The following is a 57,140-nucleotide window of genomic DNA, read 5'->3' on the forward strand; positions in this document are numbered from 1 at the left end:
TGAACCACCCCTTCGCCCCGCGTACCTTTGCGGTTCGAGCACTGATGACCACCCAGGCCGAAGGCAAGCCCAGAGAGCTGGGCTTATTCGACGTGATCGACAGCGATGGCCAGGTGCTCGGTCAATCCCTGGCAGACCTTCGCCAGCTCGGCTACCTCGTGCGCATCCTCAGCCCCTGCATGGCCCATATCAGCCACCCCATGGGGTACTCCGGGCATGTCATGTGCCGGGGCAGGCCACCGCAGCGAGACAACAGCGGCAACCGACAGGCAGCTAACGGCATGTCTGCGGCTGCCTCTATCCGCTCGGATAGTTCCAGCCCCTTGCCTTCGATCCGCTCTCCGGTGCCGGTGACGGTAATACCGGATAGCGAATACCCCTCCAGGCCGTGGCGGTGAGCGCGCCGCGAGCGAGCGGTTCAGTTCAGAGGGAGCGAGCGGCGCGCAAGCCGCTGACGTCCCTGTAGCACGTCATATAACCCAACGTTAAACGTTTCAATTCGTCACTATTTGGAGCATTGGAAAATGGCAGTTAAAGACCTACTCCGCGTAGATCGTGAGTTCAAAAAGAGCCCAACCGGTAGGCTGTTTTTCGACAGCATGACCGCTCGGATAACTGACCTTTCCAACGTCCGAATCCTGGCCTGCAGCGTCGATACAGTCCGCCAGCTCTATCGAGGTCTGATCCGCCCGGAAATCATGAGCCTGTTCGAGAAGCCCGGCACCATCGTCGATTTCGCTGGCCAGCGCTGGCACTCGGGTCGTGTCAGCAAGGACTCTGGCTATCAGTACAAGCTGCAGAACGCAGACCTCGGCATCATCCTGCTGGTCAAAAACTTCAACGCCAAGCTGGAGAACATCGGTCCCCACCTGAAAATCGAAGTGTCACCCCATGCCATCGATACCTTCTCGCCTGAGCGTCTGCAAGAGCGCCTCGACTACTACGCTAGCCACGTACTGACCAACGTCGAACGCAACCAATGCGCTGTCCACCTCGCGCTTGACCTCCAAGGCTGGCAACCACCTGCCGATCTGGTCGCCCGTATGCACTGCCGCGCACGTGCAGCCCGTGACATTTCCGGCATCAAGGAAATCCAGTGGACGCTGGAGTCCGCCACCTACGGTAAAGGTCAGTCCTACCTGTTCGGCTCTGCCGGTGGCGTCCAGTTGGGTATCTACAACAAGACCGAACAGGCCCGAGCCATCGACAAGCTCGACTACTGGGAAAACGTCTGGAAGCGTCGCGACAGCTTCGACGAAGCCGACCCCGATAACTACAACCCCGAACAGGACGTGTGGCGCGTAGAGCTACGTTACCACCACTCTGTGATCCAGCAATTCGCCTCCGGCTCGTTCGACCTGCACAGCGGCGAAACCATTGAAACCAACAGCTACGCTGCCTTCGCACCGCACCTAGACGGCCTGTGGCGCTATGGCCTGCGCCAATTCAAGCTGCTGGCTCGCCCTGGCTACTTCGAACCGATTTGGACGCTGATCCGTGACGATGTGCGCGTAGACCTGCCGGTCGATTCCTTGGTGGACGAAACCGAGTACAAGCGCCAATACAAGACCTCGCGAGGCTTCTCGGGGAAAAACGTCGAGCTATTCCTGGGAAACTTCGTCAGCCTGCTGGCACGGGAGCGAGTGGGCGCTAGGCGAGCATTTCACCGGCTCAAGGATTGGGAGTGCTGGCCGGTGATCCGCGACCACTATGCCGCCAAAGGCATGGATGAAGACGGGCTGTATAAGCACATCAAGGGAATCCTGGAGGAACGGCATGTGCGTTGGGGACGCGCTGTCTGATGGCAATCGAGCAACTGCCTGACGGTCGCTGGAAAGTAGACGTGGAACCCATCAAGGGCCGGCGTTTCCGCAAGACCTTCAAGACCAAGGGTGAAGCCCAGCGCTTTGAAGCGACCTGCAGGGCCAATTGCATCGACTCGCCGGCCTGGACGCCCAAGCCGAAAGATCGTCGCCACCTCTCCGAACTCTGCACCCGGTACCATGAACTGCACGGCCATGCCTTGGCTGATGGTGCCGCGATCCTCCGCACCCTGCAGAACCTGGCTAAAGACCTGGGCGACCCCATCGCGGTGAAGCTCACCGGCAACGCCTTCTGTGAAACACGCAGCGAACTGCTCAAGGCTGGCATTCAAGGCAAGACCATGAACAACCGGCTCGGCTACCTGAAAGCCCTGTTCAACGAGCTGCATCGCCTGGGCGATATCGACTACCCGAACCCGTTGGCCAAGGTCCGTCCGCTACGCCTGCAGGAACGCCCTATTTCCTACCTCTCGACCTGCCAGATAGCAGAACTGCTCGAGGCCCTGGATGACCGCACAACCAGCCCAGGAATCGGCCTGATCGCCCGCGTCTGCCTGAGTACGGGTGCCAGGTGGGGAGAAGCCCAGGCGCTGACACCTGAGCGAGTACGAAACGGCATGGTGACCTTTGCCAACACCAAGTCGAAGCGAACCCGGTCGATTCCGATTGATAAGGCCCTGGAAAAGTCCCTGCAGATCTACTTCAAGCGTCACGGCCTGTTCACCAACTGCATGCTGACCTTTAGCCGTGTACTGGAGAAGACCTCGATCAAGCTCCCGGCCGGCCAGGCCACGCACGTACTGCGACACACATTCGCCAGTCACTTCGTCATGCGGGGCGGGAACATCCTGACGCTGCAGAAAATCCTGGGGCATACGTCACTGGCAATGACAATGCGTTATGCACACCTGTCGCCCGATCACCTGCAGGACGCATTGAGGCTGAACCCACTGATTGATGACCCTCTTTCAGCTCCTGGCATGCGCGAATCCATCAAGGAAGGCATGGCCGAACCTGTAGCCGACTGCGCTAAGGAATTGGACTGGTGATTCAGCAGACAAGGGCTTTCGACACTTTTTCGACACCTGCCGAAAGCCAGAAAGCAAAAAGCCCCGAAAACTTGTTAGCTTTCAGGGCTTTAGGTATTGCGAAAGTGGCGGTGAAGAAGAGATTCGAACTCTTGATACGGTTTCCCGTATACACACTTTCCAGGCGTGCTCCTTCAACCGCTCGGACACTTCACCGGATCTCGATTGGCTGTGCAGCCCGTCGAGGTGCGCTAATGTAGTCGAATGTTTTCCTGATGGCAAATTTTTTTTAAAGGATTCATGCGCTTAAGAGCGTAGCGGGTTTTCGTCGCGCTCGTCACTGGGTGGCTCATCGAAGCGAATGTGGCCGAATAGCAGGAATCCCAGGGACATGAACAGGCCTACGCCGAATAGCAGCAACACGCCGGATGGGCTGCGCAGGTAGAGGCTTTCGCTGAGCACGACCGATGCCAGCAGCAGACTAATCACGGCCAGCATATAAAGGATGGAATAGAGGGTGTTCATGGGCAGCTCCTTCGGTACGCAGCCCACCTTAGAGGCCAGGCCTCGCGCTCGGCCAATTGCCATCCACCATCGCCACGATAGGCAAAAACGCTGACCCACCAGTCAGCCACAGCGCTTTACCAGAGCGGTTCGGCTGAGTACCTTCTGCCCACATTCAGCCCTGCTGCTCTAACAAGGAAAACTGCCATGAGCGACCTGATCAGCTATCAACTCGAAGACGGCATCGCCACCCTCACCCTGAGCAATGGCAAGGTCAACGCCATCTCGCCCGACGTGATCGCCGCATTCAACGCCGCGCTCGATCGTGCAGAGCAAGATCGCGCCATCGTCATCATCACCGGGCAGCCGGGCATTCTTTCTGGCGGCTACGACCTGAAGGTGATGACCTCCGGCGCGCAGAACGCGATCAATCTGGTAGCTGCTGGCTCCACGCTGGCGCGGCGCATGCTCGCTCACCCCTACCCGATCATCGTCGCTTGCCCCGGTCATGCCGTGGCCAAGGGCGCCTTCATTCTGCTGTCGTCCGATTACCGCATCGGCGTCGAGGGCCCCTTCAATATCGGTCTGAACGAAGTGCAGATCGGCATGACCATGCATCACGTGGGCATCGAGCTGGCCCGTGATCGCTTGCGCAAGTCAGCATTCCACCGCTCAGTGATCAATGGCGAGATGTTCGACCCGGCAGGCGCGGTAGACGCCGGCTTCCTGGACAAGGTAGTACCGGCCGAGCAACTGCTGGCCACCGCACAAACCGTGGCGCAGCAGATGAAGAAGATCAACATGACCGCGCACAAAAACACCAAGCTGAAGGTGCGCAAAGCTCTGCTGGAAACCCTCGATGCCGCCATCGAGACGGACAAGCAGCACCTGATGTAAGCACGCAATACTGCGCCAATGAAAAGCGCCGCTTCCGTTGAGGTCGCGGCGCTTTTTCTTTGTGCATCTCGCCATTGATCCACCGCCGACTTTCGGTGCGCGGCGCCCCCTGCGGGTCAGCCGGAATAGTCGAGGGCCGTCCAGGTGCGACTCAGGCCTTGCGCCAGCACGCAGCCAGGTTTGCTCAATTGCTCGTTGAAGGACGCCGGCAACAGCGTGGTTTCCCCCTCCGCGGCGCCGTGCCGCTCGGTCAGCCACTGCAGCTTGCCGCAGTTGGGCGTTTCGATCACGTAACTGGCTGCGATGTTCGAGTGGTGGCTGGGCAGACGGACCACGTCGAGTACGACGCCCACCTCCTCAATTCGATGACCATCGGAAACCAATACGGCCCAGGCCTGCTCGCCTTCGATTACCAGATAGGCACCGTTGGCCTGTGGTCGCTCGATCTGCGGTTGCGCACAGCCGCTGAGCAGGGCCAATAGCACAATCGTCATCAGCATCTGTTGCATTGCCAATACCCCCTTACAAGGCGCCCACATCTGCACGGTGGACGGGTTGTTGTCGCCTGAGTGAGGTCACTATCACTCAATACTGTTTATTTGTACAGTGTTTTTAGATTACCCTATTGCACAGGTAAAACACCGATCAAACAGGAGCGCCATCATGCTGGACGTACTGCAGCTGAAACACCGAGTGAACCGCATGCCGCTGGAGCGAGTGCGCGAGATGGTCGATGAGCTGCTGCTCGAAGGCATCGTCACCGAGAGTCGCACTCCGTTCAATCGCCAGCATTTCAATAGCTGTTTCGCCGAGATCGAGGCGCTGTTGCAGCGTGCGGGCTATCACCGACAGCTCGATGTTGTTGGTTATCAGGGGCTCGCTTACGCGTTGTTCGATCCGGCCCGCTGGGAGGCCGTAGAAGTGCTGCGTTGGTTGCGCGACTTCGTTGAGGAAGCGCATATCCAGCCGGCCTCGTAGAGACGATAACCGACCCAAAAAGGCTCAGCGAGTCATGGTCGTGCACGACATTGGCTCATGGCGACGCGCATCGACTCAGGCTACCCCGCCGCTGCTAGCAGGCGACAAGCGCCTCAAGACGGCCCGTAGCGCGTCATCCGACTACGGCAAATGCAGTCAGCAAACAGAACTGGCAAGCCCCTTGCTAGATCACGGCAAGCATCCTGTGTAGCACGCCAACGGCGGCGGGCCGAGGATCACGGACAACGGCGTCCGTCCGGTCACCTTCCTCCCATCGAGGTGATCTGACGTACGCCGTTTTTTATGCGCCCGAAAAAGAGATCAGCCAATGACCGATCGTGATTCGAAAAAGACCGTCGACAACAGCCGCCGCAACTTCCTCAAGCAATCCATCGCCATGGCCGGCGCCATCGGTGGTATCGCCGCCCTTGGTCTCTCGGCCCCAGCCTCGCTACGCAGCGCTGCCTGGGCAGCTGGCTCCGACGCCCCGGAAAAGGCCGCGCTGAAAGTGGGTTTCATCCCGCTGACCGATTGCGCCTCGGTGGTGGTCGCGGCAACGCAAGGCTTTGGCGAGAAGTACGGCCTGACTATCACGCCGAGCAAGGAGGCGTCCTGGGCCGGTGTGCGTGACAAGCTCAACACCGGCGAGCTGGATGCAGCCCACGTGCTCTACGGCATGATGTACGGCGCTCAGCTGGGTCTGGCCGGCCCGCAGAGGGATATGGCCGTGCTCATGGGCCTGAACCAGAATGGCCAGGCCATCACCCTGTCCAGGCAACTGCGCGAGGCGGGTGTCAGCAACGGCGCACAGCTGGCCGAGCACGTGAAAAAAGGCGGCAACCCGCTGACCTTCGCCCAGACCTTCCCCACCGGCACCCACGCCATGTGGCTGTATTACTGGCTGGCCAGCGTCGGTATCAACCCGATGAGCGACGTGAAAACCATCGTCGTGCCGCCGCCACAGATGGTGGCCAACATGCGCGTCGGCAATATGGACGGCTTCTGCGTGGGCGAGCCCTGGGGTGCACGGGCGATCTTCGACAAGATCGGTTTCACTGCGACCACCACCCAGCAGATCTGGCCCGACCACCCGGAGAAAGTGCTAGGCACCACGCGCGCCTTTATCGAGCAGTATCCCAATGCCGCCCGCGCGCTGATCATGGCCATTCTCGATGCCAGCCGCTTCATCGAGGCCAGCGAGGAGAACCGCAAGAGCACCGCCAAGCTGATTTCCGGCAAGGCCTACGTCAACGCACCGGTGCAGGTGATCGAACCGCGCTTTCTCGCCCAGTACGAGGACGGCCTCGGCAACAGCTGGAAGGACGAGCACGCCATGGCCTTCTGCAAGGACGGCAGCGTCAACTTCCCCTACCACTCCGACGGCATGTGGTTCCTCACCCAGTTCAAACGCTGGGGCCTGCTCAAGGATGCACCGGACTACGCGGCCGTCGCAGCGCAGATCAACCAGACCGCGCTCTACAGCGAAGCGGCCAGCGCATTGAAACTGGCGGTACCCAGCAGCCCGCTGCGCAGCAGCACGCTGATCGACGGTGTGGTCTGGGACGGCAGCAACCCGGCCGCCTACGCCGACTCCTTTGCCATCAAAGCCTGATCGGAGGTCGACATGAATGCGCCCCTGAAAACGCCCCTGCCGCACATCGTCAAACCGCGCCTCTCGCCTGCGGCCTTGCTGCCGGGCGTCACCACGCTGGGCAACCTGTGCAAGGCCAGCATCGCCCCGCTACTCGGCATTCTCGCCTTCATCGGCTTCTGGTCGCTGCTGGCGCAGTACAGCGAAGGGTTGCCCGGCCCGCTGAGCACCTGGCAGTCGGCGCTGGTGCTGTTCAGCGATCCGTTCTATGACAACGGCCCGAACGACATGGGCATCGGCTGGAACATCCTCAACTCGCTCGGCCGGGTCGGCGTCGGTTTCGGCCTGGCCGCACTGGTGGGCATTCCGCTGGGCTTCGCCATCGGCCGCTTCGCCTTTCTCGCCGGCATGCTCGCGCCGATCATCAGCCTGCTGCGCCCGGTCTCACCACTGGCCTGGCTGCCTATTGGCCTGCTGGTGTTCGAGGCGGCCGGCCCGGCATCAATCTGGGTGATTTTCATCAGTTCGATCTGGCCGATCATCCTCAACACTGCCGCAGGTGTTGCCAGCGTGCCGCAGGATTACCTGAACGTCGCCCGCGTTCTCAAGCTGTCGGAGTTCAAGGTGCTGACGCGCATTCTCTTCCCCGCCGTGCTGCCGCACCTGATGACCGGCATTCGCCTGTCCATCGGCGTGGCCTGGCTGGTGATCGTCGCCGCAGAAATGCTCACCGGCGGCATCGGCCTGGGCTTCTGGGTGTGGGACGAGTGGAACAACCTCAACGTCGAGCACATTCTCATCGCCATCATCGTCGTCGGCCTGATCGGCCTCGCCCTGGAGCAGGGCCTGCTGCTGATCGCCAAACGCTTCGACTACACCAGTTAAGGAGACGAACGTGGACAAATTCGTGGAGCTGACCGGCGTCAGCAAGCACTTCGACACCAAGAAAGGCCGCTTCCAGGCGCTGTCCGACGTCAACCTGAGCATCGCCCGCGGCGAATTCGTCGCCCTGATCGGTCACTCCGGCTGCGGCAAGTCGACGGTACTCAACCTGATCGCCGGCCTGCTCGATGCCAACGAGGGCGGCCTGATCTGCAATGGTCGTGAGATCGACGGCCCCGGCCCCGAACGCGCCGTGGTGTTCCAGAACCACAGCCTGCTGCCATGGATGACCTGCTTCGGCAATGTGCACCTGGCCGTGGAGCGCGTATTCGGCGAGCGCGAGAACAAGGCGCAACTCAAGGCCCGCACCGAACAGGCACTGAACATGGTTGGCCTGGCGCATGCTATGCACAAACACCCCAACGAGATCTCCGGCGGCATGAAGCAACGCGTCGGCATCGCACGCGCCCTGGCCATGGAACCCAAGGTGCTGCTGATGGACGAGCCGTTCGGCGCGCTCGATGCGCTGACTCGCGCCCATCTGCAGGACGAGTTGCTGCGCATCGTCGGCGAAACCAAAAGCACCGTGGTAATGGTCACCCATGACGTCGACGAGGCCGTGTTGCTGTCGGATCGCATCGTCATGATGACCAACGGCCCGGCCGCCACTGTAGGCGAAATCCTCAGCGTCGAGCTGCCGCGCCCGCGTGATCGCCTGGCCCTGGCCAACGACCCGCAGTACCACGCCTATCGCACCGCTGTGCTGGAGTTTCTCTACCAGCGTCAGCAGCGACCTGCCGCCTGATCGCCAGCGACCGCTCTGGCTCAAGGGCTGGAGCGGTTGAACCTCTGGCCTCTGGCAAGGACGAACTAGGGCATTCAACCGACAAGCAGAGAATCCCGTGCTCGACCTCACCACCTGGAATCTGTCGATTCCAACAGACCCCACGCCTACCACCATCACCACCCAGCGCCTGAACAACGGCTATGAGAGCCGCTACTTTCGTCGCAATACCGACGGCAGCGTAACCTTCTGGGTGCCGGTCACTGGCTCGACCACTGCCGATGCCCGCTATCCACGCAGCGAGCTGCGCGAAACCCAGCGCGACGGTAGCCTGGGCAACTGGCTGCATGCGAGCGCGGACAGTTATCTCAGCGCGGTGCTGCAGGTCGACCAGGTGCCCAGCCGCAACAAGGTGGTGATCGGCCAGATCCACAGCACCGATGTGCCAGGCAGCCAGAACGATCCATTGATCAAGGTGCAATACCACTACCGCCGTGGTGTTGGCCGGGTGGAGCTGCTGCTGCGCGTGCGACCTGGCGACAGCGAGGTGCAAAACATTCTGCTGGCCGAGAACATCCAGCTTGGTGAGCGCTTCGGTTACGACCTGCGGGTTACGCCCAGCGGACGCATCGGTATCAGTGTGGCCAGCACCGATGGTGACGACGGCAGCTATTACCGTCAATTGAGCAGCGCCTGGAGCACCCAGCACCTGTATTTCAAGGCCGGCGCCTACATTCAGGACAATTACGGACCGGACAGCGAAGGGGGGCGCGTCACCTTTTACCATCTCAACAGCCTGCACCGCTGAGGCACGACGGCTTACAATCGTCGCTTTCCTCGACAATGGCCTGATCATGGCGCGCCTGACCCTCGACTTCCCCGAAGACCAGTATTACTACAGCACCCACCTGACCGTGCGCGTCACCGACATAAACGGCGCCAACCACCTGGGTAATGATTCGATGATCTCGATGATTTCCGAGGCCCGCGCCCGTTTTCTCTTCGAATTCGGCATCCGCGAAACCGACGGCAAAGGCATCGGCATCATCGTCACCGACCTGGCCACCACCTACCGCGCCGAAGCCCATGCACGCGACCAGTTGTTGTTCGAGGTGGGCGTGATGGACTTCAACAAGTACGGCGGCGACATCACCTTCCGCATCACCCGCCCGGCTGACGGCGCACTGGTGGCGATGGCCAAATCCGGCTTCGTGTTCTTCGATTATCTGCAGTCGAAGGTGGTGCCGATACCGGAGCCCTTCAGCGCCAAATTCCCCAAGGTCAATCGCGTGGTCGGATAACCGACCTGTTGGCGTGACAGTTGCTAATTCCTCTGCTACGCCTTAGGGCACAACGATAAAAGCCCTGCACCGCCCGGAACAGGGCACCATGGGAGGAACCGCAATGCCAGCTATGCGTCAACGCGCCCAGCGCGCTGCTCTGATCGCCAGCCTCTCCGCCTGGCCACTCCTCACCTTGCCCCTTCCCACTCACGCCACCACGGCCCATTTACCCGCCACGGCGCAGACGCCTATGCAGGCTGAACACGCGCCAGGCAAGGCCGAACTCAGCCGCTGACGGGCCAGCGCCGCACCAAATCGGCGCTCACGGCCTTGAAAAGGTGCACCCGCAGGAACTGCGGGCGCTCACGATGCGCCCTGAAACCCGCCAAACCAGACTGTGTGAAAACTACTGCGCTCGGCCATGCAGCGTTAAAAACAGGCTCAGATGCTCATTTACAGCACGCAAACTGCGCTTCTTCGCCTGTTTTGCGGGGCCGCCATCGGTATTGCCTGACCTTCGCTCGCTACGTTTCACACGGTCTGAAACCTGCGGTTTGATCAATTGGCACAAGCGCTGCATTGATAACCGCACAACTTGATTAAAGCGCGCTGCTCAACGACGAGCAGCACGCTTCCCGAAAGCTCGGGATCGGACAAAGGCGTCCTCGCTAGGTGACTAGCGGGACGCCTTTTTTGTTTTTCTGGCCTGCCATTTCTGGCAGCCAGCTTTCCGTGACTATTGACCCAGGAGATAGCCGGCATGCAAAAGCTCAAGCTGGTGATGATCGGCAACGGCATGGCGGGTGTGCGCACCCTCGAAGAGCTGCTCAAGCTCGCCCCCGATCTATACGACATCACCGTGTTCGGCGCCGAGCCGCACCCCAACTACAACCGCATCCTGCTCTCGCCGGTGCTGGCCGGCGAGCAAGCGTTCGAAGACATCATTCTCAACGACCTCAACTGGTACGCGGACAACGACGTCAAGCTGCTGCTCGGTCGCAAGGTGGTGAAGATCGACCGCAAGAAGCGCCTGGTCATCGCCGATGACGGCAGCGAAGCCGAATACGACCGTTTGCTCATCGCCACCGGTTCCACCCCCTTCATCCTGCCGGTACCGGGCAAGGACCTGCACGGCGTGATCGGCTACCGCGACATTGCCGACACACGGACAATGATGGACACCGCCAAGACCCACAAACATGCCGTGGTCATCGGTGGCGGCCTGCTCGGCCTGGAGGCAGCTAATGGCCTCAAGCTGCGCGGCATGGACGTCACCGTGGTGCACATCGGCGACTGGCTGCTGGAGCGTCAGCTCGACCGCACCGCCGGCGAGTTGCTGCAGAAGTCGCTGGAAGATCGTGGCCTGAAGTTCCTGCTGCCCAAGCACACTGCCGAGTTGCTGGACAACGGCGAAGGCCGCGTCTGCGCGGTGAAGTTCAAGGACGGCGAGGTGATTCCTGCCGACCTGGTGGTGATGGCCGCCGGCATCCGCCCCAACAGCGAACTGGCCGAGCGCGCCGGCATCGCCTGCAACCGTGGCATTTTGGTCAACGACACGCTGCAGACCTTCGACCCGCGCATCTACGCCATCGGCGAATGCGCCAGCCACCGCGGCATCGCCTACGGTCTGGTAGCGCCGCTGTTCGAGCAGGCCAAGGTCTGCGCCAATCACCTGGCCCAGCTCGGCTATTCGCGCTACCAGGGTTCGGTGACATCGACCAAGCTCAAGGTCACCGGCATCGACCTGTTCTCCGCCGGGGAATTCATGGGTTCGGACGATACCGAATGCATCACCCTCTCCGACCCCATCGGCGGCGTGTACAAGAAGCTGGCGATCAAGGACGACGTGCTAGTCGGCGCCTGCCTCTACGGCGACACCGCCGACGGCGGCTGGTACTTCCGGCAGATCCGCGAGAAACAGTCCATCGGCGAGATCCGCGACCATTTGATGTTTGGTGCGGCCGGCTTCGGTGAGGGGGCCATCGGTGACGTCGGCCACCAGGGCGCGGACAAGACCGCCAACATGCCCGACAGCATGGAGGTGTGCGGCTGCAACGGCGTGTGCAAGGGCAGCATCGTCAAGGCCATCCAGGAAAACGGCCTGTTTTCCGTCGACGAGGTGAAGAAGCACACCAAGGCGGCCAGCTCCTGCGGCTCCTGCACTGGCCTGGTGGAACAGATTCTGATCAGCACCGTCGGCGGCGCGGCGGACGTCAAGCCCAAGAGCGAGAAGGCCATCTGCGGTTGCTCCGAGCTCAACCACGGGCAAATCCGTAAAGCCATCCGCGAACAGCACCTGACGTCCATGGCGCAGACCATGACCTTCCTCAACTGGAGCACGCCCAACGGCTGCGCCACCTGCCGCCCGGCGCTGAACTACTACCTGATCTCCACCTGGCCGGGCGAGGCGCAGGACGACCCGCAGTCGCGCCTGATCAACGAACGCGCCCACGCCAACATCCAGAAAGACGGCACCTACTCGGTGGTGCCACGCATGTGGGGCGGCGTGACCAACCCGTCCGAGCTGCGCCGCATCGCCGATGTCGCTGACAAGTACAAGGTGCCCATGGTCAAGGTCACCGGCGGTCAGCGCATCGATCTGCTTGGGATCAAGAAGGAAGACCTGCCAGCGGTATGGAAGGAGCTGGACATGCCCTCCGGCCACGCCTACGGCAAGTCCATCCGCACGGTGAAGACCTGCGTAGGCAGCGAGTTCTGTCGCTTCGGCACGCAGAACTCGACCCAGCTCGGCATCGACCTGGAGCACGATCTGTTCAACATGTGGTCACCGCACAAGGTCAAGCTGGCGGTTTCCGGTTGCCCACGCAACTGCGCCGAGGCCGGCATCAAGGACGTCGGCATCATCGGTGTGGACTCGGGCTTCGAGCTGTACATCGGCGGCAATGGCGGGATCAAGACCGAGGTCGCCGAGTTCTTCGTCAAGGTCAAGACCGCCGAAGAAGTACGCGAGTACAACGCCGCCTTCCTCCAGCTATACCGCGAGGAAGCCTTCTACCTCGAACGCACCGTGCATTACCTGCAGCGCGTCGGCATGGAATACATCAAGAAGGCCGTGCTGGAAGACGAAGCCAACCGCAAGGCCCTGGCTGCGCGCTTGCACTACGCCCTGTCGTTCGAGCAGGACCCCTGGAAGCAGCGCATCGAAACGCCGCAACTGAAGAAGGAGTTCGACCCGATCAAGGTCGTGCAACTCGAGGAGGCCGGCGTATGAACTGGCTGGATATCTGCGCCCTGGACGAGATCAACGTGCTCGGCTCGCGCATCGTCGCCGGGCCGAAAGGCGACATCGCCATCTTCCGTACCACCAGCGACGAGGTCTTCGCCCTCGACGACCGCTGCCCGCACAAGGGCGGCCCGCTGTCCCAGGGGCTGATCTACGGCAAACGCGTGGCCTGCCCGCTGCACAACTGGCAGATCGAACTGGACAGCGGCGCGGCGGTGGCGCCGGACGTTGGCTGTGCGCACCGGCACCACGCCCGCGTGGAAAACGGCCGCGTGCTGCTGGCCCTGAACCAGGCCGAAAAGTGCGCATAGAACGGTAGGAGCCAGCTTGCTGGCGATGCTTTCGCGACCTGGGTCGCCAGCAAGAACTCAGCGTCCCCCTAGCGCCTACAACAGGCCGCAAACCACGGAGTCGAGCGCCATGCCTACCCAACGCCAAATCACCGCTTCGACCTGCTGCTACTGCGGCGTCGGCTGCGGCGTGCTGATCGAGCACGACGGCGAGAAGATTCTCGGCGTCGCCGGCGACCCCAGCCACCCGGCCAACTTCGGCAAGCTGTGCAGCAAGGGCTCGACCTTGCACCTGACCGGTGACCTGGATGCCCGCGGCCAACACCCGCAGCTGCGCCTGGGCAAGAGCTTGGCCCGTGCGCGTACGGACTGGGACAGCGCCCTGGATCATGCCGCGAGTGTGTTCGCCGAAACCATTCGCGAGCACGGCCCGGACAGCGTCGCCTTCTACATCTCCGGCCAGTTGCTGACCGAGGATTACTACGCCTTCAACAAGCTGGCCCGTGCCCTGGTCGGCACCCACAACATCGACTCCAACTCACGCCTGTGCATGTCCAGCGCCGTGGTCGGCTACAAGCGCAGCCTGGGCGCCGACGCGCCGCCCTGCTCCTACCGCGATATCGAGCTGAGCGACTGCCTACTGATCGCCGGCTCCAACATGGCCTACGCCCACCCCGTGCTGTTCCGCCGCCTGGAAGAAGCCAAGGCGCGCCGACCAGAGATGAAGGTGATCGTCATCGACCCACGGCGCACCGACACCTGCGAGCTGGCCGACTTGCACCTGGCGATTCTGCCCGGTACCGATGTCGCGCTGTTCCACGGCATCCTCCACCTGTTGCTCTGGGAGGGCTGGATCGACCGCGCCTACATCGACGCCCATACCGAAGGCTTCGCTGCCCTGAAGAACCTGGTGCGCGACTACACCCCGGCAGCGGTCGCGGACATCTGCGGTATCAGCCGCGAGGCGCTACAGAGCTGCGCACAGTGGATCGGCCAGGCGCCGAGCTTCCTCTCGCTGTGGTGCATGGGGCTGAACCAGTCCACTGCCGGCAGCGCGAAGAACAGCGCATTGATCAACCTGCACCTGGCCACCGGGCAAATCGGCAAGCCCGGTGCCGGCCCCTTTTCCCTTACCGGCCAACCCAACGCCATGGGTGGCCGGGAAACCGGCAGCCTGAGCAACCTGCTGCCGGGCCACCGCGAAGCCGGCAACGCCGAACACCGTGCCGAAGTCGCGGCCTACTGGGGCATCGACGCGCTGCCGGAAACGCCCGGCCTGTCTGCCATCGAGCTGTTCGACGCGGTGCATGACGGGCGCATCAAGGCGCTGTGGATCGCCTGTACCAATCCGGCCCAATCCCTGCCGGATCAGAGCAAAATCCACGAAGCGCTGACCAACTGCCCTTTCGTGGTCGTGCAGGAAGCCTTCTTCACCACCGAGACCTGTCATTACGCCGACCTGCTACTACCCGCCGCTAGCTGGGGCGAGAAGGAAGGCACGGTGACCAACTCCGAGCGCCGCATCAGCCATGTACGCCGCGCCGTGCCAGCGCCCTTCGAGGCGCGGCCCGACTGGTCGATCACCTGCGATTTCGCCCGTCGCCTGGAAACTTTGCTGCGCCCCGGCCTGCCAAGCCTCTTCGACTTCCCCAACAGCGAAGCGCTGTTCGAGGAATACAAACACCTGACCACTCAGCGTGACCTCGATCTCAGTGGTATCAGCTACGCCTTGCTCGATGACCTGGGACCGCAGCAATGGCCCTTCCCGGCCGGTGCACAAGGCGGTAGCGAACGGCTCTACGCCGATGGCCGCTTCCCCACCGTCAGCGGTCGCGCGCAATTTCTGGCCGAGCCCTATCGGGCGGCGAAGGAGCGCCGCGAGTCGCGCTACTCGCTGACCCTTAATACCGGTCGCCTGCGCGACCAGTGGCACGGCATGAGCCGCACTGGCACCGCCGCGCAGTTGTTCGGCCATGTCGAAGGCCCCGTGCTGGGTTTGCATCCCGATGAACTGCGACGCAGGCGCCTGACCGACGGCGATCTGGTCAGGCTACGCAGCCGCCGTGGCAGCCTGATCCTGCCGGTACAGGTGGACGACAGCGTGCGCCCTGGCCAGGCCTGGTTGCCCATGCACTGGGGCAATCGCTTCCTGCGTGGCCTGGGCACCAATGTCCTGACCCAGCCGGCTTTCGATCCGCTGTCCAAACAGCCGGAACTCAAGCATGCCGGGGTAGAGGTGGATCGCGTCGAGCTGCCCTGGCAGTTCTTCGCGCTGGTCGAAGGCCAGGTGCAGACACGCTTCGAGGCGCTGCGCCCGCTGTTCGAGGATTTCGCCTACGCCAGCCTGACACCTACGGGACGCGAGCGTCCTGCCCTGCTGATCCGTGCCGCTAGTGCAATTGCGCCCGAGCCACAATTGCTGGCGCAGATCGACCACCTGCTGGATCTGGATAAAGGCCCGGTACTGGCCTACGACGACCCTCGACGAACCGTGGGCAAACGCGTGCGCATCGAGTCCGGGCGTATCGTCAGCCTCCGCCTGGCCGGCGAAACCGCCGCCAGTGAGTGGCTCAAGGGTCTGTGGCAGGAGGGTCAGGCCGAGGCCGAACTGCGGCGCTGGCTGCTTGCCCCGTTGTCCGCACCACCTGGCAGTGCCGGTAGCAACGGCTCTCGCCGCACGCTGTGCAACTGCCTGAACGTCAGCGAAAGCGCGATTCGCGCTGGCATTGCCCAAGGTCTGGATCTGAATGACCTCAAGCAGACGCTCAAATGCGGCACCAGCTGTGGCTCCTGCCTACCCGAGATCAAACGACTGCTGGCGCAACAGCCCACAGCAATGAACGCATGAGCGTGCTCAACCCCCTATTTCTGGTGCGCGCGGCGTACCCTACGAGGAATTCGATATGAACGCTAAAGTCTGGCTGGTAGGCGCCGGCCCCGGTGATCCTGAATTGCTCACCCTCAAGGCGGTGAAAGCACTGAACCAGGCCGAGGTAGTGATGATCGACGATCTGGTCAATCCGGCCGTGCTGGAGCACTGTCCGGGCGCGCGCATCGTCTCGGTGGGCAAACGCGGTGGTTGTCGCTCCACACCCCAGGATTTCATCCATCGCCTGATGCTGCGCTACGCCCGCCAGGGCAAATGCGTGGTACGCCTGAAAGGCGGCGACCCGTGCATTTTCGGTCGTGGTAGCGAGGAAGCCGACTGGCTGAGCGCCCACGGCATAGAGGTGGAACTGGTCAACGGCATCACCGCTGGCCTGGCCGGTGCCACCAGTTGCGGCATTCCCCTGACCCTACGCGGTGTCGCGCGCGGCGTAACCCTGGTCACTGCGCATACACAGGACGACAGCCCGCTGAACTGGCAAGCACTGGCGCAGAGCGGCACCACGCTGGTGGTCTATATGGGCGTGGCCAAGCTGCCGGAAATCCAGGCAGGCTTGCTCGCTGGTGGCATGAACGCGGATACGCCGGTAGCAATGATCGAGAACGCCTCTCTGCCTGGGCAGCGCGAGCTGCGCAGCAGTCTGCTAGCGATGGAACACGACGCCATCGCCTTCGCCCTCAAGAGCCCCGCCATCCTGGTGATTGGCGCGGTGGCCGCGGTAGATATGCAGGCGTACCTGCCACTGGCCCGACAGGCCTGAGGCGGGTTTTCTACAGGCAAAGAAAAACCCGGCCGAAGCCGGGTTTTCTTAGAGCATCAGGTCGATTACTGCTGAACCTGAGCTTCCACTTCTGCTTCAACGCGACGGTTGATGGCACGGCCATCAGCGGTGGCGTTGTCAGCAACCGGACGGGTCTCACCGTAACCGGCAGTGTTCACACGGCTACCGTCAACACCGTACTGGTTGACCAGAACTTCACGAACGGCTTTAGCACGACGCTCGGACAGGTTCTGGTTGTAAGTGTCGCTACCAACGGAGTCGGTGTGACCTTCAACAGTGGTGGTGGTCTGCGGGTACTGGTTCATGAAGTCAGCCAGGTTCTTGATGTCACCGTAGCTTTCTTCTTTGACGCGGTCCTTGTCGAAGTCGAACTTGACGTCCAGCTCAACACGAACAGCTTCCATTACCGGCTCAGGAGCAGGCTCAGGCATCGGCTCGGGTGCAGCAGCTACGACCGGAGCCGGAGCAGGCTTGCTGCCGCCACCGAAGTTCAGACCAACACCCACGCCAGCTTGCCACTCGGTGTCGCCCTGGTCGATGTTGTACAGAGCGTCAACGCCAGCACGGGCGTAGAACATTTCGGTGAAGTAGTACTTGGCACCAGCGCCAGCGATGGCCAGGGTGGAGTGGTTACGACCACCGCTGTTGGCGTCGCCGATGCTCTGATGGCCGAAACCGGCAGAGACGTACGGACGCAGACCAACACCCGGCTGACCGAAGTGGTAAATGGCCTTAAGGTCGGTCAGGTTGCCCTTGATGTTCTTGCTGCCTTGCGAACCTTCGCCACGCAGGTCGTGGTATTCGCCGTAGGACAGCGCCAGTTCGACGTCGTCAGTCAGGTAGTAGCCGATGCTGCCACCGAACAGGTTGCCTTCGTTGTGCGCGTAATCACGCTGAACGTCGGTGAAGTAGCGATTGACGAAGCCCTCCACCTCGACAGCGCCTTGGCCTTGCGCCAGCGCGCCGAAGGAGGTTGCGGCAACGAGAGAGCCAATGACTACGCCCAAGGTGTTTTTTACTTTCATCCGTTAAATCCCCATCTTGGTGGTTAATAAGTCGCCGTTAACTTCAGTCGGCAACTTGTTGGCGATTTTATCAGGTTTCGCCACTCCCTTAGTGGTCGGAAAGCTGAACTAAGTTTCGGAAGTGTCCGAAAATTTATCCCGCAACCGATCCAATGCTCGCTTGTAACGCATTTTCGTTGCGCTCAAGCCCATGTGCATGATGTCAGCAATCTCTTGAAACTCGAGCTCTGCGACAAAACGTAGCACCAGAATCTCGCGATCGATCGGGTTGACGTGTACCAACCACCGATCCAGACCGCCTCGCTCCTCGACTTTGGGTGTCTTATCGTCGGAAGCTTCTTCGAGCGGATCCAAACTTAAGGCGTCAATCAATCGACGCTTACGCCGCTCTTTTCGATACTGAGTAATGCATTCGTTGTAGGTGATGCTGTAAAGCCAGGTTTTGAACTTGGATTTACCCTCAAAGTTCTTAAGGCCATAAAGAACTTTTAACATCACCTCCTGACAGACATCATCAGCATCCCTTTCGTTCCCTAAATAGCGCGCACAAACGTTAAATAATGTTCGCTGGTAGCGCCGCATCAGCTCTTCATAAGCACGAGTGATGTGAAACAGCTCGTCGTGGGCGCGCGCCACCAGCTCTTCATCGGTGAGCTCGCGGGGGTCGTAGCGCGTGGGCAGGGCTTGAGCTTTGTTCAAAACGAGTCGGGCCGACGGTCAGGACGAAAAGTGCCCGGCAGGTCACGCCTGTCGGGCAGCTGCATAAAATAACAGATTGGCGTCAGCGACTGTTCACGCGTTGCTCGAGCATCACTCGATTTGCCACCGATACCAGCTCGCCGGTATCGGTCAACAGGGTGGTTTTCACTGTGCCGATCTCTTCGATCTGCCCTTCGACATCACCAACCTGCACTTGTTGCCCAACTTCATAGAGTTCGCGCACATAGATGCCCGCGAGGATCTGACTGGCGATATCGCGACTGCCCAAGCCCAGCGCCAATGCGACCGCCAGCCCCACGGAGATCAGCACGATAGCGATCACGTTGTTGAGCAGATCGGTCTTGACCTCCAGTTGGCCGATCGCCACGGAGATGCTGATGATGATCACCAGCCCTTGCGCCACCCGACCCAGGCCATGTGCATATTCCAGACCGACGCCCTCGGCAGCGCCGCGTACCAGGCTGCTGACCAACTGCGCCAGCAGCACGCCGGCGAGCAGCACCAGGGCCGCGCCGAAGACCTTGGGCAGATACAGCGCCAGCACGTCCAGAGTCGCGGAGACACGTTGCAGGCCGAGCGATTCAGCGGCCGAAACCAGGAAGATCAGCAGCACGAACCAGTAGACGATCTTGCCGATCAGGGTCGATACCGGGGCGTGAATGCCAACACGCGCCAGCAGCTTGGTCAGGCCGGTCCCCGTCATCAGGCGGTCCAGGCCGACCTTGCCCAGCAGCTTGGACAGCAGCGTGTCGAGCAGCTTGGCAACGACGAAGCCAAGCAGCACCAGCACCAACGCGACGAACAGGTTGGGAATGAAGCCGGCAACCTTGGTCCACAGTGCGGTCATCGCGGAGATCAGGCTTTGGGTCCAGGGATCGAGTTCCATTTCAGTCGGCCTTATCAGCAGAAGCAGAGGATTGGGTACGGCGCGAAACCGGCGCGACATGCGCCGAACCGTTGTTCAGGGCAATCATCAGGGCCTGAGCCCAGTGGCCCATCAGGCTGAACAGATCACCAGCACCGACCTGGCGGTTGGCCGTCTTGAGAACCCGGTGCAGGCAAGCATCGTCGTCATGAGTGGACGGCGAGGACTTGAGTAAATCACGTAGAGACTCTTCGAATGGATCGTGCATGCGCACCTCACGGGATATCACGGCTAGACGCAGTAGCCGGCAAATGAGTCACACATCACAACCAACGCCAACGGCGAAAAAGCAGCAGTTGTCCTACCGCCAGAAGCATCATGAGGCCGCAGGCGATGAAGAACCCCACGGGGTTTTCAGCGCCGGGAATGCCACCAACGTTAATGCCCAGCAGCCCCGTCAGGAAGGTCAGCGGGAGGAACAGCCCAGTGATCACGGTAAAGCGGTACATGATGCGATTCATGCGCTCGCCGAGACGGCGACTCTCCGCTTCCAGCACCAGGCCGACGCGCTCACGAATCAGCTCCAGCTCCTCCAGATAGCGAGTCAGGCGGTTGTTCAGCTCATTCCAGTAGTCATCATCATCCTCGACAAACCAGGGCTGCCGATTACGTGCCAATTGCGCATAGAGATCGCGCTGCGGCGCGAGAAAGCGCCGCAAGCTCGCTGCACGCCGACGCACCTGGAGCATCAGGCCGTGGTTGGGTAGATAGCGCTCGCCGTCGTCGAGGCGGTCTTCCTCGTCATCCAGCTGCTCGCTCAGCTCAGTGATCAGGTCATCGACGCGACTGGTCAGGTGACGAGCCAACTCGAGCAGCAGCTCGGAAGAGGTTTTCGGCCCTTTGCCAGCCAACAGATCGGCAATCAGCGCGTCGGTCGCGAGCAATGGACGCAAGCGCAGGGAAATGACTCGACGGGCATCGGCGAAGATGCGCACCGACACCATGTCTTCCGGCTCGGCGCCGGGGTTGCGGTTGACGCCGCGCAGGAAGATCAGCATCTCGTTGTCGGGCAACGGCAGAAGGCGCGGCCGAGTGTTCTCTTCCAGCAGCAGATCGCAGCTGAATTCATCCAGGCCACTGTGCTCGCGCAACCAGTGCTGCGACTGTACCTGACTACGATCCCAGTGCAGCCAGAGGCTTTCCTGCTCGCCTAGCTGCAGGCTGTCCAACTCTTCACGACTGATGCCGTGCGCACCGCCATGACCATCGAGTACGAAGGCGTGCAGCAGCGCCGAATCCTGATCCTGCATCGGCTTATTCCGGCATGTTCAGGGCTTGCGGGGAAACGATGACGCCGTTGTTATCGGCGTACAGGTAATCGCCCGGCTTGAACGTCACACCGCCGAAAGTGACGGGGATATTCAGGTCACCAATACCGCGCTTGTCGGTTTTCATCGGGTGGCTGGCCAGTGCCTGCACACCCAGATCGGTTTGCGCGATGACGTCGACGTCACGGATGCAGCCGTAGACCACGATGCCTTCCCAGCCATTCTTGGCCGCCTTCTCGGCCAGCATGTCGCCGAGCAACGCACGACGCAGGGAGCCGCCGCCATCCACCACCAGCACCTTGCCCTGACCAGGCAGATCGACCTGCTCCTTCACCAACGAGTTGTCCTCATGACACTTGATGGTGACGATCTGACCGCCGAAAGAATCGCGGCCGCCGTAGTTGGCGAACATCGGCTCTACGACCTGAACCAGCTCCGGGTAGGCATCGCACAGATCGGGGGTGATGTAGTGCATGACAGAACTCCTTTCGACAGTGAATGAGCAAGCAGCCACCTTCATGGACCTGCCTGAAGCGGGACAATTCAGCTCCGCTGATTCGCTTGCAATGAACGGTGAGCAGCCAATAGCTCTGTAAATGACCACCAGAGCACGAGGCGTCACATATTACCGGTAAGCAGCTCGCGAATAAACGCTTGTGACAGCCTCAGGTTCCCGCCACAGAGGCCTGTTCGGCAAAACCGGCGGGCAATTGCAGGTGCTGCAACCAATACTCGGTCAGTGGCCACACCTCGCGCTGCGCCTCCTTGCTGACCAGCATTTCGACATGCCCGAAATCACTGGAAAAGCCGTTGTCCTTGCCCAGCAAGAGGAACTGGGCCGGGGCCGAACTGCACTGTTCGAGAAGCTTGCGACAGGCCCAGGCAGGGTCCTGGTGATCGGCTGTCGCCCCTACGGCCAGTATCGGCATGCGCACCTGAGTGAGGCCAGCCCACCAATCGCGCTCACCATCGCCGAAACGTCCGAACAGCCTGAGCCAGCGCAGCGTTTCCAGCGCCAGACCGACCGGTTCGTCTTCAGGGCCACGCTTCAGTCGCCGCCCAGACAGGTAGGGAAACGCGCGCAACAGTAGACGACCACCCCACTCCACTGGTGGCACCTTCAATGGCCAGTAGATGCGACTGATCTGGCTACCAAACAGTGCCGCCGAACGCGCACGCGACTCCGCGAGATATTCGCCGCCCAGCGCCGCAGCCAGAATCACTCCACCCAGCGAGTGGCCAATCCAGTGCGCCGCCTGGCCAGTTTGCTCGAAGATGAAATCAGCGATCGCCGGCAGGTCGTAACGCACGTACTGCGCCACATTGTTGCTTCGATAACTGTAATTACGCGGCGACAGGCCGTGGCCACGCATCTCGGCAATCCATACATCGAATCCAGCACGTGCAAGGTAAGCCCCCAGGCCAATGCCCTTGGGTGAATACCAGAAGCGACGGTTGGAAAAACTGCCGTGCAGCAGCACCACGGGCACACCCCGCGTACTTTCAGCACCCGCCCTCCCAAGCCGGGTCAAGGCCAGCTCGACGCTGAGATCCGGGCTGTTGTTGGGTTTCAGAAGATAGACGTCTTCACTGAGATCGCCACGCAACTCGGCGCTGATCAGCGAAACGGGAAAAAGCTCACTACTGCTTTGCATGGATCAGGTGACCGCACCGGCGAGATGCCACAAATGAAAAACGACACACATAAACAATCATCGAGCGCGACTTGAATGATGTCGCCCGCGACGCCCCAAGAGTAACTGCCAGATTTGATCAGCCACAAAAAACCGCCGGGAGCGACATTCATATCGCCGACGACGGCTTGGGGTGGCTAACAAAACCGCATGGCCACCAAAAAGGGCGGGATCAACCCGCCCTTTTTGCGATCAATCACTGGCCTCAGGCAGGCTGAGTCTCTGCCAGGAAGAACCAGGTGTCGAGTACCGAGTCAGGGTTCAGCGAAACGCTCTCGATGCCCTGCTCCATCAGCCACTTGGCCAGATCAGGATGGTCCGACGGGCCCTGACCGCAGATGCCGATGTACTTGCCAGCCTTGTTACAGGCGGCGATGGCGTTGGCCAGCAGTTTTTTCACGGCCGGGTTACGCTCATCGAACAGATGGGCGACGATGCCAGAGTCGCGATCCAGGCCCAAGGTCAGCTGGGTCAGGTCATTGGACCCGATGGAGAAACCGTCGAAGAACTCGAGGAATTCCTCGGCCAAGATGGCGTTGGACGGCAGCTCGCACATCATGATGACCTTCAGACCATCCTGACCGCGAGCAAGGCCATTGCCAGCCAGCAGCTCGACCACTTGCGAAGCCTCGCCCAGGGTACGCACGAAGGGCACCATGATCTCGACGTTGGTCAGGCCCATCTCGTTGCGCACTTTCTTCAGTGCACGGCACTCCAGCTCGAAGCAGTCGCGGAAGGATTCGCTGATGTAGCGCGAAGCACCACGGAAGCCCAGCATCGGGTTCTCTTCTTCCGGCTCGTACAGCTTGCCGCCGATCAGGTTGGCGTATTCGTTGGACTTGAAGTCCGACAGGCGCACGATGACCTTCTTCGGCCAGAAGGCCGCGGCCAGGGTGCTGATACCCTCGACCAGCTTCTCGACGTAGAAGTCGACCGGATCGCCATAACCGGCGATGCGCTTCTCGACGCTGTCCTTGATCTCCGGCGGCAAGCTGGCGAAGTTCAGCAGCGCCTTTGGGTGCACGCCAATCATGCGGTTGATGATGAATTCCAGACGGGCCAGGCCCACGCCTTCGTTCGGCAGTTGGGCGAAGTCGAAGGCGCGATCCGGGTTGCCGACGTTCATCATGATCTTGAACGGCAGATCCGGCATGGCGTCGACCGAATTCTTACGAATATCGAAGCCCAGTTCGCCTTCGAAGATGAAACCGGTGTCGCCTTCGGCGCAGGATACGGTGACGCCCTGGCCGTCCTTCAGCACGTGGGTGGCGTTGCCGCAACCGACCACGGCCGGGATGCCCAGCTCACGGGCGATGATCGCCGCGTGGCAGGTACGGCCGCCACGGTTGGTGACGATGGCGCTGGCGCGCTTCATCACCGGCTCCCAATCCGGATCGGTCATGTCGGAGACCAGTACGTCGCCCGGCTGCACCTTGTCCATCTCGGACACGTCATGAATAACGCGCACCTTGCCGGCGCCGATGCGCTGACCGATGGCGCGGCCTTCGACCAGAACGGTACCCTTCTCTTTCAGCAGGTACCGCTCCATCACGGTCGCACTGGCACGGCTCTTCACGGTTTCCGGACGGGCCTGAACGATGTATAGCTTGCCGTCATCACCGTCCTTGGCCCATTCGATGTCCATCGGACGGCCATAGTGTTTCTCGATGATCAGCGCCTGTTTGGCCAGCTCGCTGACCTCGGCATCGGTGATACAGAAACGTGCGCGCTCGGCGCGGTCGACTTCGACGGTCTTGACCGAGCGACCGGCCTTGGCTTCGTCACCGTAGATCATCTTGATCGCCTTACTGCCCAGATTGCGGCGCAGAATCGCTGGGCGGCCCGCCTCCAGGGTCGGCTTGTGCACGTAGAACTCGTCAGGGTTGACCGCACCTTGCACCACAGTCTCGCCGAGACCATAGGCGCCGGTGATGAACACCACATCACGGAAGCCGGACTCGGTATCCAGGGTGAACATCACGCCGGCTGTGCCGGTTTCCGAACGCACCATGCGTTGCACGCCGGCAGACAGGGCAACCAGTTTGTGGTCGAAGCCCTGGTGCACGCGGTAGGCGATGGCGCGGTCGTTGAACAGGGAAGCGAAGACTTCCTTGGCCGCGCGGATCACGTTGTCCACGCCGCGAATATTGAGGAAGGTTTCCTGTTGGCCGGCAAAGGAAGCATCCGGCAAGTCTTCGGCGGTGGCGGAGGAACGCACGGCCACGGCCATGTTCTCGTTGCCGGCGCTCATTTCGGCGAACGCCTTGCGAATCTCGGCATCCAGTTGGGCCGGGAACTCGGCGTCCATCACCCACTGGCGAATCTGCGCGCCGGTCTTGGCCAGGGCATTGACGTCGTCAACGTCGAGCACGTCGAGCGCTGCATGGATCTGCGCGTTCAGCCCGCTCTGCTCGAGGAAGTCGCGGTAAGCCTGAGCCGTAGTGGCGAAACCGCCGGGAACCGAGACGCCGGCACCAGCCAGATTGCTGATCATCTCGCCGAGGGATGCGTTTTTGCCCCCCACATGCTCAACATCATGATTGCCGAGCTTATCGAGGGAAACTACGTACTCTACCAAGGTGATCTCTCCACTAAGATATTGGAAAAGCTCAGAATTTGCGTAAAGCCAGTTGCGCGTCGACCCTGCTGCGTTAAAAGCAGGCTCTAGCTCGCAAGCCTTTGCACAAACTCTCGGGGGGCTGGATGCTCTGGCGACGAACTGCCGCAAGATTGTGGCCTTGCCCTTGAATAAGTAACAATGCCAAAACCCATGGGGCTGGCGAAAAACGCGGCCTATCATAGCCAAGAATCGAACTCAGCTTAAGGCCTTTGGCGCAAATGAAACGTACCGCTTTCTTCATCTCCGACGGCACCGGCATCACGGCCGAGACCCTGGGCCAGAGCCTGCTCGCGCAGTTCGAGAATATCCAGTTCACCAAACTGACGCGCCCTTATATCGACAGCGTCGATAAAGCGCGCGCCATGGTACAACAAATCGATGCTGCCGCAGAAAGGGACGGCGCGCGTCCGATCATCTTCGACACCATCGTCAACCGTGACATTCGTGCGATCCTCGATACCGCCAATGGTTTCATGATCGACATTTTCTCCACCTTTCTCTCGCCGCTGGAGCAGGAGCTGAGCTCGCACTCCTCATACTCCGTCGGCAAATCGCACTCCATCGGCCAGCACTCCAACTACATGGAGCGCATCGAAGCGGTGAACTTCGCCCTGGACAACGACGATGGCGCACGTACCCACTATTACGACAAGGCCGACCTGATCCTGGTCGGCGTGTCGCGTTGCGGCAAGACGCCCACCTGCCTGTACATGGCCATGCAGTACGGCATCCGCGCCGCCAACTACCCGCTGACCGAAGACGACATGGAACGCCTGCAACTGCCCGAGTCGCTGAAGAAATACCGCGACAAGCTGTTCGGCCTGACCATTGACCCGGACCGCCTCACCGCCATCCGCCACGAGCGCAAACCCAACAGTCGCTACGCCAGCTTCGCCCAGTGCGAGTTCGAGGTGCGCGAAGTGGAGGGCCTGTTCCGCCGCGAAAATATCGCCTTCATCAACTCCACGCATTTCTCGGTCGAGGAAATCTCGGCCAAGATCTTGGTGGAAAAAGGTGTTGAACGCCGCCTTAAATAAGCTTCGTAACTAGCTGTTTAAAAATAAAAAGACTCGAAACCTCGAGTCTTTTCTAAGTTAGAGCATCAGAAACTTCCGCCCGGCACTCGCACCCACCCCTCCATCAGGATGCGCGCACTGCGACTCATCACGGCCTTGGTCACTGTCCATTGGCCGTCGACCCGTTTGGCCTGAGCGCCGACCCGCAAGGTGCCGGACGGATGGCCGAAACGCACCGCCTCGCGCTCGCCGCCGCCAGCGGCGATGTTGACCAGCGTTCCCGGAATCGCCGCTGCCGTCCCGATGGCCACTGCGCAGGTGCCCATCATCGCGTGGTGCAGCTTGCCCATGGACAGCGCCCGCACCAACAGATCGACCCCGCCGGCCTTGACCTCCTTGCCGCTAGAGGTGCGGTAGTCCTTGGGCGGACTGACGAAAGCGATCTTCGGGGTGTGCTGACGTGTCGCAGCCTCCTCGGCCGTTTTGATCAGCCCCATGCGCAGCGCACCGGCAATGCGGATCTGCTCGAAGCGCGCCAGTTGCGCCGGATCGCCGTTGATCGCTTCGCGCAGCTCGGTGCCCTGATAGCCGATGTCTTCGGCATTGACGAAGATGGTCGGGATGCCAGCCGTGATCATGGTCGCCTTCAAGGTACCCCCTTCTACAACATCAGCCGGCACCTCCAGGTCATCGACCAGATTGCCGGTGGGGAACATCGAGCCGCCCTCCTCGCCATCATCGGACGGATCGAGGAACTCCAGCACGATCTCCGCCGCCGGGAAGGTCACGCCGTCCAGCTCGAAGTTACCGGTTTCCTGCACCTGGCCGTCCGTGATCGGCACATGGGCGATGATGGTTTTCTGAATATTGGCCTGCCAGATGCGCACCACGCAGGTGCCGTTCTCGGGAATCCGCGCGGCATCGACCAGGCCGGCATGAATGGCGAAAGCGCCGGCGGCGGTGGACAGGTTGCCGCAATTGCCGCTCCAGTCGACGAAAGCCTTGTCGATTGAGACCTGACCGTAGAGGTAATCGACATCATGCTCGGGCTGGCTGCTTTTCGACAGGATCACGCATTTCGAGGTGCTCGAGGTAGCGCCGCCCATGCCGTCGATCTGCGCGGCGTACGGATCGGGGCTGCCGATCACGCGCATAAACAGCTTGTCGCGGGCCTCACCCGGCACCCGGCAGCGCTCGGGCAGATCCTGCAAACGGAAGAATACGCCCTTGCTGGTGCCGCCTCGGATGTAGGTGGCGGGGATTTTCACTTGCGGCAGATGGGCCATGAGTGCAGTCCTGATTGGAAATGATGGTGCTGGTTTTTCCCGGATTGCATCCGGGCGACGCGCTACCGTTTCTTGTAGGAGCGAGCTCTGCTCGCGAATAGCCTCGCGGAGAAGCTTCGTTCGCGAGCAGAGCTCGCTCCTACGGAAGTTGTACCGGCCCGCTTACAGGCCGGTCGTTACATCACGCCACTGCGCCTTCGAGGAAGTCCTTGGCGAAGCGCTGCAGCACACCGCCGGCCTTGTACACGCTGACATCGGCAGCGGTATCCAGGCGGCAGGTCACCGGCACGCGCAGCACCTCGCCGTTGCGGCGATTGACCATCAGGGTCAGGTCGCAGCGCGGCGAGATATCGCCTTCCACGTCATAGGTCTCGGTGCCGTCCAGGCCCAGGGTCAGGCGCGTGGTGCCCGGCTTGAATTCGACCGGCAGCACGCCCATGCCCACCAGATTGGTGCGATGGATGCGCTCGAAGCCCTCGGCGACGATCACTTCAACACCCGCCAGACGCACGCCCTTGGCCGCCCAGTCGCGGGACGAACCCTGGCCGTAGTCGGCGCCGGCGACGATGATCAGGTTCTGCTTGCGGTTCATGTAGGTTTCGATGGCTTCCCACATGCGCAGTACCTTGCCCTCGGGCTCGACGCGGGCCAGCGAGCCCTTCTTCACCTGGCCGTCGACCACGGCCATTTCGTTGACCAGTTGCGGGTTGGCGAAGGTGGCACGCTGCGCGGTGAGGTGGTCACCGCGGTGGGTCGCGTAGGAGTTGAAGTCCTCCTCCGGCAGGCCCATTTTCGCCAAGTACTCACCAGCCGCCGAGTCGGCCAGGATGGCGTTGGACGGCGACAGGTGGTCGGTGGTGATGTTGTCCGGCAGGATCGCCAGCGGGCGCATGCCCTTGAGCGTGCGCTCGCCGGCCAACGCGCCTTCCCAGTACGGCGGGCGGCGAATGTAGGTGGACATCGGGCGCCAGTCATACAGCGGACTCTCGGCCTCCTGCACGCTGCCGAGATCGAACATCGGGATGTAGATCTGCTTGAACTGCTCGGGCTTCACCGAGGCAGCGACGATGGCGTCGATCTCCTCGTCGCTCGGCCACAAGTCCTTCAGCGTGATCGGATTGCCTTGGGCATCGGTGCCCAGCGCGTCCTGCTCGATATCGAAGCGCACGGTGCCGGCGATGGCGTAGGCCACCACCAGCGGCGGCGAAGCCAGGAACGCCTGCTTGGCGTAGGGGTGAATACGACCGTCGAAGTTGCGGTTGCCGCTCAAGACGGCGGTGGCGTACAGGTCGCGGTCGATGATTTCTTTCTGGATCAGCGGATCGAGCGCGCCGGACATGCCATTACAGGTGGTGCAGGCGTAGGCAACGATGCCGAAACCGAGTTGTTCCAGCTCCGCCAGCAGACCGGCCTCCTCCAGATACAACTTGGCGACCTTCGAGCCCGGTGCGAATGAGGTTTTCACCCAGGGCTTGCGCAGCAGGCCCAGCGCGTTGGCCTTCTTCGCCACCAGACCGGCGGCAATCACGTTGCGCGGGTTGGAGGTGTTGGTGCAACTGGTGATGGCGGCGATGATCACGGCGCCGTCCGGCATCAGACCTTCGGCCTCTTCAACCTTGCCGCTCTGCAGCTTGGCTTCGTCGGCGATGCCACGCTCAGCCAGCGCCGAAGTCGGCAGACGGCGATGCGGGTTGCTCGGACCGGCCATATTGCGCACCACGCTACCCAGGTCAAAGCGCAGCACGCGCTCGTACTCGGCGGTTTTCAGCGCATCGCTCCACAGGCCCAGCGTCTTGGCGTAGTGCTCCACCAGCGCCACCTGCTCCGGCTCGCGACCAGTGAGTTTGAGGTAGTCGATGGTCTGGCCGTCAATGTAGAACATCGAGGCGGTGGCGCCGTATTCCGGGCACATGTTGGAGATGGTCGCGCGGTCACCGATGGACAGGCTGTCCGCTCCTTCACCGAAGAACTCGACCCAGGCGCCGACAACCCGTTCCTTGCGCAGAAATTCGGTGATCGCCAGGACGATATCGGTGGCCGTAATGCCGGGCTGGCGCTTGCCGGTCAACTCGACACCGACGATATCCGGCAGGCGCATCATCGACGGGTGGCCGAGCATTACGGTCTCGGCCTCAAGACCGCCAACGCCAATGGCGATCACACCCAGGGCATCGACGTGCGGGGTGTGCGAGTCGGTACCGACGCAGGTGTCAGGAAACGCGATGCCGCCGCGCGCCTGGATCACCGGGCTCATCTTCTCCAGGTTGATCTGGTGCATGATGCCGTTGCCGGCCGGGATCACGTCGACGTTCTTGAACGCGGTCTTGGTCCAGTCAATGAAGTGGAAGCGATCCTCGTTGCGGCGATCCTCGATGGCGCGGTTCTTCTCGAACGCGTCCGGGTCGAAGCCCGGCGCCTCGACGGCCAGGGAGTGGTCGACGATCAGCTGGGTCGGCACCACCGGGTTGACCTTGGCCGGGTCGCCACCTTTCTCTGCGATGGCGTCGCGCAGGCCGGCCAGGTCGACCAGCGCGGTCTGGCCGAGAATGTCGTGGCAGACCACCCGCGCCGGGTACCAGGGGAAGTCCAGGTCGCGCTTGCGATGGACCAGTTGCTCCAGCGAGGCAGTCAGGTCCTGCGGCTCGCAGCGACGCACCAGTTGCTCGGCGAGTACGCGCGAGGTGTAGGGCAGTTTGTCCCAGGCGCCGGCCTGGATCGCCTCGACCGCCTCACGGGCGTCGAAGTAATCCAGCGCGGTACCGGGCAGGCGCTTGCGGTATTGGCTATTCACGGTGTCATTCATCTTATTTGCGATCCTTGAGCGGCACGAACTTCAGGTCTTCAGGGCCTGTGTAGTTGGCGCTCGGGCGGATGATCTTGCCGTCGATGCGTTGCTCGATAACGTGCGCCGACCAGCCGGCGGTACGGGCGATGACGAACAGCGGGGTGAACATGGCGGTCGGCACGCCCATCATGTGGTAGCTCACGGCACTGAACCAGTCGAGGTTGGGGAACATCTTCTTGATGTCCCACATCACGCTTTCCAGGCGCTCGGCGATGTCATACATCTTGGTGTTGCCCTGCGCCTCGGACAGCTCTTGGGCCACTTCCTTGATCACCTTGTTGCGCGGGTCGGCGACGGTGTAGACCGGGTGACCGAAGCCGATGATCACTTCCTTCTTCTCGACACGGGCGCGAATATCGGCCTCGGCTTCGTCCGGGCTGTCGTAGCGCTTCTGCACCTCGAAGGCCACCTCGTTGGCGCCGCCGTGTTTCGGGCCACGCAGCGCGCCGATGGCGCCAGCGATGCAGGAGAACAGGTCGGAGCCGGTGCCGGCGATCACTCGCGAAGTGAAGGTCGAGGCGTTGAACTCGTGCTCGGCGTACAGATTCAACGAGGTGTGCATGGCGCGCACCCAGGACTCGCACGGCTTCTCGCCATGCAGCAGATGCAAGAAGTGCCCACCGATGGAATCGTCGTCAGTTTCCACGTCAATGCGCTTGCCGTTGTGGCTGTAGTGGTACCAATAGAGCAGCGCGGAACCGAGGGAGGCCATCAGCTTGTCGGCGATATCACGGGCGCCCGGGTGATTGTGGTCGTCCTTCTCCGGCGCCAGACAGCCGAGTACGGAGACGGCGGTGCGCATCACATCCATCGGGTGGGCGGACGGCGGCAGTTGCTCCAGTGCGGCCTTGACCCCGGCCGGCAGACCACGCAGGGCCTTGAGCTTGGCCTTGTAGCCGGCCAGCTCGGCCACATTGGGCAGCTTGCCGTGTACCAGAAGGTAGGCAATTTCCTCGAACTCGCAGCGGTTGGCGAAATCGAGCACGTCATAGCCGCGGTAGTGCAGGTCGTTGCCAGTGCGGCCGACAGTGCACAGCGCGGTGTTGCCGGCGGCAGTGCCGCTCAGGGCGACGGATTTTTTCGGTTTGAAGCCAGGGGTGGTTTCGGTGGCACTCATGGTTATCTCCTCGAATCCTTCTTCTTATCTTTATTTCTTGCCGGCGGCGAACAGCGCGTCGAGCTTCTGCTCGAAGGCGTGGTAGCCGATGCGGTCATAGAGTTCGGTGCGGGTCTGCATCAGCTCGATCACGTCCTTCTGGTGGCCGCTCTGGCGAATTGCGGTGTAGACACTTTCCGCCGCCTTGTTCGCGGCACGGAAGGCCGACAGCGGATAGAGCTGGATGGCCACGCCGACCGAGGCCAGCTCGTCACGGGTGAACAGTGGCGTAGCGCCGAACTCGGTGATGTTGGCCAGCACCGGCACGTTCAGCTCCTTGACGAAGCGCTCATAGGTCGGCAGGTCGTAAGCGGCCTCGGCGAAAATGCCATCGGCACCGGCTTCAACATAGCGCTTGCAACGCTCGATGGCGGCGTCCACACCCTCGGCCTGGATGGCGTCGGTGCGAGCGATGAGGAAGAAGTCCGGGTCAGTCTTGGCATCGGCGGCGGCACGTACGCGGTCGACCATTTCCTCGCAAGAGACGATCTCCTTGCCCGGACGGTGACCACAGCGCTTGGCGCCGACCTGATCCTCGATATGCGCGGCGGCGGCGCCGGCCTTGATCAGGTTCTTGATGGTGCGCTCGATGTTGAATGCTGAGGGGCCGAAGCCGGTGTCGATGTCCACCAGCAGCGGCAGGTCGCACACGTCGGTGATGCGGCGCACGTCAGTCAGCACGTCATCCAGGGTATTGATGCCCAGATCCGGCAGGCCGAGCGAGCCGGCTGCGACACCACCACCGGACAGGTAGATGGCGCGAAAGCCTGCGCGCTTGGCCAGCAGTGCATGGTTGGCGTTGATCGCGCCGATCACCTGCAGCGGTTGCTCTTCGGCGAGGGCCTGGCGGAAACGCTGGCCGGCGGAAAGCTGGGTCATGAATCACCTCGGGTCTTGGATGAAGTGGCGAGCGCTTCGGTGTAGTAGCGCTCGATATTGCGCTTGGAGGCGCCGATGTGACGGCGCATCAGCAGTTCGGCCAGCTCGCCGTCACGTTCGGCGATGGCATCGAGAATGCGGTGGTGCTCAGCGAAAGCCTGGTGCGGCCGGTTGGGCGTAGCGGAGAACTGCAGGCGGTACATGCGCACCAGTTGGTACAGCTCGTCGCACAAGAGCTTGGCCAGGGTGCGATTGCCACTGCCCTGGATGATCCGGTAATGGAAGTCGAAGTCGCCTTCCTGCTGGTAATAGCCGACACCCGCTTTGAAGGCCGCGTCCTGCTCGTGCAGTTCCAGCACCCGGCGCAGTTCGTCGATCTCGCCCTGGGTCATGCGTTCGGCGGCCAGGCGGCAGGCCATGCCTTCGAGCGACTCGCGAATCTCGTACAGCTCGATCAGCTCGGCATGGCTGAGCGCTACCACCCGCGCGCCCACATGTGGCACCCGTACCAGCAGCTTCTGCCCTTCCAGGCGGTGGATCGCCTCACGTAGCGGCCCGCGACTGATGCCATAGGTGCGCGCCAGTTCAGGCTCGGAAATCTTGCTACCCGGAGCGATCTCGCCCTTGACGATGGCGGCTTGTATCAGGCGGAAGACATGTTCGGAAAGTGTTTCCGAATCCACCTGAGGCGCTGCAGATACTTCAGACTCGAGCAACATGATTGTCGACACCACTGAGATGCAATGGCCATAAAACTACGCCAAAAAGCCATATCGGTCAAAGCAGACCAAAGTATTGTCGACAATACTTTCAGCAGGACCAGGCAGGCAAGCCGCGACCTTACTTGCAGAAAGCTACATAAGCGTCTGTCGGCACGGAAAATCTCCATGTTAGAATCTGCGCATTCATGCCCGGCTATCGCCTTTTGCCATGGCTGCTAGACTTCACGGCAGGCAGTTGTATGGCAGGATGCCGCCAGACGCTGCCCTTCACCCGCCCCCTGGCAATACCCTCTCAAGGACACATGAGACTGAAACCCTTCTCCTTGTCGCTCTGCCTGCTGACCTTGTCCTGCCCGGCTCTGGCCATGGGCAAGTCGATCTATGGTCTGAACGAATACATCCATATCGAAGAACTGGACCTGCAGGTGGCTGCCAAGCTCGATACCGGTGCCAAGACCGCTTCCCTCAGCGCCCGCGATATCAAACGCTTCAAGCGTGATGGAGAAACCTGGGTGCGTTTCGTGTTGGCCATTGACGATGCGCACGAGCGCACCATCGAGCGCCCATTGGCACGGATCAGCAAGATCAAACGACGCTCTGGTGACTTCGATCCCGATGAAGAAAAAACCTACACGGCACGCCCGGTAATCGATCTTGAATTGTGCATGGGAGAGACCCTGCGCACGATCGAAGTGAACTTGACCGACCGAAGCGCATTCCAATACCCGCTTCTGATCGGCTCCGAAGCGCTCAAGCACTTCGAAGCCATGGTCGATCCAAGCCTTAAATATGCAGCTGGCAAACCCAACTGCACCGATGACGCAACCCCTGGCGAGTAATTCCCATGCGCTCTCTGAACCTGCATCTGAAAGTCCTGATCACCCTGCTGGTGACCCTGGGCGTTCTGATTACGGCATACCAAATCTTCATTCTCGGCATCCCGGTGACCGAGGACGAGACCGACGATCTGTGGAACATCGACGCCAAGGTCGAATTCCAGGCGACCCCGCGTGAGCCGGTGAAGCTGCAGATGTTCGTACCGCCGCTGAACCAGGATTACGTGAGCCTCAACGAGAGCTTCATCTCCAACAACTACGGCGTCAGCGTCAACCGTGTCGACGGCAACCGTCGCGTTACCTGGTCGGCCCGTCGCGCTAGCGGCAAACAGACGCTCTACTACCGCCTGGTGCTGACCAAGCGGTACAGCGGTGAACAGACGCCAGCAAAAGGCCCGATCTTCCGCGACAGCATCCCGGTCGAAGGCCCTGAAAAGATCGCCGCCGAGGCCTTGCTCGCACCGATTCGCCAGCACTCGGCGGATGTCGAAACCTTCATCAGCGAGACCATCAAGCGCGTCAGCAACGCCAATGACGACAACGTCAAGCTGCTGCTCGGTGGCGACGCCTCTACCGCCAACAAGGCCAAAGTCGTCGAGCTGCTACTGTCCATCGCCCACGTTCCCATGGAGCGCGTGCACACCATCCGCCTGCAGGCAGAGGTCGCTCAATCGCCAGAGCTGTGGCTGCGCAGTTTCAATGGCCAGAAGTGGCTGTACTTCAATCCTGAATCCGGCGAGCAGGGCCTACCCGTCGACCGCCTAGTCTGGTGGATTGGCGATGGTGACCTGGTTAGCCTGGAGGGTGGCCGCCAAGCCGCGGTCAGCTTCAGCCTGAACAACAGCGAGATGAACGCCATCCGTCTGGCCAAGCTGACCGACGAGAACACCGACGCGACCTTCCTCGAGTACTCGCTGTACGGCCTGCCGCTGCAGACCCAGCAGACCTTCATGATCATGGTAATGATCCCGATTGGCGTGTTGGTGATCCTGATCCTGCGCAACCTCGGCGGCCTGCAGACTTTGGGTACCTTCACTCCGGTACTGATCGCCCTCGCCTTCCGCGAAACGCAGCTGGGCTTCGGCATCTTCCTGTTCACCGTGATCACTGCGCTCGGCCTGTCACTACGTTCCTACCTGGAGCACCTGAAGTTGCAGATGCTGCCGCGCCTGTCGGTGGTACTGACCTTCGTCGTGGTACTGATCGCCACCATCAGCCTGTTCAGTCACAAGCTGGGCCTGGAGCGCGGCTTGTCCGTCGCGCTGTTCCCGATGGTGATTCTGACCATGACCATCGAACGCCTGTCGATCACCTGGGAAGAGCGTGGCGGTGGTCATGCCTTCAAGGTCGCCATCGGTACGCTGTTCGCCGCGACTGTCGCGCACCTGCTGATGAGCGTGCCTGAGCTGGTGTACTTCGTGTTCACCTTCCCGGCGATTCTGCTGATCCTGGTGGGTTTCATGCTGGCGATGGGGCGCTACCGTGGCTACCGCTTGACCGAACTGTTCCGTTTCAAAGCCTTCCTCAAGGACTAAGACCATGTTCGGCCTGATCAAGACGTGGAAAGCCCTTGAAGCCAAAGGCATCATGGGCATCAACCGACGCAATGCGGACTACGTGCTGAAGTACAACAAACGGCACTTGTACCCGATCGTCGACGACAAGATCATCACCAAGGAGCGAGCCATCGAGGCCGGCATCGATGTGCCGGAGATGTACGGTGTCATCGAAACCGAGAAGGGAATCGACAAGCTCGACGAGATCATCGCCGGGCGCAATGACTTCGTCATCAAGCCGGCACAGGGTGCTGGCGGTGACGGCATCATGGTCATCGCGGACCGCTTCGAGGATCGGTTCAAGACGGTGTCCGGCAAGATCGTGACCCACGACGAGCTGGAGCAGCAGATTTCCAGCATCCTGTCCGGCCTTTACTCGCTGGGCGGTCACCGTGACCGCGCGCTGATCGAGTACCGCGTGACTCCGGACACCATCTTCAAGAGCATCAGCTACGAGGGCGTGCCGGATATTCGCATCATCGTGCTGATGGGCTATCCGGTGATGGCCATGCTGCGCCTGCCGACCCGCCAGTCCAACGGCAAGGCCAACCTGCACCAGGGCGCCATCGGTGTCGGTGTGGACCTGGCGACTGGCGTGACCCTGCGCGGCACCTGGCTGAACAACAAGATCAGCAAACACCCGGACACCACCAACGCGGTGGACGGCGTGCAACTGCCGAACTGGGACGGCTTCATGAAACTCGCCGCGGGTTGCTACGAGCTGTGTGGCCTGGGTTACATCGGCGTGGACATGGTGCTGGATCAGGACAAGGGCCCGCTGATTCTTGAGCTCAACGCCCGCCCCGGCCTGAACATCCAGATCGCCAACGACTGCGGCCTGACTCACCGCGCCCACGCGGTGGAAGCACGCCTGGAAGAGCTGAAAGCCAAAGGCATTCAGGAAGATGCCGAAGAGCGCGTACGTTTCTCCCAGGAGTTGTTTGGCCATATCGTCAGCAAGGAAGTCTGACGCTCGCCGTACGCACCACCATTCGTAGGGCGGGCGCACAACCCGGCAGGCCGCTAATGGCGGGCTACACCCGCCCTACCTGGTAGTTCGCGTAGCCTGGGTGAAATCCGGGGGATTTGTCGGCAAAACGCCCCGGATTGCATCCGGGCTACGGGCTGATACCACGCAGTCCGCGCGGCGCACCCTACCGCACGATCGCCAGCTCGAACGCCCCTTCATCCGCGTGTGCATGCCGTTGCATGCCCGCCTCATCCACTGCCAACGCCTGCAACAGCCGCTTGAACGGCTTGTTGTCGAGCGTTTGCAGGCTGCGGTCTTCGTCAGTGGTGATCAGCAGTACGTAACGCTCGCCCCGCTCGGCGCGCACCTGCACTGTGCCCTCGATGAAGGCGTAGCGGTACCAGGTTTCCGGATGCAGTTGATACACCGCATCGCTGACCAACCGCGTCGGCCGCTTGGCCTCGTCGAGAAACAGCAGCGACGGATAGACCACCTGCCGGTTGGCGAAACTGCGCACGCGCAAGCCATAGCTCTGCCGTGAAGCCGGCAGCTTCAGTGCCGCGTAATAACTGCGGCCCATCGGAAACTCGAAGCTGGGCGAGAAACGGTCCAGCTCTTCATAGCGCGGCTCTTGCGCTGACAATACGCTGAAGTCACTGTCACGCATCTGTCCGCAACAGCGTGTCGACAACTCGCCATATAGGCTTTCAGCACGCGCCTGGCTGCCTTCGAGCAGCGCCTGCATGGCCGCAGTGGGCTGGCCATCGAGCATCGGCAACGAGGGTTTGCTGCGCTCGAACTCGACTTGCCGGCCTTCACTGTAACGAACCGTTGAAGCGCCAGCGCCTGACTGGCCTTCGGCAGACCTGGCAGGCACCGGCGAGTTGTGCATCCGCCCCTGTTCATCGACCCAGGTGTAATAGGGGCTGTCGTAGCTGTTGCGCGCGAAACCGCGTCCCTCCAGCACCGCCGAATCGATGTAATCCCCTGCCCGCTCACCGCTGGCCAGCACCTGGTCGCGCCCCGAGGCGCCGGCGAGCTGCGCGCCGGCGTAGAAACTGGTCTGCAGCTGACCGCTGCCATCGACCCAGGTGAAGTAGCGCCGCTTGCTCTCCCCTGTACTTGGCGCACTGCCCGGCCAGGCACCGTCATCACCAAGCCGGGCCTGATCGCTCTTTGCGGCGCGGCGCTGGGCCTGCTGCTGTTGCTCGGCGAAACGGCTGTCGACGAAAGTGTTGTGCACCCTGCCGAGATCATCGACCCAGGTCAGGTAACGACTGCTGGCGCTGGCCTGCATCAGCGGCAGCACCATCAAAAGCCACAACAGACTGCGCATCGCCTCAAAACCTCGAGGTGTAGGTCATGGCGAAAATATAGGCCTTGACCGTGGTTTCGATATTGAGCCCGGCATACGGGTTGTAGACCAGGTTGTCCAAGCCTTCGCAGCTGACGTTGCAGCTGCTGCCGGCGGGAATGCTCTGCTTGGAGACGAAATAGTTGAAGCCGACGTCGATGGTGGTGTCCTTGTCCCAGCGATAGCCCAGGCCCAGGCCGTAGAGATCTGCGTCACCTACCGGCGCCAGCACATCGGCCTTGTCCTTGGGGATGGCCGACGGGCGATATTCATAGCCGGCGCGCAATGCCAGGCGGTCGTTGACGTCGTACTGCACGCCCACGCCCCAGTTCCAGGTGTCACGGTAGCCACGGTCGAGAATAATGCTGCGATCGGTGGCGTTGGTGCTGTCAAAATACTTGGCGATACGTAACAGATCGAGCTCGCGGTCGAACTCGATCTCGAAGTTGTTCCAGTCGCTGTAACCGACCCAGCGCAGATCCAGATTGAACTGCCACTTTTCGAACGGACGTACCTTGATGCCAGTGCTGAAGGCATCTGGATAGGTCAGTTTCAGCGAGGCGTTGCCACTTTCATCTTCCGCACCGTAGGGAAAGAGAGAGCTGAGTATCTTGCCTGCGAAAGCGCCCTGAAATCCTTGCCAGAACCCGGCCCAGTCGTCCGTGTAATCGACACGATACTTGCCCTTCAAATTCATCCGTGACTCACTCTGGTAAGTCGCACCCCAGGAAAACCAATCCGTCGGTTCCCAGAGAACCCCCAGGTTGTAGCTCGGTGACAGACTCTGTTGCAGGTCCAGGTCGAGGTTGGCCAGTGAGTCGAACGGGCCTATCTTGCCACCGCAGACGTTAAAGAATGGCCCAAGAATTTCCTCCAGCCCCGGCAGGCACAGGGCTTCATTCAGGGCGCGAGTCAGGCCGGTGAGCATGCCGGGGTTACGGAAGTCCTGATTGAGTGCCACGGCCTGGTGGGAGAAACCGATGGACAGCCCAACCGACAGCTCGTCATTGACCTGATAGGCCAGCGACGGTGAGAAATAGGTGATGCGCTGCAGCGATACCTGGCGTCCCTGGAACCGTCCTGGATCGTCGTCGGAATCGCGCGAATAGCCCAACGCCATCGGCGCATAGACGTTGGTGGCGAAGGTGAACTTCGAGCCCGGCGGGTTGATCGACAGACCGGCCAGCGGCGCTACCAGCACCGGCAACTCGGTCATGCCGCCAACACCTGGCAGGTACATGGTCGGTGTCAGCGTGCGGCTACTGGAGTTCTTGAAGGGGTCATCGTCGTACCCCATGAAACCGTAGCCTTCCTTGGCATCGAACTTGGCCCGGATGTCCATCACGCCGCTGAGCAGCTTGACCGTGGTCTGCCGCCCTTTGAGCTTGCTCAGGGCCGCCGGGTTGTAGTGCACGGCATCGATGCCGGTGACGTCGGCGGTAACGGCGTTGCCCATGGCCATGGCCTTGGGGTTGCCGATGGTCAGGTTGGTGGCCAGTTGCGCCTGGGCAGGCAGGACGCAGGCCGCGCCCAGCCCGACCAGCAGCAGCGCCTGCAGCTTGGCAAGATGAGTCATATCAGGTTCGCTCGCTGCTTACTCGGCCTTGAGACCCTTGATATCCAGGGGTATGGAAATCCCGAGCAGGACATCGGGCGAATCTTCGGTCATGCCGAAACCGGCATTGACGTTGACGATGTTGTTCGATGCCGTACGCAGGCCCAGCGAGAAGTTCATCACTGCACTGGTCTGCTCGTTGCCTTCGAAGGTGGCGTCGCTGAACTTGAATTTCGGCGCCATGTTGTGCGCCATCTGGAATGAGGTGGCCAGCGACACGTCGTAAGACAGCGCGTAAGCGAAGCCCATGCTCAGCGACAGGCTCGAACCCGGGTCGACCTCCTCCAGCAAACGGCCGCCGCGTACCTGGTCGGCATCGCGAACCGGTAGGTTGTAGGTGTAACCAAGCGAACCGAACAGTACTACCGGATCGATCACGTAAGAGAGATTCGCGCCCACACCCAGGCTGTAGTAACCGCTGCCGGTGGCCAGGCCATTGTCCAGGCTGACGTCATAGGGGCTGTCGCCAGTCGGCAGGCCCAACGTGGCGAACAGGGTGGTGACGGGACGGCCGCGCACCGACGACCAGGGCTGCCAGCGGAAACTGGCGGAAATATCGCCCAGGCTGTAGGTGCTGAGATCGCGTTCGGTGTCGTACTTGGCCAGAAACGGCACGCGCATACTGAACGTAAGGTTGTCCCACACCCCATAGTCGAAGGTGAACGAATTGGTGAAGGTATGCTGCGCCTCGCTCTGACCGATCACGCTGTAGACGTTCTGCCCGGTACGCACGGTCTGGATCTGCGTATCGCGCAGCAGCGAGTAGTCGAAGCCATAGGTCAGGGTGCGCTCACCCTTCTTGAGCAGGGTGTAGCTCTTCTCCGCGGCCTGGAACACCTCTTCCAGCGCCTTGGCGCTGTCGGCGTCGTCGTCTTTCTTGGTCAACGCGTCGCGTGCATCGTCGACCGTGGCGTCTTCGGCCATCAGCGGCTGCGCCACAACCAGCGTCAGCATGGCCAGCCATGCATACCCCCAAACTCCCATGACGCTATCCCCAGATCGTTATTGTTATGCCGGGCAAATCACTTGCGGCGAATGTATTGGATGTCGCCTCCCGACCCCAGTTGGTCGGCCTGATTCGTGGTGAACTTGGCCATCTGCGGAAATTCGCGGAAAGCCAGCATGCTGATGGTGCGGTCATCGATGATGCGCAGGTCGCGGTCGGTCAGCGCCATGGCATTGGGCGGTTCGTTACCGCTGGGAAAGATCACGAACAGCACGTTCTGATCCCAGATTTCTTCGAAACGCACGCGGGTGAAACTGATGTTGCCTAGCGCTGGATCGGCGACGAATACATGCTCGTTGTAGACATCACGCACCACCACGAAGTGTTTGAAGCCGGCGTACTCGATGGGCACGATGGCCGGATGCTCGAGCTGCGCCAGGTCATCGAAACCGGCGCGAAAGCCGCCGCTCTTGTAGCCCAGGGCAGTGACGAAACGTTTCATGTCGAGCAGGGAAAACCCCCGGCGCTCGACGATCTTTTCCGCCTCGCCGAAATGCAGCAGCCCTTCCATCACCTGACGCTCTTCCAGATTGCGCCCAAGGTAGTAGTCCAGCAGGGTCGTCAGCGCCGCAGAACCGCAACTGTAGTCATAGGCCTGGCGGATCACGTTGCGAAACTGCAACTGACTCATCGGCTCCAGTGCCACCGACTCGCGCAGCGGGCCATTGGGCACGAGCGGCTGGGTGATATTCACGGTGCCGGCGGGCTGCGGTTTGATGTCGACAGCCTCGGTAAAACCGTACAAACCGATCAGGCTGCCCACGAGAATTTCGATCATTGGTCAATCCGCAACTGCGTACAACGAAGCAGAAGCCCGGCCGCACAAGGCGGCTGAGCTCCTGTGGATCAGATCAAGCGGGGATCAATGACCCCAGACCTTGACGGTGGAACCGGCCATATCCAGACCGTTGATGGCGACGCCACCAATGCTGTTGGCACCGATTTTCACCGACTCGACCGAAACGCCACCGTTGATGCCTGGCAGGCCGATTTCCAGTTTGTTGTCCTTGACGTCGATGGTCAGCGGGTTGGACTCATCGATGTTGAAGCCCGACAGGCTGACGGTATTCAGACTCAGGCTGTTGCTGCCATCGCTGACACCGGTTTCGGTGTCGGTGTAGACGATGGAGCCGATGGTGGCATCGAAGTTACCGGCGATGCTGATACCGGCCTGACCAGTGACGCCGGCCAGATCGGTGTCATCCAGCGCCTTCAGGTCGGCCTGGGCCATGAACGGGACTGCCATGATGGCGGCGGCGAGAGCGATTTTTTTCAGGGTCATCATTGTTATTATCTCCACAGTTCAAATGGGGGTTCCCCGGGCTCTGCCGGTGACGTCCTGTCACGAGCAGCCTGATCGGCCCATGCCGATCACCAGACCTGCCGCGGCTTCCTTAGGTACGCCAGGTTTGGATTCGCGAAACGCGGTGCGCTTCGAGATGGCTACAAGCTACTAACCCACCACTCAACTGCCAGCCCATCCAAGGGATGGAGCATGGCAATCGTTTACTCCCCCTGACCCTTCATGCCTCACTCAGCAGCCCCAGGCTTTTGCCCTTGAGCACGGCCTGAGTACGGCTACGCACCCCCAACTTGGAAAACAGGTTATGCAGGTGCCATTTGATGGTCGCCTCGGACAGGTGCACCGCCTGGGCAATATCGCGGTTGGAAAGCCCCGCAGCGACGAGCCGCAGGATCTCTCGCTCACGATGGCTAACATCCTGATTTTCCTCAAAACTTTCAGGATCTATGGACAGTCTTCGACACTGTTCACGGAGCATTTCGGCGACACCCTGCCAAGCGGCTGCGCGCCTGGGCTCGGCGCTGTACCAGGCATCCCAGAGCGGCAGCAGCCACAGAGCATCGTCCTGGAACAATCGGCGATAGCCACATTGCCAGGCCTCTTCGAGCGTCGCACGCAACAGCGCGAAGGCTTTCTCGCTGTTACCTTTGCGCCAATGCGCCACAGAAAGTAACAAGCTCAGACGCAGACGCCGATCACGCTGGTGCTCCGCTCCCTGTTTGGCCAGGCAGGCCTCAAGGCTGGCCTGGGCCTTTTCCACCCGCCGCTCACTCAGCGCCAGACGTGCCTGGCTCAGCGCCAGTGCCGTGTGCGCATCGCCATAACGCTCGATAGGCAGCGCGGCGATATGTTGCTCCAGTTGCTGGTAGATACGCTGCGCCTCGTTGGGCCTGCGCAGCCACAACAGGAACTGCACCTTGCAGCCCATGGCGATGGCGAATACCCGCTCGTAGCCCGGCCCCTGCAAACCGGCCAACCACTCGTCGAGCTCCTCCAGCCCCTGTTCTCCCGCACCCGCGAAAAAGCGCGCTCGCGCCATCACCAGTTTGCCGCGGCTGATCAGCTCGACCGGGGTGGCGACATCACGCCAGGTGGTGGCCAGCGGCAACTCGGCAAGGATCGCGCCGTGCCGGTCCTGCTCGTAAAGCAGATCGGCATAGGCCAACCCGAGCGGACCGCCAACCCGGCTGCGCCGTCCAAAAACCTGCTCGACCCGCGCCCGCGCCGCCTCTGCTAGAGAACGGCCACGCTCCAGCTCGCCGTATTCCTTGCAGATCAGCGCCTCGATCAGGCTGGCCATCACGTGCAGGTACTCGCTTTCACACTCGCGCAAGCTCTTTCGTGCGACGGCAATGGCCTTGGCCGCCTCGCCAAACTCGCCAAGCAGGGCGAATGCCGCAGCCTGCACGCACGCCAGACTGGCGCGGAACACCGGCTGGTTCTGCGGCACCAGCGCCAGCCAGTGACCGGCGACCTTGAGACAGGCTTCCAGCTTGTCCTGATAAAGCAACACCAATGCCTTGAGTACCTGGGCAGCCGCCAATAGCTCGATCAAGCCGAAGTGCATACCCTTGCCGCGCCCCTGGGTCAGGCGCGTGCTGACTTCCTCGATCAACGCCTCGGACTCGGCGAACTTCTGCTCGAAAGCCAATTGCCAGGCATAGAAGATCTGGAACACCGGCTGCTCGGTGATCACCACCGGCGGGATGTCCTTGAGAATCGCGAGGATGCCGTACACCCGGTTGCCGGCAATCAGGCGCGCACCCTGGCGCTCCAGCAGCTCGGCGGCGAAGGCGTAATCGCGTGCGCGCAAGGCGTACTTGATCGACTTGTCGGCCAGGTCGTGGCTTTCGCACCAGCGCGCGGCTGCGTGCAGCAGGTGCGCCGGGTCGCCCCGTTTGGCCAGGCGCCCCTGCAGGAATTCGGCAAACAGATGGTGATAGCGGAACCACTCGCCCTGCTCGTCCAGCGGGATCACGAACAGCTGTTCACCCTTTAAGCGGCGCAGCATGTCGCGGCTGTCGTGGCGACCGGTCAGTGCGTTGCACAGCTCGGCGTTGAACTCGTCGAGCACCGAGGTCTGGTCGAGAAACAGCTGCAGCGCTTCCGGCAGGCTGGCCACCACATCCTCGGCCAGGTAATCGGCGATATTGCGTTCGGCGCCTGACAGCCCCGCGAGAAAAGCCGCACGATTCTGCTGGCGCGGCAAGGCCAACGCCGCCAGGTGCAATGCCGTGACCCAGCCTTCCGTACGCGCATACAGCTGGTTGAGTTCGCCGTCTTCCAGGGCCAGGCGCTTGATGTCGCGGAAATAGGCTGCGGTCTCGGCACGCGTCAGGCGCAGGTCCTCGACCTTGAGCCAGAACGCCCAGCCCCCGAGCGATGGCGGCTCCTCGAGAAAACGCGGTTGATAACGAGTGCTGACCACCAGCCGCACTTGCTTGGGCAAGCGCTCGATCAGATAACGCGAGCTCTGACCAAGCGTGGCATGGCGAATACGGTGGAAGTCGTCGAGCATCAGATAGAGGTTCTCCGACAGACCTTTCAGGTCGTCGAGAAACGCATCGATCACCGCTTCCAGCGGCCAGCTGATTTCACCCTGCAGCAGCGCTGTAGTACTGCTGCCGAAGCCTGGGCAAGCGGCGGCAATGGCCGCCACCAGATACTGCAGTAGCCTTGCCGGCTCGCTGTCGCTTTCATCGCACGACAGCCAGGCGACTCGCGCGCCCTGCTCCTGCAAGCGACGGCGCAGTTGGCTGAGGACGGTGCTCTTGCCGAAGCCGGCAGGTGCACTGAGGACGATCAGGCGCTGCTCACGTGCCTCCAACAGGCGCTCGATCAACGCCGAGCGCTCCAGCAACGGAGCGCCCTCGGCGTGGGCGGGATACAGCTTGGTACGCAACAACGGAACAGCGGCTTGGCAGATCGGATTCTGACTGTTCATGATTCGAGTAGGCTCAGCTCGCGGGCACGGCGGATGGCTTGGGTGCGATTACGCACCTTGAGCTTTTCGTAGATGTTGTGCAGGTGCCATTTGACGGTACCCAGGGCCAGCGACAGCTGCTGGCCAATCTCTTCGTTGGACATGCCCTTGGCAGCCAGGCAGACCACTTCACGCTCGCGCTCGGTGAGCCCCTCCTCCAGCACATCCAAGGCTTGACGCGAGTCCTGGCCGGGCCAGGCGCTCAACAGGCTGCGGATGAAAGCCTGCAGCGCCGGCTGACGCTCGGCGGACTCCAGTTGCTGCAGCAACTGACGAATCGCCTCGCCCTCCTCGATGAACAGACTACGCGCTTCCTCTCGCTCGGCACCGATCAGGCACTGCACCAGCAAGCTCTGTGCACGCTCCTGATAGCCCAGGCGCTGATAGCTAAACGCCGCGAGCAGATCCAGGCGCAGGCGATGTAGCCCGTGCCAGCCGCTTTGCAACTGGCCACGCAACTGGGTGATCTCATGCAGTGCTTCGCTGTAATGCCCGCGCGCCTGCTGCAGACGAATACGGGTCAAACCCAACACCCAGGACACTGGATTGAAACTGCGCTGTTTGTAGTGACCCGCCAGTTTGTTCCAGTCCACCGACTTCAGGCGCTGCTCGGCACGCTTGCTGCGATCGGTCGCTGGTTCCTGAAGAATCAACGCAATCTCCTCGCCCACGGCCTGCACGTAGAAGCGCCAGGAATGGTTGCGGGCAGCCAGATTCTGCATCAGCACCAAGGTCGCGATCGCCTCTTTCGGGGCATCCTGCAAGCGCTGGATTCTCGCCAGACAAAGCATCGCCTGCGCATAGAGGTCGATCGGATTGATCACATCGACGGTTGCCAAGGCCCAGCGCAACTGTTCCTGTAGCCCCTCGATACGGCCTTGCTGATAGGCGATCAGCGACTCGCTGATGGTGGGCAACACCAGGGCTCGGGACTTTTCGCCGAACCAGGGCATCATCCGTGCGCGCAGTTGCTCGAACAGCAGCTGCGCCTGCTTCACTCGCCCCTGCTCCAGGCTTAGGAGGATCTCCACGTTGGCCAACTGCATGTCCAGGTAGCGGCCCTCGAGGAAATGATTGCGCTGTTGCGCCAACGCCAGCAGCTTGCGCGCATGATCGGCCTGGCCAAGCATGACATTGGCCAGGGCACCAACGGTGAGAATCGCCACCTCGAGAAACGCCGTGTGCTGGCCCAGTTGGGCCTCGATGCGCCGTGCCAGAGCGACGCAGGTATCCAGATCATCCTTCTGCAGAGCGATCACCGCCTTGATAGCCAGCGTCGCCAGCACCTTGTCACTCAGCGGTCCGTTGCTGCGCGACTCTCCCCAGCGCTCCAGCAGCTCATCGAGCATGCGATTGGCCTCGCTCAGCCCCAGTTCGGCCGCACGGGTCCAGACATCGGCCAGCACCAGCACGGGAAAGCGCGCGGCAATCTCGTCCGGTACATGCTGCCGCCATTTGTAGATGAGGTTGAGTTGGCCGCGATTGATCAGCTCCAGGCCACAGCCGTCGAGCAGTGCGGCAAGCATCTCGGCATCTTCGGCATGGCGGGCATGCTCGATAGCCAGGTTCTGCATGTGGTGATTGGTGAACCACAGGCTGGCATTGAAATGCAGCTGCTTGAAACGCTCCGGGTCGCGCTCCTTGAGACGGGCGCGGAGAAATTCGGCGAACAGGTTATGGAAGCGATACCACTGGCGTTCGCGATCCATGGGCAGAAGAAACAACTGCATGGCCTCCAGCTCTTCCAGCAGTTGCTGGCCGTCTTGGCGGCCGGTCAGGGCATTGGCCAGATCACCACTGAGTTGCTGTGCCACGCCCAGCGCCAGCAGCTGCTCCTGACGCTCGGCCGGCAACTGCTCGAATACCGAGCGCAGCAGGTAGTCGCCCACCGCATGCTTGTCAGCGCCCAGTTCAGCCATGCGCTCGGTCGGTTGCGGGTGGTTGCGCAGCCACAGGCTGACCAGGTGCACGCCGACCATCCAGCCCTCGGTGTGGCTGTATAGCGCGCCAAACGCCTCGGGATCGAGCTGCAGACCGCTGCGCTCCAGATAACCGCGCGTCTCCTCGGCATTGAGCCTGAGCTCATCACTACCAAGCTCCAGCAGCAGCCCCTTGGCGCGCAATGTGGCGAGACTCAGCGCAGGCTGCGAACGGCTGCCGATAGCCAGGGTGAAATTCGGTGGGGCCAGCTTGACCAGACGATTGAGCGCGGCGAGCAGTTCGCCATCCTGAACCAGATGCAGATCGTCGAGCACCAGCAGGAGTGGTTCCGAGCGCTGTGACAGGTCCACCAGCAGGCTCTCCATCACGGCCTCGACCGGCACGCGCATGGTATTGCGCAAGTAACCCAGCGCATCGTCACCGAGGCCGGGCAACGCGCGACCCAATGCTTCGATCAGTTGCTGGAAGAAACGTACGGGCTCATCATCGTCCGGACCCAGCGACAGCCAGGCAACAGCGCTTCCCACCTGCAGGCGACGCTCGACCAGCATCGCCAATGCGGTGGTCTTGCCAAAGCCGGCGGGAGCGCAAAACAGCACGAGACGAGCGTGGGGGTAAGCCGAAAGCGCAGTTTCGACCTGGGGTCTTGCCAAATAGTCTGCAGAGGCCTGGGGCGGCGACAGTTTCGAACGCAGCAGGCTCCCAGCGGCTGGACCTACAACTTCATCCATGGCCTGGATCCCTTCATTAATTATTGTTCTGGTACCACAGTTCAACGTTCTGCAGCGCTCAATACTAATCAGCTGAATGTCCCCGAGTAAACACGGGCAGAAGCTCTAGGATGAATGTTAGCGGCGGACTACAATTGCCCTTTCCTTGAATCCGACTGCCACGCATGCCCAGTTGCTCTCTGCACCCACTTCCTTACCGGAAAGATCCTAGCGACTACTTCCAGCACATCCGCCAGGCTCCCGGCGCGGTACTGCTGGATGCCGGGCGCCCAGGTGCCGAGCGTGGACGCTATGACCTTATGAGTGCCTGGCCATTGGCAGAACTGGCACCGTCGACCGACGAATCGGCCAACGATTTCCTGCTACGTCTGCGAGGCGCATTGCAGAGCCTTGGCCACGCTGATGCTCCCGCGCAGCAGCCATTACCATTCGTCGGTGGTTTGATCGGTTACCTGTCTTATGACTTCGGTCGTCGCCTGGAAGTGCTGCCCGAGCAGAGCGTCGATGATCTTGATCTCGAGGATGCCCGTTTTGGTCTCTACGCCTGGGCGCTGATCAGCGATCACCAGCTAGGTACCAGCGGCCTGCTGTTTCACCCGGCCCTGCCGGAGGCAGAGCGTCAGCGCCTGCAGACGCTGTTCGAAGCACCGCATAGCGAGGAACTCACGCCCTTCCGACTGACCCAGCCGTTCCAGGCCGCTATCGATCAGCACCGCTACCGCCAGGCGATCGAGCGCATCCAGGGCTACATCCTCGCTGGCGATTGCTATCAGGTGAATTTCGCTCAGCGCTTTCAGGCGCCCTGCGCGGGCGATCCCTGGGCCGCTTACCTGGCACTGCGCCAGGCCTGCCCCACGCCTTTCTCGGGTTTTCAGAGCCTGGGCGATGGCGACGCCATTCTCAGCCTGTCGCCCGAACGCTTTCTCAAGGTCAGCAACGGTCAGGTGGAAACCCGTCCGATCAAGGGCACTCGGCGCCGCGGCCATGACGCCGATGACGACCAGCTACAGGCGCAAGAGTTGCTGGCAAGCCGCAAGGACCGCGCCGAGAACCTGATGATCGTCGACCTGCTGCGCAACGATCTGGGCCGCAGCTGCCGCATCGGTTCAGTGAAAGTACCGGAGTTGTTCGCCCTGGAGAGCTATCCCAACGTGCATCATCTGGTCAGTTGCGTCACCGCTGAGCTGGCGCCCGGCATGGACGCGCTGGACCTGATCGCCGGTAGTTTCCCCGGCGGCTCCATCACCGGCGCACCAAAGATCCGCGCCATGCAGATCATCGATGAGCTGGAGCCGACACGGCGCGGGCTCTATTGCGGTTCGCTGCTGTATCTCGACGTGCGCGGCGAGATGGACAGCTCCATCGCCATTCGCAGCCTGCTGGTCAAGGATGGCAAGGTCAGTTGCTGGGGTGGCGGCGGCATCGTCGCCGACTCCAACTGGCAGGCCGAATATCAAGAGTCAATCACCAAGGTGAAAGTGCTGCTGGAAACGTTGGAACGCTTGCCGGAAACGAACGAATAAGCGCCCCAAACGAAAAACGCCGCGAAATCGCGGCGTTTTTCATGCATTGGTGTTACAGACTCAGCTTGCGATTCGACGCCTTGAGGAACTCTTGCTTGAGGGCTTCGAAGGTGTGCACGGCCGGGAATTGCGGGAACTCGCGAATCACGTTTTCCGGCGCATGGAACAGGATGCCGGCATGGGCTTCGCTGAGCATGGTGGTATCGTTGTACGAGTCGCCAGCTGCGATAACGCGGTAGTACAGGCTCTTGAAGGCGATGACCGACTGACGCTTGGGATCTTTCTGACGCAGTTGGTAGCTGACCACGCGATCGTTCTCGTCAGTGATCAGGCGGTGGCATAGCAAAGTCGGGAAACCGAGCTGACGCATCAGCGGCTGGGAGAACTCGTAGAAGGTGTCGGAGAGAATCACCACCTGGAAACGTTCACGCAGCCAGTCAACGAACTCCACGGCGCCATCGAGCGGCTTCAGGGTAGCGATCACGTCCTGGATGTCCTTCAGCTTGAGGCCGTGCTCATCGAGAATGCGCAGGCGTTGCTGCATCAGCACATCGTAATCGGGGATGTCGCGGGTGGTCGCCTTGAGCGACTCGATACCGGTTTTTTCCGCAAAGGCGATCCAGATTTCCGGAACCAGAACACCTTCCAGGTCGAGACACGCGATTTCCACAGGCCACTCCTCGGTTGAGCCAAAAAGGAGCCGGCACTCTAGCCGCTGGGCCTGAGCTGCGCAATGCGCCCTTCTTATAACCATAAGAAAGGGTAATAACAGTCTTAGTTATTTAGCCGCATAACCAGCCTTTGCTACCATCGCGCCTTCACGCACATGACCTGGAGTCCTCAGCATGGAACTCGACCTGGACGCGCTCAACGCCGAACTCGGCAACCAGCCTGAAAAACTGGTGCAGTGGGCCATCGGACTGGGCAAACCCGCCATCTGCACCACCAACTTCCGCCCGTTCGAAGCGGTGATCCTGCACATGGTCAGCCAGGTCAAACCGGATATCCCGGTGGTCTGGATGGACAGCGGCTACAACACCGAAGCCACCTATCGCTTCGCCGATGAAGTGGCGCGCAAGCTCAATCTCAACCTGATCACCTACCTGCCCAAGCGCTCGCGCGCGCACCGCGAGGCCATAGACGGCCCGGTTCCAGGCCTGGATGATCCGCGCCACGCCGCGTTCACCGAGGAAGTGAAGCTCGAGCCCTTCGCCCGTGCCCTGCGCGAGACCGCTCCAAGCGTCTGGTTCACTGCCCTGCGTGCCACCGACACCGCCGTGCGCGCGCAAATGGACCCGATCAGCATCAACCCGGACGGCCTGATCAAGGTCGCCCCGCTGCTGCACTGGTCCTCGAAGGACCTGTATCAGTACCTGGTCGCCCACGATCTGCCGAACGAGTTCGATTACTTCGACCCGACCAAGGGTGAAGACAATCGCGAGTGCGGCCTGCACCTGAGCCACTGATCGCTCCCGTGCAAAACGAAAATGGCGCCCGAGGGCGCCATTTTTCATTGAGGATCGAGCTTCAGTGCATCGGCAGTTCGACGCCACTGAACAGCTCTTCCAGCTCGGACTTGTTGTGGCACTGCACCGCCTTGGCCAGCATGTCGCGAGTCAGATGCGGGGCGAAACGCTCGATGAAATCGCACATGAAGCCACGCAGGAAGGTGCCGCGGCGGAATCCGATCTTGGTCACGCTGGGCTCGAACAGATCATCGGCGTCGAGCACCACAAGATCCGGGTCGAGCTTGGCGTCCACCGCCATCTTGGCCACGATGCCCACCCCCAGGTTCAGGCGCACGTAGGTCTTGATCACGTCGGCATCGGCCGCAGTGAACACCACCTTGGGCGTCAGGCCGCGATGACTGAAGGCCTCGTCCAGCTTCGAACGTCCGGTGAAACCGAATACGTAAGTGACGATGGGATGCTCGGCCAGCGCCTCGAGGGTCAGTTTCGGCAACTTGGTCAACGGATGCCCCTGCGGCACCACCACGCAGCGGTTCCAGCGATAGCAGGGCATCATGATCAGGTCGTTGAACATCTCCAGGCCTTCGGTGGCGATGGCGAAATCCACGCTGCCGTCGGCGGCCATCTCGGCGATCTGCGTCGGTGTGCCCTGATGCATGTGCAAGGCAACGTCCGGGTATTGCTTGATGAAGGCGCTGATCACCGGTGGCAAGGCGTAACGCGCCTGGGTGTGCGTAGTGGCGATGGAGAGCGTGCCCTTCTTCTCGTTGGAGAACTCCTGGGCGATCTGCTTGATGCTTTCGACCTTGCGCAGAATCTCGCCGGCGGTGGTGATGATGCGCTCTCCAGCTGGAGTTACGCGGGTCAGGTGCTTGCCACTGCGAGCGAAGACTTCCACGCCCAGCTCATCCTCGAGCAAGCGAATCTGCTTGCTGATCCCTGGTTGCGAGGTGTACAGGCTCTGAGCGGTAGCCGATACGTTGAGGTCGTGGTGCGCAACTTCCCAGATGTAGCGCAATTGCTGAAGCTTCATATATTTCCCTCAGAGCAGTAAGGCAGGCCAGCAGCCGCCAATGCCGTATATAACCATATTATTGGTTTAATCGAACAGGCTAGAACGTTTTATTAGATTTCCCCCTTTACAAATCCCCATGCCCACGATGCTGCAGCATGGGCACCAGGTACACCGGCGCCTCCGACAACTGCACGATGCGCGCGGCCGTGCGTCCCAGTGGCACAGCCAGATCTGCACCATGGCTATGACTGCCTACGACCAGCAGATCCACCCCAAGTTTCTGCGCCTCCTCGAGAATCACTGCTGGTGGATCCCCCTGCAGCACCCGCACGGCACAAATCAGCTCAAGGTCCTGCTGACCATCACCCAGTTCGTCACGAAAACCCTCCAGCACGCGCTGCTCGATGCTGGCCATGACCGTGCCCAGCCCGTTGCGACGAAGCTCCCCGAGGGTTTCTTCATCCAGGTAGGTCTGCAATACGGATTCAGCGAACAAACCCATGGGCTCCACGGCGTGCACCACGTACAAATCGGCCTTGAAGCTGCGGCTCAGTGCGAGGGCGTGCTGCAGCACATAGGAGGCGTAAAGTCCCAGATCGGTGGCATAGAGTATCGAGCGAATCACGCGGCCTCCTCGACTGCTGGCGCAGGCCCTTGATTGAGCTTAGCAGCGCGTCAGACAAAACAAGGTCGGCAGCGTTATTTAGGACGAATGGCTATATGCAGGCGCTCAGGCTCAGGGCTGCAACTCGTTGCTCACACCATGCGGCACGTGACCGGTGGCCACCACCTGCCGGGCCTTTTCGCAGTGCCCGGTCTGGTCGTCGAAGAACACGTCGGCGGCGAAGGCTTCGAGCACCGCCGACTTGTCCAGACCACCCAGGAAGAAGGATTCATCCAGACGGATGTTCCATTCACGCAGGGTGCGAATCACCCGCTCATGAGCTGGCGCCGAGCGCGCGGTGACCAACGCGGTACGGATCGGGCAGTCTGCTTCGGGGAACTCTTGCTGCAAGCTGTGCAGGGCCGCCAGGAAAGGTTTGAAAGGCCCGCCAGGCAACGCCTGCCGAGCAGATTCACGCTCATGATCCTGAAAGGCGTTGAGGCCGCCACGTTGATAAACGCGCTCGGAGTCGTCGGAAAACAGCACTGCATCGCCATCGAAGGCAATGCGCAGCTCGTTGCTGTTCGCGCGCCGCGCACCACCGGAAAGCAGCGTAGCCGCACCGAAACCGGCCTTCAGTGCATTGCGCACATCGTCGGCATGGGTCGACAGAAACAGATGGCAACCGAAGGCCGCCAGATAAGGATCGGGGCTGCGACCACCCACGAAGGCGGCGCGGGATATGCCGAGGCCGTAATGCTGGATCGAATTGAACGCTCGCAGCCCGGTATCGGCACTGTTGCGCGAAACCAGAATGACTTCGACACGCTGCTCACTGAGCCGCTTGTTGAGCCCCAGCAGCTTCTCCACCAGCGGAAAGGCGTCGCCCGGCATCAGCACTTCGTCTTCGTGCTCGATCTGATAGCGACGGTAGGCCTCCACGCCATCGCTTTCATAGATCTGGTGGCTCTCGCCCAGATTGAACAGCGCCCGCGACGAGATCGCCAGCACCAACTTGTCTCCCAGACCCTTGCCCATGCTTAGCCCTCCCGGCGAGCCTGAATGAACCGCAGCGCCTGATACAGGGCGCGTACCTTGGGCATGTCGAACCCCACTGCGTCTGCGGCAGCCAGTGGCGCCTCATAAATCGCATGCAGTTCCGCTGGGCGGCCCTGGGCGAAATCGTGATACATGCTCGGCAGGTAGTCAGGCATGCGCTGCGTCGCAGCCAGCAGTTTGTCTGCGTAGCTGTCCGGCATGCCGTACCCCAGCGCCTGAGCCGCCTGCACCACCTCCTGCATCATGTCGGCGACCAACGCACGGCTGTCGAGATTACCCATCAGGCGCTGCGTGTCGGCATCGAGCAGCACGGACAGGCCGTTATACGGGATGTTCCACACCAACTTCTGCCAACGTGTCTGTGCCAGGTTGCGCATCGCTGCCGAATCCAGGCCGGTGCTGCGCAGCAGGCTGGCGCCCTCCTCGGCCAGTGCCAGGCCCGCTTCGTCGTCGGCCACAGCGCCGGAGTGATAAGCCAGGTTGATCGCCCCCAATGCCTGATGCTCAATCACACCGGGCGCACTGCGATGAACGCAGATATAGCAGAGCCCGCCCAGCAGGTGCAGATCGTCGCTCAGCAATGGGCGCAGCTCATCTTCCACTGCCAGGCCATTTTGCAGCAGCACCACCTTGGCGCCAGGCGCTGCAGCCTTGCTAATCAGCGGCGCCAACTCGCTATTGGCGGTGGTCTTGGCCCCGACCAACAACCAATCACAGGGCGGCATATCGTCGACATGCTGATAAGCCTGTACTGGCACCAGGTTCAGTGCACCGTGCACCGTGCTATTGAGCTGCAGGCCACGCTCGACCACAGCGCCGTACTCGCTGCGCAACAGAAAGTGCACATCATGGCCTGCGCGAGCCAGCAGCATGCCGTAGAAACCGCCAATGGCACCGGTGCCGATGATGCCGATACGCGGCGCGGACGATTGAGACATCAGGGAAGCTCCTCAGCCGGGCGAAGCAAAGCCTCACCCAAGGCGGTAACCAGATCGGAAGGGGTTAGGCGCGTGTGCAACGCGCCAAAGAAATGACCGTCCTTGACCAGAAACAGCGCCGGCAGGTGGAAGACCTCGTAACGCGTCACCAATCCGGCGTTGTGCCCTGCATCGATCCAACACAGGCGCTGCACAGGGAGCGGCATGCCTGGCAATGCCTGACGAGCCCAGCGGCAGCTGGCACAGCCCGTGCTTGTGAACACCAGCAGCGAGCTACCGGGAAGATCGAGCAGGCGGCGATCAGCATCCAGATCGGTCAATTCCAATTGCGTCGCTATACTGAACTCACTGATATCAGTTTGCCTGCACTCAAGGTCGGTGTTCATGCGTAAGTTTCTGCGTCATCCAAGCGACATGCCGGTGGAGCTGGTACTGCGCAAGCAGGCCTGCATTCCCCGGCAACGGCTGAACAATATCAGCCTGGGCGGAGTCGCGTGCAACTCGTCGCGAGGTTTTCGCCGCGGCACTTCGGTCGAATTACGCATTCCGCTGCTGGGCGATCAGGCGTGTTATCCCGGCGTCGTGGCCTGGTGTCGACGTCAGGAAAACAATTACCTGGTAGGGATCGCCTTCATCGATGAAGACACCCTGTTCCGTGCAAGGATGGTCGAGCAGGTCTGCCAGATTCAGCATTACCGGCAGCAGCTCGAGGATGAGTCAGGCCAGCCCATGGCCATCGAGCAATGCGCTCAGGACTGGATCGCCAAGCATGCCGCGGAGTTTCCCTACCTCGCCTGAAGCAAGCGCCAACCCAGCTCTACGAGGGCAGAACGCCACTTCATATGGCCAATCTATGAAGCCCATTGAACTTAACGCCCATTGTCGCGCAGCCCCGTACGCGCTAAGGTTCGGCTCCCCCTGCACCAACTAGCTGTGCACCGCCATAGGGGATCGCTGGCGGCCGGCACCCGTGACCTGACGACCTGACCCGATGAATAGCACGATGGCTGATTTACCGATCGACGACCTCAACGTCGCTTCCAACGAAACCCTGATCACCCCCGATCAGCTCAAACGCGAAATCCCCCTGACCGATGCCGCACTGAAGACCGTTGCTCATGGTCGCCAGGTGGTACGTGACATCCTCGACGGCAAGGATCATCGCCTGTTCGTGGTCGTCGGCCCCTGCTCCATCCATGACATCAAGGCCGCTCACGAGTACGCCGAACGCCTCAAGGGGCTGGCTGCCGAGCTGTCCGACAGCCTGTTCCTGGTCATGCGCGTGTACTTCGAGAAGCCGCGCACCACGGTCGGTTGGAAAGGCCTGATCAACGATCCTTATCTGGATGACTCGTTCAAGATCCAGGACGGCTTGCACATCGGCCGCAAGCTGCTGCGCGACCTGGCAGAAATGGGCCTGCCCACCGCCACCGAGGCGCTCGACCCGATCTCCCCGCAGTACCTGCAGGACCTGATCAGTTGGTCGGCCATTGGTGCCCGCACCACCGAATCCCAGACTCACCGCGAAATGGCCTCGGGCCTGTCTTCAGCCGTAGGCTTCAAGAACGGCACCGATGGCGGTCTGACCGTCGCTATCAACGCACTGCAGTCGGTTTCCAGCCCGCACCGTTTCCTCGGCATCAACCAGGAAGGCGGCGTGTCCATCGTCACGACCAAGGGCAACGCCTACGGCCATGTGGTACTACGCGGCGGTAACGGCAAACCGAACTACGACTCGGTGAGTGTGGCCATTTGTGAGCAGGAACTGACAAAAGCTGGCATCCGCCCGAACATCATGGTCGACTGCAGCCACGCCAACTCCAACAAGGACCCGGCCCTGCAGCCGCTGGTGCTGGAGAACGTCGCCAACCAGATTCTCGAGGGCAACAACTCCATCGTCGGCCTGATGGTCGAGAGCCACCTGGGCTGGGGTAGCCAATCGATTCCGAAGAACCTGGGCGACCTCAAATACGGTGTATCCATCACCGATGCCTGCATCGACTGGGACACCACCGAGAAGAGCCTGCGCAGCATGCACGCCAAGCTCAAGGATGTACTGCCCAAGCGTCCTCGCGGCTGAGGGCACTGCAGCAAAGAAAACGCCGGGCATTGCCCGGCGTTTTTGTATCCGCATTCACATGTAGGGTGTGCTTCAGCCCCGACGCCTACAGATGACGCGAACGACGCTCCATGTAGCGCTCGACGTAGGAGCAGGAAGGAATCACCGTGTAACCCTTGCCTTCCGCATACTGCAGCGCGTGTTCTGTCAGCGCTGCAGCAATCCCCCGGCCACGCAGGGCGTTGGGCACGAAGGTGCGATAGATATCCAGCGTCTGCTTGCCCAGATCCATATAAGCCAGATAGGCACGATCACCATCGACGGTGGTCACGAACTGGTGACTCGTCTGGTCATGCTGGATGGACAACACCTCGCTCATCTTCACTCCTGTAGCCGCAAACCGTTAGCGGCGCATCTATTTTTACCTCATACCGATGCTTTGACGGAAGCGCAAATTCACGTCGCCCTTCAGTCCCGGCAATTGATCTAGTTTATCAGTCGCAGAAGCGCCCAGCCACGCGCGATCAGAAACTCAGCACGGCAATGCAGAGCAAGGCCGCGATCACCGGGATCAACACCGTGATGACGAAGATGTCCTTGTATGCCTGCTTGTGCGTCAACCCCATGATCATCAGCATGGCGATCACCGCGCCGCAATGCGGCAGCGAATCCAGCCCACCAGCGGTGATATTGGCGATACGGTGCAGGACCTCGGGGTCCACTCCCATCTCCAGATAACGCGGTGCCAGGGTCTGCATGAAAATCTGCAAGCCGCCCGAAGACGAACCGACGATGCCCGACACCACGCTGACCGAAGCGAACACCGAGAGCAATGGCGGCAGGTCCACAGCCAGTATCCACTGGGCGAACTGGGCGAACCCTGCGGTCTGGGTCACGACCCCACCAAAACCGATCACCGCTGCGGTATTGAGCAACGGCATGATCGCATCGTCCGCGCCCTGCCCAAGCAAGCCCACCGTATTGCGGCGCAAGGCGGGAAACATCAGCACCGCCACGCCCGTGGCAATCATCAGAGCAAGGCTGGGCCAG

Annotated in this window: 53 protein-coding genes and 1 tRNA gene (1 of these 54 running past the window's edge); 23 read left to right on the forward strand and 31 right to left on the reverse strand. The window is 61.3% G+C overall.

Annotated features, from left to right (window positions below; all coding sequences use genetic code 11):
* The 3 genes from BM059_RS19205 to BM059_RS19215 all read left to right on the forward strand — a co-directional run.
* The coding region (locus BM059_RS19205) for a hypothetical protein (RefSeq protein WP_208606114.1) at window positions 1-398 on the forward strand (398 nt) is incomplete at its 5' end.
* Between the two features lie 126 nt (window positions 399-524).
* Window positions 525-1,802, forward strand: coding sequence for a hypothetical protein (locus tag BM059_RS19210; RefSeq protein WP_074940958.1), 1,278 nt, complete (start codon window positions 525-527; stop codon window positions 1,800-1,802).
* A complete protein-coding gene (locus BM059_RS19215) occupies window positions 1,802-2,872 on the forward strand; it encodes a phage integrase (RefSeq protein ID WP_074940959.1) in 1,071 nt (356 codons plus the stop codon). Before BM059_RS19210 ends, BM059_RS19215 begins: the two co-directional genes overlap by 1 nt.
* Window positions 2,873-2,977: 105 nt before the next feature.
* Here BM059_RS19215 and BM059_RS19220 read toward each other — a convergent pair.
* A tRNA-Ser gene (locus BM059_RS19220) sits at window positions 2,978-3,067 on the reverse strand.
* Between the two features lie 90 nt (window positions 3,068-3,157).
* Window positions 3,158-3,376 (reverse strand): hypothetical protein, encoded by a 219-nt coding sequence (locus BM059_RS19225; RefSeq protein WP_074940960.1) that lies wholly within the window; start codon window positions 3,374-3,376, stop codon window positions 3,158-3,160.
* A gap of 186 nt (window positions 3,377-3,562) precedes the next feature.
* Between BM059_RS19225 and BM059_RS19230 the strand changes: the two genes are divergently transcribed.
* A complete protein-coding gene (locus BM059_RS19230) occupies window positions 3,563-4,252 on the forward strand; it encodes a crotonase/enoyl-CoA hydratase family protein (protein ID WP_074940961.1) in 690 nt (229 codons plus the stop codon).
* 116 nt (window positions 4,253-4,368) lie between these two features.
* Here BM059_RS19230 and BM059_RS19235 read toward each other — a convergent pair whose 3' ends face one another.
* The gene (locus BM059_RS19235) at window positions 4,369-4,761 is read right to left on the reverse strand and encodes a hypothetical protein (protein ID WP_074940962.1); all 393 of its coding nucleotides are present in this window, start codon (window positions 4,759-4,761) and stop codon (window positions 4,369-4,371) included.
* A gap of 154 nt (window positions 4,762-4,915) precedes the next feature.
* Here BM059_RS19235 and BM059_RS19240 point away from each other — a divergent pair, with 154 nt between their 5' ends.
* The 11 genes from BM059_RS19240 to cobA all read left to right on the forward strand — a co-directional run bounded on the left by BM059_RS19240 (window position 4,916) and on the right by cobA (window position 16,951).
* The gene (locus BM059_RS19240) at window positions 4,916-5,230 is read left to right on the forward strand and encodes a hypothetical protein (protein WP_036999637.1); all 315 of its coding nucleotides are present in this window, start codon (window positions 4,916-4,918) and stop codon (window positions 5,228-5,230) included.
* Window positions 5,231-5,558: 328 nt separating this feature from the next.
* Window positions 5,559-6,842 carry a CmpA/NrtA family ABC transporter substrate-binding protein gene (locus BM059_RS19245; RefSeq protein ID WP_074940963.1) on the forward strand — a complete coding sequence of 428 codons (1,284 nt, stop codon included), beginning with the start codon at window positions 5,559-5,561 and terminating at the stop codon, window positions 6,840-6,842.
* A 12-nt stretch (window positions 6,843-6,854) separates the two neighbouring features.
* The gene (ntrB, locus tag BM059_RS19250; protein ID WP_036999640.1) at window positions 6,855-7,706 is read left to right on the forward strand and encodes a nitrate ABC transporter permease; all 852 of its coding nucleotides are present in this window, start codon (window positions 6,855-6,857) and stop codon (window positions 7,704-7,706) included.
* A 10-nt stretch (window positions 7,707-7,716) separates the two neighbouring features.
* Entirely contained in the window at window positions 7,717-8,508 is a 792-nt protein-coding gene (locus BM059_RS19255; protein ID WP_036999642.1) for an ABC transporter ATP-binding protein, read from the forward strand.
* A 97-nt stretch (window positions 8,509-8,605) separates the two neighbouring features.
* Entirely contained in the window at window positions 8,606-9,295 is a 690-nt protein-coding gene (locus tag BM059_RS19260; RefSeq protein WP_036999645.1) for a polysaccharide lyase family 7 protein, read from the forward strand.
* A 46-nt stretch (window positions 9,296-9,341) separates the two neighbouring features.
* Window positions 9,342-9,788, forward strand: coding sequence for a thioesterase family protein (locus tag BM059_RS19265; protein ID WP_074940964.1), 447 nt, complete (start codon window positions 9,342-9,344; stop codon window positions 9,786-9,788).
* A 103-nt stretch (window positions 9,789-9,891) separates the two neighbouring features.
* The gene (locus BM059_RS25440; protein ID WP_167364589.1) at window positions 9,892-10,065 is read left to right on the forward strand and encodes a hypothetical protein; all 174 of its coding nucleotides are present in this window, start codon (window positions 9,892-9,894) and stop codon (window positions 10,063-10,065) included.
* A 465-nt stretch (window positions 10,066-10,530) separates the two neighbouring features.
* Window positions 10,531-13,002 (forward strand): nitrite reductase large subunit NirB, encoded by a 2,472-nt coding sequence (gene nirB / locus BM059_RS19270; RefSeq protein ID WP_074940965.1) that lies wholly within the window; start codon window positions 10,531-10,533, stop codon window positions 13,000-13,002.
* On the forward strand, window positions 12,999-13,325 hold the full coding sequence (gene nirD, locus BM059_RS19275) for a nitrite reductase small subunit NirD (RefSeq protein WP_074940966.1): 327 nt from the start codon (window positions 12,999-13,001) through the stop codon (window positions 13,323-13,325). Before nirB ends, nirD begins: the two co-directional genes overlap by 4 nt.
* Before the next feature lie 109 nt (window positions 13,326-13,434).
* On the forward strand, window positions 13,435-16,152 hold the full coding sequence (locus BM059_RS19280; RefSeq protein WP_074940967.1) for a nitrate reductase: 2,718 nt from the start codon (window positions 13,435-13,437) through the stop codon (window positions 16,150-16,152).
* A gap of 55 nt (window positions 16,153-16,207) precedes the next feature.
* A complete protein-coding gene (gene cobA, locus BM059_RS19285) occupies window positions 16,208-16,951 on the forward strand; it encodes a uroporphyrinogen-III C-methyltransferase (RefSeq protein ID WP_074940968.1) in 744 nt (247 codons plus the stop codon).
* A 65-nt stretch (window positions 16,952-17,016) separates the two neighbouring features.
* On the opposite strand, the gene BM059_RS19290 is transcribed toward cobA, so the two are convergent.
* The 8 genes from BM059_RS19290 to ppsA form a co-directional block, all read right to left on the reverse strand.
* Window positions 17,017-17,997 (reverse strand): OmpA family protein, encoded by a 981-nt coding sequence (locus tag BM059_RS19290; protein WP_036999653.1) that lies wholly within the window; start codon window positions 17,995-17,997, stop codon window positions 17,017-17,019.
* A 108-nt stretch (window positions 17,998-18,105) separates the two neighbouring features.
* Window positions 18,106-18,696 carry an RNA polymerase sigma factor SigX gene (gene sigX / locus BM059_RS19295; RefSeq protein ID WP_036999656.1) on the reverse strand — a complete coding sequence of 197 codons (591 nt, stop codon included), beginning with the start codon at window positions 18,694-18,696 and terminating at the stop codon, window positions 18,106-18,108.
* A gap of 82 nt (window positions 18,697-18,778) precedes the next feature.
* Window positions 18,779-19,603 carry a mechanosensitive ion channel family protein gene (locus tag BM059_RS19300; protein WP_036999657.1) on the reverse strand — a complete coding sequence of 275 codons (825 nt, stop codon included), beginning with the start codon at window positions 19,601-19,603 and terminating at the stop codon, window positions 18,779-18,781.
* 1 nt (window position 19,604) lies between these two features.
* The gene (locus tag BM059_RS19305) at window positions 19,605-19,850 is read right to left on the reverse strand and encodes a hypothetical protein (protein ID WP_036999658.1); all 246 of its coding nucleotides are present in this window, start codon (window positions 19,848-19,850) and stop codon (window positions 19,605-19,607) included.
* 55 nt (window positions 19,851-19,905) lie between these two features.
* Window positions 19,906-20,892, reverse strand: coding sequence for a zinc transporter ZntB (locus tag BM059_RS19310; RefSeq protein ID WP_074940969.1), 987 nt, complete (start codon window positions 20,890-20,892; stop codon window positions 19,906-19,908).
* A 4-nt stretch (window positions 20,893-20,896) separates the two neighbouring features.
* A complete protein-coding gene (gene rraA / locus BM059_RS19315; protein ID WP_036999660.1) occupies window positions 20,897-21,385 on the reverse strand; it encodes a ribonuclease E activity regulator RraA in 489 nt (162 codons plus the stop codon).
* Window positions 21,386-21,575: 190 nt separating this feature from the next.
* On the reverse strand, window positions 21,576-22,565 hold the full coding sequence (locus tag BM059_RS19320; protein ID WP_074940970.1) for an alpha/beta fold hydrolase: 990 nt from the start codon (window positions 22,563-22,565) through the stop codon (window positions 21,576-21,578).
* Window positions 22,566-22,809: 244 nt separating this feature from the next.
* Window positions 22,810-25,182 (reverse strand): phosphoenolpyruvate synthase, encoded by a 2,373-nt coding sequence (gene ppsA / locus BM059_RS19325; RefSeq protein ID WP_074940971.1) that lies wholly within the window; start codon window positions 25,180-25,182, stop codon window positions 22,810-22,812.
* A 260-nt stretch (window positions 25,183-25,442) separates the two neighbouring features.
* On the opposite strand from ppsA, the gene ppsR reads away from it, so the two are divergent.
* Window positions 25,443-26,261: a posphoenolpyruvate synthetase regulatory kinase/phosphorylase PpsR gene (gene ppsR / locus BM059_RS19330; RefSeq protein WP_036999666.1), complete on the forward strand. Its 819-nt coding sequence runs from the start codon at window positions 25,443-25,445 to the stop codon at window positions 26,259-26,261.
* A gap of 65 nt (window positions 26,262-26,326) precedes the next feature.
* On the opposite strand, the gene prpF is transcribed toward ppsR, so the two are convergent.
* The 5 genes from prpF to BM059_RS19355 all read right to left on the reverse strand — a co-directional run bounded on the left by prpF (window position 26,327) and on the right by BM059_RS19355 (window position 33,125).
* Window positions 26,327-27,526, reverse strand: coding sequence for a 2-methylaconitate cis-trans isomerase PrpF (gene prpF / locus BM059_RS19335; protein ID WP_074940972.1), 1,200 nt, complete (start codon window positions 27,524-27,526; stop codon window positions 26,327-26,329).
* A 181-nt stretch (window positions 27,527-27,707) separates the two neighbouring features.
* Window positions 27,708-30,317, reverse strand: a complete 2,610-nt coding sequence (gene acnD / locus BM059_RS19340; protein ID WP_167364591.1) for a Fe/S-dependent 2-methylisocitrate dehydratase AcnD — start codon at window positions 30,315-30,317, stop codon at window positions 27,708-27,710.
* A gap of 13 nt (window positions 30,318-30,330) precedes the next feature.
* Window positions 30,331-31,488 (reverse strand): bifunctional 2-methylcitrate synthase/citrate synthase, encoded by a 1,158-nt coding sequence (gene prpC / locus BM059_RS19345; RefSeq protein ID WP_074940974.1) that lies wholly within the window; start codon window positions 31,486-31,488, stop codon window positions 30,331-30,333.
* Between the two features lie 30 nt (window positions 31,489-31,518).
* Window positions 31,519-32,406: a methylisocitrate lyase gene (gene prpB / locus BM059_RS19350; protein ID WP_074940975.1), complete on the reverse strand. Its 888-nt coding sequence runs from the start codon at window positions 32,404-32,406 to the stop codon at window positions 31,519-31,521.
* A complete protein-coding gene (locus BM059_RS19355) occupies window positions 32,403-33,125 on the reverse strand; it encodes a GntR family transcriptional regulator (RefSeq protein ID WP_074940976.1) in 723 nt (240 codons plus the stop codon). Before BM059_RS19355 ends, prpB begins: the two co-directional genes overlap by 4 nt.
* 305 nt (window positions 33,126-33,430) lie before the next feature.
* Between BM059_RS19355 and rloA the strand changes: the two genes are divergently transcribed.
* Genes rloA through BM059_RS19370 form a run of 3 tightly spaced genes read left to right on the forward strand, consistent with a single transcriptional unit; the run spans window position 33,431 to window position 36,490 of the window.
* Window positions 33,431-33,967 (forward strand): retropepsin-like aspartic peptidase RloA, encoded by a 537-nt coding sequence (rloA, locus tag BM059_RS19360; protein ID WP_037004019.1) that lies wholly within the window; start codon window positions 33,431-33,433, stop codon window positions 33,965-33,967.
* A gap of 5 nt (window positions 33,968-33,972) precedes the next feature.
* A complete protein-coding gene (gene rloB, locus BM059_RS19365; protein WP_037004017.1) occupies window positions 33,973-35,499 on the forward strand; it encodes an osmotic stress tolerance membrane protein RloB in 1,527 nt (508 codons plus the stop codon).
* Between the two features lie 4 nt (window positions 35,500-35,503).
* The gene (locus BM059_RS19370) at window positions 35,504-36,490 is read left to right on the forward strand and encodes an alpha-L-glutamate ligase-like protein (protein ID WP_074940977.1); all 987 of its coding nucleotides are present in this window, start codon (window positions 35,504-35,506) and stop codon (window positions 36,488-36,490) included.
* A gap of 184 nt (window positions 36,491-36,674) precedes the next feature.
* Here BM059_RS19370 and BM059_RS19375 read toward each other — a convergent pair whose 3' ends face one another.
* The 7 genes from BM059_RS19375 to BM059_RS19405 form a co-directional block, all read right to left on the reverse strand.
* Window positions 36,675-37,826 (reverse strand): MalM family protein, encoded by a 1,152-nt coding sequence (locus tag BM059_RS19375; RefSeq protein WP_074940978.1) that lies wholly within the window; start codon window positions 37,824-37,826, stop codon window positions 36,675-36,677.
* 4 nt (window positions 37,827-37,830) lie between these two features.
* Window positions 37,831-39,420 carry an outer membrane protein transport protein gene (locus tag BM059_RS19380; RefSeq protein WP_074940979.1) on the reverse strand — a complete coding sequence of 530 codons (1,590 nt, stop codon included), beginning with the start codon at window positions 39,418-39,420 and terminating at the stop codon, window positions 37,831-37,833.
* A gap of 18 nt (window positions 39,421-39,438) precedes the next feature.
* Window positions 39,439-40,443: a transporter family protein gene (locus BM059_RS19385; RefSeq protein ID WP_074940980.1), complete on the reverse strand. Its 1,005-nt coding sequence runs from the start codon at window positions 40,441-40,443 to the stop codon at window positions 39,439-39,441.
* A gap of 38 nt (window positions 40,444-40,481) precedes the next feature.
* Entirely contained in the window at window positions 40,482-41,243 is a 762-nt protein-coding gene (locus BM059_RS19390) for a C39 family peptidase (RefSeq protein ID WP_037004011.1), read from the reverse strand.
* Between the two features lie 84 nt (window positions 41,244-41,327).
* Window positions 41,328-41,750, reverse strand: coding sequence for a DUF6160 family protein (locus BM059_RS19395; RefSeq protein ID WP_037004009.1), 423 nt, complete (start codon window positions 41,748-41,750; stop codon window positions 41,328-41,330).
* Window positions 41,751-41,988: 238 nt separating this feature from the next.
* Entirely contained in the window at window positions 41,989-44,712 is a 2,724-nt protein-coding gene (locus BM059_RS19400; RefSeq protein ID WP_074940981.1) for a helix-turn-helix transcriptional regulator, read from the reverse strand.
* Complete coding sequence (locus tag BM059_RS19405) at window positions 44,709-47,423, reverse strand: winged helix-turn-helix domain-containing protein (protein ID WP_244154433.1); 2,715 nt, start codon at window positions 47,421-47,423, stop codon at window positions 44,709-44,711. Before BM059_RS19405 ends, BM059_RS19400 begins: the two co-directional genes overlap by 4 nt.
* A 164-nt stretch (window positions 47,424-47,587) precedes the next feature.
* Between BM059_RS19405 and pabB the strand changes: the two genes are divergently transcribed.
* Window positions 47,588-48,946, forward strand: a complete 1,359-nt coding sequence (gene pabB / locus BM059_RS19410; RefSeq protein WP_074940982.1) for an aminodeoxychorismate synthase component I — start codon at window positions 47,588-47,590, stop codon at window positions 48,944-48,946.
* Between the two features lie 52 nt (window positions 48,947-48,998).
* Here the strand turns inward: pabB and thrH are convergent, their stop codons facing one another.
* A complete protein-coding gene (thrH, locus tag BM059_RS19415; protein ID WP_074940983.1) occupies window positions 48,999-49,616 on the reverse strand; it encodes a bifunctional phosphoserine phosphatase/homoserine phosphotransferase ThrH in 618 nt (205 codons plus the stop codon).
* Window positions 49,617-49,791: 175 nt separating this feature from the next.
* Here thrH and BM059_RS19420 point away from each other — a divergent pair, with 175 nt between their 5' ends.
* On the forward strand, window positions 49,792-50,412 hold the full coding sequence (locus BM059_RS19420) for a phosphoadenosine phosphosulfate reductase domain-containing protein (protein WP_074940984.1): 621 nt from the start codon (window positions 49,792-49,794) through the stop codon (window positions 50,410-50,412).
* Between the two features lie 61 nt (window positions 50,413-50,473).
* Here the strand turns inward: BM059_RS19420 and cysB are convergent, their stop codons facing one another.
* From cysB to BM059_RS19445, 5 genes are all read right to left on the reverse strand, one after another.
* Window positions 50,474-51,448 (reverse strand): HTH-type transcriptional regulator CysB, encoded by a 975-nt coding sequence (gene cysB, locus BM059_RS19425; protein ID WP_037003999.1) that lies wholly within the window; start codon window positions 51,446-51,448, stop codon window positions 50,474-50,476.
* A 106-nt stretch (window positions 51,449-51,554) separates the two neighbouring features.
* A complete protein-coding gene (locus BM059_RS19430; RefSeq protein ID WP_074940985.1) occupies window positions 51,555-52,055 on the reverse strand; it encodes a universal stress protein in 501 nt (166 codons plus the stop codon).
* Between the two features lie 111 nt (window positions 52,056-52,166).
* On the reverse strand, window positions 52,167-53,072 hold the full coding sequence (locus tag BM059_RS19435) for a 5'-nucleotidase (RefSeq protein WP_074940986.1): 906 nt from the start codon (window positions 53,070-53,072) through the stop codon (window positions 52,167-52,169).
* Window positions 53,073-53,074: 2 nt separating this feature from the next.
* Window positions 53,075-54,031: a putative 2-dehydropantoate 2-reductase gene (locus tag BM059_RS19440; protein WP_074940987.1), complete on the reverse strand. Its 957-nt coding sequence runs from the start codon at window positions 54,029-54,031 to the stop codon at window positions 53,075-53,077.
* Window positions 54,031-54,417 (reverse strand): YbbN family protein, encoded by a 387-nt coding sequence (locus tag BM059_RS19445; RefSeq protein WP_074940988.1) that lies wholly within the window; start codon window positions 54,415-54,417, stop codon window positions 54,031-54,033. The genes BM059_RS19440 and BM059_RS19445 overlap by 1 nt, the downstream gene beginning before the upstream one ends.
* Here BM059_RS19445 and BM059_RS19450 point away from each other — a divergent pair.
* Both BM059_RS19450 and BM059_RS19455 read left to right on the forward strand, forming a co-directional pair.
* On the forward strand, window positions 54,416-54,829 hold the full coding sequence (locus tag BM059_RS19450; protein WP_074940989.1) for a PilZ domain-containing protein: 414 nt from the start codon (window positions 54,416-54,418) through the stop codon (window positions 54,827-54,829). The genes BM059_RS19445 and BM059_RS19450 overlap by 2 nt on opposite strands.
* Before the next feature lie 205 nt (window positions 54,830-55,034).
* Window positions 55,035-56,111 carry a 3-deoxy-7-phosphoheptulonate synthase gene (locus BM059_RS19455; protein WP_074940990.1) on the forward strand — a complete coding sequence of 359 codons (1,077 nt, stop codon included), beginning with the start codon at window positions 55,035-55,037 and terminating at the stop codon, window positions 56,109-56,111.
* Between the two features lie 85 nt (window positions 56,112-56,196).
* Here BM059_RS19455 and BM059_RS19460 read toward each other — a convergent pair whose 3' ends face one another.
* Both BM059_RS19460 and BM059_RS19465 read right to left on the reverse strand, forming a co-directional pair.
* Window positions 56,197-56,469, reverse strand: coding sequence for a GNAT family N-acetyltransferase (locus BM059_RS19460; RefSeq protein ID WP_037003988.1), 273 nt, complete (start codon window positions 56,467-56,469; stop codon window positions 56,197-56,199).
* Window positions 56,470-56,614: 145 nt separating this feature from the next.
* Window positions 56,615-57,140, reverse strand: the 3' portion of a protein-coding gene (locus tag BM059_RS19465; RefSeq protein WP_074940991.1) for a GntP family permease. Its footprint extends 848 nt past the window's final position; 526 of the gene's 1,374 nt are visible here — the last part of the coding sequence; its start codon lies beyond the right edge, outside the window; the stop codon is at window positions 56,615-56,617.

It is taken from the genome of Ectopseudomonas composti, from assembly GCF_900115475.1.
Classification (GTDB): domain Bacteria; phylum Pseudomonadota; class Gammaproteobacteria; order Pseudomonadales; family Pseudomonadaceae; genus Aquipseudomonas; species Aquipseudomonas composti.

Excerpts from the sequence above, each read along its gene's own strand:
- BM059_RS19445 (WP_074940988.1), bottom strand. The coding sequence starts at position 54,417 with ATGAACACCGACCTTGAGTGCAGGCAAACTGATATCAGTGAGTTCAGT.
- prpB (WP_074940975.1), bottom strand. The coding sequence starts at position 32,406 with ATGACCCAGCTTTCCGCCGGCCAGCGTTTCCGCCAGGCCCTCGCCGAA.
- BM059_RS19245 (WP_074940963.1), top strand. The coding sequence starts at position 5,559 with ATGACCGATCGTGATTCGAAAAAGACCGTCGACAACAGCCGCCGCAAC.
- BM059_RS19210 (WP_074940958.1), top strand. The coding sequence starts at position 525 with ATGGCAGTTAAAGACCTACTCCGCGTAGATCGTGAGTTCAAAAAGAGC.
- BM059_RS19355 (WP_074940976.1), bottom strand. The coding sequence starts at position 33,125 with ATGTTGCTCGAGTCTGAAGTATCTGCAGCGCCTCAGGTGGATTCGGAA.
- rloA (WP_037004019.1), top strand. The coding sequence starts at position 33,431 with ATGAGACTGAAACCCTTCTCCTTGTCGCTCTGCCTGCTGACCTTGTCC.
- BM059_RS19440 (WP_074940987.1), bottom strand. The coding sequence starts at position 54,031 with ATGTCTCAATCGTCCGCGCCGCGTATCGGCATCATCGGCACCGGTGCC.
- prpC (WP_074940974.1), bottom strand. The coding sequence starts at position 31,488 with ATGAGTGCCACCGAAACCACCCCTGGCTTCAAACCGAAAAAATCCGTC.
- BM059_RS19230 (WP_074940961.1), top strand. The coding sequence starts at position 3,563 with ATGAGCGACCTGATCAGCTATCAACTCGAAGACGGCATCGCCACCCTC.
- BM059_RS19280 (WP_074940967.1), top strand. The coding sequence starts at position 13,435 with ATGCCTACCCAACGCCAAATCACCGCTTCGACCTGCTGCTACTGCGGC.
- cobA (WP_074940968.1), top strand. The coding sequence starts at position 16,208 with ATGAACGCTAAAGTCTGGCTGGTAGGCGCCGGCCCCGGTGATCCTGAA.
- prpF (WP_074940972.1), bottom strand. The coding sequence starts at position 27,526 with ATGGCCCATCTGCCGCAAGTGAAAATCCCCGCCACCTACATCCGAGGC.
- BM059_RS19460 (WP_037003988.1), bottom strand. The coding sequence starts at position 56,469 with ATGAGCGAGGTGTTGTCCATCCAGCATGACCAGACGAGTCACCAGTTC.
- BM059_RS19215 (WP_074940959.1), top strand. The coding sequence starts at position 1,802 with ATGGCAATCGAGCAACTGCCTGACGGTCGCTGGAAAGTAGACGTGGAA.
- cysB (WP_037003999.1), bottom strand. The coding sequence starts at position 51,448 with ATGAAGCTTCAGCAATTGCGCTACATCTGGGAAGTTGCGCACCACGAC.
- BM059_RS19225 (WP_074940960.1), bottom strand. The coding sequence starts at position 3,376 with ATGAACACCCTCTATTCCATCCTTTATATGCTGGCCGTGATTAGTCTG.
- nirB (WP_074940965.1), top strand. The coding sequence starts at position 10,531 with ATGCAAAAGCTCAAGCTGGTGATGATCGGCAACGGCATGGCGGGTGTG.
- BM059_RS19235 (WP_074940962.1), bottom strand. The coding sequence starts at position 4,761 with ATGCAACAGATGCTGATGACGATTGTGCTATTGGCCCTGCTCAGCGGC.
- BM059_RS19435 (WP_074940986.1), bottom strand. The coding sequence starts at position 53,072 with ATGGGCAAGGGTCTGGGAGACAAGTTGGTGCTGGCGATCTCGTCGCGG.
- nirD (WP_074940966.1), top strand. The coding sequence starts at position 12,999 with ATGAACTGGCTGGATATCTGCGCCCTGGACGAGATCAACGTGCTCGGC.
- ppsR (WP_036999666.1), top strand. The coding sequence starts at position 25,443 with ATGAAACGTACCGCTTTCTTCATCTCCGACGGCACCGGCATCACGGCC.
- pabB (WP_074940982.1), top strand. The coding sequence starts at position 47,588 with ATGCCCAGTTGCTCTCTGCACCCACTTCCTTACCGGAAAGATCCTAGC.
- BM059_RS19370 (WP_074940977.1), top strand. The coding sequence starts at position 35,504 with ATGTTCGGCCTGATCAAGACGTGGAAAGCCCTTGAAGCCAAAGGCATC.
- ntrB (WP_036999640.1), top strand. The coding sequence starts at position 6,855 with ATGAATGCGCCCCTGAAAACGCCCCTGCCGCACATCGTCAAACCGCGC.
- BM059_RS19400 (WP_074940981.1), bottom strand. The coding sequence starts at position 44,712 with ATGAACAGTCAGAATCCGATCTGCCAAGCCGCTGTTCCGTTGTTGCGT.
- BM059_RS19290 (WP_036999653.1), bottom strand. The coding sequence starts at position 17,997 with ATGAAAGTAAAAAACACCTTGGGCGTAGTCATTGGCTCTCTCGTTGCC.
- BM059_RS19305 (WP_036999658.1), bottom strand. The coding sequence starts at position 19,850 with ATGCACGATCCATTCGAAGAGTCTCTACGTGATTTACTCAAGTCCTCG.
- BM059_RS25440 (WP_167364589.1), top strand. The coding sequence starts at position 9,892 with ATGCCAGCTATGCGTCAACGCGCCCAGCGCGCTGCTCTGATCGCCAGC.
- BM059_RS19420 (WP_074940984.1), top strand. The coding sequence starts at position 49,792 with ATGGAACTCGACCTGGACGCGCTCAACGCCGAACTCGGCAACCAGCCT.
- BM059_RS19265 (WP_074940964.1), top strand. The coding sequence starts at position 9,342 with ATGGCGCGCCTGACCCTCGACTTCCCCGAAGACCAGTATTACTACAGC.
- BM059_RS19375 (WP_074940978.1), bottom strand. The coding sequence starts at position 37,826 with ATGCGCAGTCTGTTGTGGCTTTTGATGGTGCTGCCGCTGATGCAGGCC.
- BM059_RS19405 (WP_244154433.1), bottom strand. The coding sequence starts at position 47,423 with ATGGATGAAGTTGTAGGTCCAGCCGCTGGGAGCCTGCTGCGTTCGAAA.
- BM059_RS19455 (WP_074940990.1), top strand. The coding sequence starts at position 55,035 with ATGGCTGATTTACCGATCGACGACCTCAACGTCGCTTCCAACGAAACC.
- BM059_RS19390 (WP_037004011.1), bottom strand. The coding sequence starts at position 41,243 with ATGATCGAAATTCTCGTGGGCAGCCTGATCGGTTTGTACGGTTTTACC.
- BM059_RS19450 (WP_074940989.1), top strand. The coding sequence starts at position 54,416 with ATGCGTAAGTTTCTGCGTCATCCAAGCGACATGCCGGTGGAGCTGGTA.
- BM059_RS19310 (WP_074940969.1), bottom strand. The coding sequence starts at position 20,892 with ATGCAGGATCAGGATTCGGCGCTGCTGCACGCCTTCGTACTCGATGGT.
- BM059_RS19320 (WP_074940970.1), bottom strand. The coding sequence starts at position 22,565 with ATGCAAAGCAGTAGTGAGCTTTTTCCCGTTTCGCTGATCAGCGCCGAG.
- BM059_RS19380 (WP_074940979.1), bottom strand. The coding sequence starts at position 39,420 with ATGACTCATCTTGCCAAGCTGCAGGCGCTGCTGCTGGTCGGGCTGGGC.
- BM059_RS19300 (WP_036999657.1), bottom strand. The coding sequence starts at position 19,603 with ATGGAACTCGATCCCTGGACCCAAAGCCTGATCTCCGCGATGACCGCA.
- rloB (WP_037004017.1), top strand. The coding sequence starts at position 33,973 with ATGCGCTCTCTGAACCTGCATCTGAAAGTCCTGATCACCCTGCTGGTG.
- BM059_RS19240 (WP_036999637.1), top strand. The coding sequence starts at position 4,916 with ATGCTGGACGTACTGCAGCTGAAACACCGAGTGAACCGCATGCCGCTG.
- rraA (WP_036999660.1), bottom strand. The coding sequence starts at position 21,385 with ATGCACTACATCACCCCCGATCTGTGCGATGCCTACCCGGAGCTGGTT.
- BM059_RS19385 (WP_074940980.1), bottom strand. The coding sequence starts at position 40,443 with ATGGGAGTTTGGGGGTATGCATGGCTGGCCATGCTGACGCTGGTTGTG.
- BM059_RS19395 (WP_037004009.1), bottom strand. The coding sequence starts at position 41,750 with ATGATGACCCTGAAAAAAATCGCTCTCGCCGCCGCCATCATGGCAGTC.